The sequence below is a fragment of the Paenibacillus jilunlii genome (assembly GCF_900102965.1).
In the GTDB taxonomy this organism is placed as follows: Bacteria; Bacillota; Bacilli; order Paenibacillales; family Paenibacillaceae; genus Paenibacillus_AQ; species Paenibacillus_AQ jilunlii.
The window spans coordinates 110,225-167,895 of record NZ_FNGM01000009.1; the positions used below are offsets into that span (position 1 = coordinate 110,225).

Consider the following 57,671-nt stretch of genomic DNA (forward strand, 5'->3'; position numbering starts at 1 on the left):
GTGTTACCTCCATTTCGCAGCGCAGCTTCATTGAACTGGCTACCACCGGCATCACAACAGCCGATGCGTTTACGCCGCTGCCTGCGAACACGACAAGTGTGCTGGGCACATATTCTTATTTTATCGTAAATACCGGAGCTAACCCTGTGAATACGCAAGTCGAAATAAGCGCGGACGGAACGAATTATTTTGTCGATACAACCGGTGATAATCCGCTTCCCGCAGGCTCGGTGGATGTTATTGTTCCATCGCGGTTCCTCAAGTACACCCGGTTGGCTTATCAATCAGCGACACCAGGCGCAGCGTCTACGATTAATGTCATTTTTGATGCCCAGGGAACGTAAGCTGCTGATCTCTCATAGGATGTAGTGACAAAGAGTGCATGGATACCCATGTACTTCTTTGTTCTGTCCGGCAATACCGGACAACACTCCCGCTTGCATAACCTAAACAGGAGGAAACTGACTTTCCAAGGAGGACCATCCGTGAAAAAACCCACCCTAGGTGTACATCTCATCATCCGCAATGAAGCTGCACTTCTTCCCCAATGCTTGGACAGCCTGGCCGGTGCTGCGGATGAGATTGTGGTTGTAGATACGGGTTCTACCGACAATTCTGCAGCCATCGCTACAAGCTACGGAGCCAAGGTCTATCACATGAACTGGAATTACGATTTCTCCGCAGCGCGCAACACCGGGCTCTCCCATGCTGAAACGGATTGGATCCTGGTCCTGGATGCTGATGAAATATTGAAAACACCGGTCGGGACGATCACCGAAATGCTGCGGAACACGGACGCTATGGCCTTTACCGTAAATATAGAAAATTGGTTAGGGAGCCTGCCCGAGGACCGGTTGACGCATAACGTAATCCGTCTATTCCGCAATGGAGCTGGGTATAGCTTCCAGGGAATCATCCACGAAGGCCTGGACGCCTCCATCATCGGCAAGCATGGTGCTTCTGTCATCCGCAGCAGCGGCATCGAAATCATCCATCTGGGATACTTGCCGGGCCTCATGGCCAAAAAGGATAAAATCAGCCGCAACGAGCACTTGCTGCGCCGGGCACTGGCGAAAGATCCGGGGAATGATTTTTACAGCTATAATCTGGCGGTCACTTGCTGCCAAAATGGACAGCTGGAGGAAGCAGAAGCGCTGCTGATCCGCACAATCAACCGGGCCCCGCTTCAGGCTTCTTACCGCCCGTCCATGATCCGCGATTTAGCCAAAATCCAGCTCTCCCTAAACCACATCAAAGCAGTCAATGCCTTGCTGGCCCGGGAACTGCCGCGTTACAGCGATTACCCCGACCTGCATTTCATCCAGGGGCAATCCTGGGAGAGCCAGGGGCTGACGGAGCGCGCCTTTCAGTCCTATCAGCGGGCAGCAGCAGGTTCGGAGGAACCAGCAGCACCTGTAGAGGCTTCAAGCACTGGTGTAACTTTAGAAGCTGGTGCTGCCGTAAACGCTGGAGCAACCTTAACCGCTGGTGCAGCCTTAAGCGGAAAATATGTTTCGGAGAAAGGCATGAACAGCTTCCGTCCGCTGGCCCGCATGGGAGCGATCTCGCTGCAGCTCGGACACTTCGAGGAAGCAGCCCGGTGGTTTCACCGTGCGCTTCAGCACCACGTGTTGTATGCTCCGGCACTCCAGGGAATCGCATCCGCCTTCCAGCGTCTGGATGTGCCGGATCAGGATATCGCCACTCTGTTAACCCAGCTTGCTGGTACAGGGCAGGCTGCCGGGAGAAGTGCCGTTATTCACGCGCTGGATGCGGTCTGTGCTTATGAGGCTATTGCCGGATTGCCGCAGATTGATTTTCCACTGGAGAAGGAGACACTGCCGGCCAGAGCTTCCGCATGGATCATTACCGGACGTCTGCAGGAAGCCGGAGCGGCTCTGCGGGAGGCTCTTTCTCTGCTCAGAGACACTACGGCTATGGAGGGGGATATGGAAAACCTACACCGTCTGTGGATGATTGCAGCCATTTGCCGTTGGCAGGATAACAGGCCGCAGCCGGAGCCCTTGGAATTCGCGGATGCGCCGGAACCCTTACGGTCAGCGCTGCTGCTTGTCGATGAACAGTTGACACAGCATAATACGGCTCCGGTATTGCCGGGCGATGCCGGTAACCTGTCCCGGGTAATCGCAGAGCTGATCCGGTTGGCAGTAAAGCTGCGCTGCGGCGGGCTGGCTGGCAGGCTGGCCGGTCTTTTTCCGGAACACCGGACGGACTGGGCAGAAGCCTTATATGAATCGGGACAGTTGGAAGAAGCGGGTGAACTTTTGATTACCCTGGCTGGGGATCAGCAGGCACGGGGGAAGGTACCCTTTTATCTGGCGGAGATGCTGTTTGATAAAGGCCACTATGGAGAAGCTGCTGACTGGTTCCAGCATATGCTTGCCGGTACGCCAGGGCATGAGCCCTCCCGCATCGGGCTGTCGCTAAGCTATCTTCACCTTGCCAGGCAGGAGCTCGAAGAGGCTGCGGACAGCTTCCCTGAAATCTATGCACACGGCCCTCTGCAGGAGGACATGAAGGCGACCGAACAGGCTATTGCCGTACTTAACCGGACCGCCTGGCATACACAGTGGAACTCTCACCGATACTTCAGAAAGGAGCCACACCATGAAGCCGCGAACCCGGATTTCCCTCTGCATGATTGTTAAAAATGAGGCCGACAATCTGCCGCAATGCCTAAAAAGTGTACGCGGGGTAGCTGACGAAATCGTAGTGGTCGACACGGGTTCAACAGACTCCTCAGTGCAGATTGCCAGCAGCTATGGGGCGAGGATCGTGGACTTCCCCTGGAACGGCGATTTTGCCGCTGCCCGCAACGCTGGTCTGAAGGTGGCACGGGGACAATGGATTCTGGTGCTGGATGCGGACGAAGAGCTGGATCAAGGCAGTGCAGGCGAGCTGCTGCTGTGTGCGGAGCATATGGAGTATGAGGCGTTTTTTCTGCGGATTCATAATCACAAAGGAACGTCCCGCTCCTCTGAGACGATTACCGTAAATCCCATATTGCGGATGTTCCGCAACCGCCCGGCATACCGCTTCAGCGGGATTATCCATGAACAAATCGCCTCGGTCATCGTACGGGAATCACCGGCTGCCGCAATGCATCTCAGTACAGTGATAATCCATCATTACGGCTATGCCGACGGCGTTGTGGCTAAAAAAGATAAGATCCGCCGCAATGTCGATCTGCTGAAGGAGCAGCTGAAGCGCAGCCCCGGGGATGCTTTTCACCACTTCAATATGGCTGTGGAATACATGCGGCTCGGTGAATATGATCATGCCCTTGAACATATCCATGTTTCGCTTGATCATGTGGAGCCGGACACCAGCTATGTCCATCTGCTGCATAAGTACGAGATCCGCTGCCGTGCGGTCAATGGGGATGTGCCGGGGGCGCTTGCGGCCTGTGAGCGGGGGATTGCTCTATTCCCCGACTATCCGGACCTTCATCATATAAAAGGCGTCCTGCTGCTGCAGACCGCAGCTTGGATAGAGGCAAAGGAGGCGCTGCGCCAGGCACTGGACATCGGTGTTTCTCCCCCCGGTTACCATACGGAATCCGGCTTCGGGACGTACGCTACGCTGTCTTTGCTGGGGCAGCTGTGCCAGGAAACCGGTGAAGATTATGAAGCGGCTGCCTTCTATACAAAAGCCGCCCGGCTCCATCCGGAGCCATGGCCGCTGATTTCACGGCTGGTGCGGACGCTGAAATGTGCGGGCCGGGAAAGCGAGCTGAACGGCTGGCTGGAGCAGCATGTTTCCCTGGCAGCGGCAGAACCCCGGAAGCTGGCCGTTCTGCTGTTGAATGAAGGCTGCTACGGGGCAGCGGCGGAGCTGCTGGCAAAGAACGGCTTTAACGATGCACTTGAGCCAATGGAGCAGCGCGGGCAAAGTGCATCGGAGATGGACAGCGGCAGTGCGGGGGACAGCGACGGTGTGGCGAAGGGTGAACCGGTGAATGAGAGCGATGCTCCAGCAGCCCAAGGACCTGCTGGTTCTCCAGGAACGGCCACAGAGGATTCCGGTTCCTTCGTAATGGCGCTGCAAAAAACAGCGGCGGCTCCTGCTGCAAGCTTAAGCCGGGAGGATATTGCTGTGCTGCTGGAGCGCTCATGCAGCATTCCCGGGCAGAGTACCGGGCTCATGACTAATCCGGCTTATCAGCACAGCCGGAGCTGGATTCTGCTGGCTGACTCCGTGCTGGCTTCGCTGCCTGCTTCGGCTGCCAGCAGCCCTGCGGCCGGCAAAGTGCGGCAGCTGCTCCCGCTTCCCCGGATGGCAGACTAAAGAGGACCGGTGATCATTGATGTCTATCCCTGATCTATCACTGTGCATGATTGTCAAGAATGAAGCACAGCATCTGGAGCGCTGCCTGTCCTCGGTTGCGGGACTGGTGTCGGAGATCATTATTGCCGACACAGGATCGTCGGACAGCAGTATGGAGATTGCCCGGAGCTTTGGAGCCAGGGTGCTCGAAATTTCCTGGGAGGGGGATTTCGCCCTCGCCCGCAATCTGGCGTTGCAGCAGGCCTCCTGCCCCTGGATTCTGGTTCTTGACGCCGACGAAGCCGTGAGCGGCTGGCGGGCCGGCGTTCTGAACGAATTGCTCGGGGCAGCGCATGTGCACGGTTATTTCCTGCCTTTTATCCACTATGTAGGGGAAGCTGCCAGCGGGGAATATGTGACGGACAACGTCTGCAGGCTGTTCCGTAACGATGAACGCATCAGGTTCCGGGGAACAATTCATGAGGAAGCCGCAAGCAGCATCTGGGCCCTGGCAGGCGGAACAATCGCGTATGCAGCGCTGCCTGTCCACCATTACGGCTACCTGGAGGAGGAGCTGAGGCGCAAAGACAAAACTGCCCGCAACCTAAAATTGATTCATGAAGCTCTGCGGCATGATCCGGCGAGTATCCCCCTGCAGTATGCGCTGGGAACCGAATATTACCAGCTAGGAGAGTATGGAACTGCTGCTGATGTTCTGCTGCCGCTCCTGAAGTCTGCCCCTGCGGGCTCCGGTTATCTTGCCGATATCTTTTTGAAGACGGCCTATGCCCTGCAATCCAGCGGACGCAGAGAAGAAGCTAAGGGGGTATATAAGGAAGGCCTCCGCTTATTCCCTGATTTCACAGATCTGCTGGAAAGCTGCGCCGCTCTGCTGCTGGAAGAAGGGCAACTGCTGGAGCCTTACCATCTGCTGCAAAAAGCGCTGGAGAGCGGAGACACCTCGCAGCACTATCCTTCCTCCTCCGGCAGCGGAACCAGCCGGACCAGCCTGATGATGGGCCAGGTCTGCGAGAGGCTGCTCCGCTATGAGGAGGCGGCAGATTATTGGGAGCAGGCCATAGGCTTTGATCCCTCCTGCGCCGCTGCTTGGGCAGAGCTTGTTCCCCTCTGCCTGCTGGCTGGCGCAGAGAGCCGCCTGATCGCCTTAACCCGGCGGAACCTTCAAGCCCTGCCATCTGACTTGCTGGGCAGATGTGTGCCTGCTGCCTTGAATGCCCATGCCTGGGCATGGCTGCAGGTGTTGTCCGCTGCACCGCAGCTCCCGGCTTCGGTGCAGCCCGTGCTGCGGGTGCTGCCGGAGTTGTCCCGGCAGCACCCGCAGGCTTTGGATGCAGCAGCGGCTCTGCTGGAGCTGCTGCGTGAAGGCCCGGAGCAGCCGTCGATACACGGCTATCTCTGGGCCTGGGCCTGCCGCACCGGCGACGCCGCAGCGGCAGGGCAATGGCTTGCCAGCCTGGCTGCTTCCAGGCCAGGCTTGGCGGCGGTCCGCCACCGGATATGGGGGGAATCCGGTGGTGGACCGACGGCGCAGCCATGCCAACGCCCGGGCGATCCGGCTGCGGTGCCGCCATGCTATGCGGATCATCCGGGTCCGGCTGCGGCGCCGCAATTGGCCTTCCCGGCCCTGTCTTACGCTGCGCAGCTGTTGCTTCAGGCAGGGGCCTGGAGCAGCCTTCTGACACTCTACCGGAACACATGCCCCACTGTGTTCCAGTGGTGCCGCCTGCCTCAGCCGCTGCTGCGCGGACTGATACAGGCACCTGTTCCCTTCAGGGAACAGTGGTGCTCGATCTACAGCAGCTATGCGCAGCAGTCCGGCGGTGCAGCTGGCGGCCCGGCTGAATGGCTGCTCTATGCGGCCATTGCCGCTTCCTGCGGAAGGGTGCCGCAGCTTGCTCCGGCAGCCGAAAATGCGCTGCGCCAATCGAAAAGCGCAGCCGCAGCCGGCGGCCTCAGCTACCATAAGCTGCTGTTGGCGGCAGAGGCTTTTCCGGATTGCGGGCTACAGGGAAGGATTCCTTGGTTGCTGCTGGTAAGAACAGCGCTCCGTGACGGCTTGTAAAATGCGAGAAGTGAGTGAATGAGTGAATGAGAATGCGTATAGTCTATAAAGTGCGTAGAGTGTGAGAAGCGCTAGTGTGCAAAAAGGGCAGGAAATGCGGCAACAGCTTAAGGAGTATAAGCGATTCCCAGTTCAGACACCCTCAGATTGCAGAATGTGCAATAGACACCCATGCTGCTGTGCGACACCTTAGAGGATGCAAATATAACCGTGTAAATGAATTTGTAGGATAGAATGCCAGCAAAACAGCTTAATTAGTGCACCTTTTTCCACTTAATCTGCCAGGTTGCTTGATGCTCAAGCAAATTAGTGATACTTTCTCCACCTAACCAGTTGGAGCATTAGAGCCCAATTGTTTGGTTCGCGCTTCGGGAATAAAATATTATCTCGTCCCCTGCCACAGAAATCCAACCGCTATTCCGGTCTGCCAAGCCCCCGCCGTTCCTGCCATTCCACAAGACGGGGATTCTCATCCAAGATGGAGGCGTATTGTTCCAGGCTGCCCCATTTTCCTTCGGGGTCCAGCTCCATGTAGCGGTCATATTTCTCACGGAGGGCTTCGGGCGGCTGCGCCCAGCCGTAATGCTTCACGCGCAGCTCGGTCAGGAACCCCGGCAGAATGGCGTAGGACAGCGGCAGACGGGGAACATGATGATCCATTTGAGGTGTAAAATAATAAAACTGCGGCAGATAACGGACCAGCGTCCGGGTGTGCTTGGTATGGATGTTCCAGTGTTCGTCTTCCCGGTAATGCGTGGTGCCGCCCCAAAAGTCATACAGCCGGAAGGCCACCCAGTCGTACACATCCTGATCTATCAAGCGGCGCATTTCCCGTTTGGCCTCTTCTTCATAGAATTCGTCGGCATCTACGGACAGCAGCCAGTCCGGGGCCGTCGACACCGCCAGTTCCCACAAGGTCCGCCGCAGCCCCCACTCCCGGTTGAACCGCGACCCTTCCAGCGTCACCAGCTTTGTAACTTTGGCAAAAGATTCACACAGACGCGCCGTGCCATCCGTGCTGGCGTCATCCACGATGACGATATCATCCACAAAACCGCTCAGCTCCTCCAGCACCTGTTCCAAATAGCGTCCGCTTTCATTACGCACCTGCATCATTGCGGTCAGACGGTTCCCGGAGGTTTTGCGCAGCGGTCTCCCTTTGTTCATCATCGGTCCTCCCCCTTTAACCGGCCTACCGCTTCCTCCAGGTCAGCCATCTCTGCGAATAATGTGCGGGCTTCGCCTCCGGCTCCTGCCGCCCGCAGGAAGCTGCGGATCGCCGCATGTCTTCTGCCATGCAGCAGATGCAGCGTCCCTTCAATGACCGGCAGCTGAATCCCGCCGTATACAGGAATTTCCGTCCCGGCCAGCAGCACTGCGCTTGCGGGAGGCGTCGCGCTGATGGGCAGCACTGCGCCGTCCGGCAGCGGAATATTTCCCGCCTCGCTACCGCTGGGCCCGGATTCACGCAGGAGCTGCAGCGCTTTGTCCCACTGAAAGGAGGTGATGTAATTCTGCAGCAGCAGGGGCTGCGCTTCGGGACAGGACAAGTCCTCCAGAATCCGGACAGCCTCAGCGATGTCCTCATTCACACGGTAAATTTCTGCCTGAAGCAGTTCGAATTGACCGTTGTCCAGCCACTGCCGCATCCGCACGGCTGTCTTTCTCTCTTCCTCGGTAAACGCTGTGATCTCGTACTGGGCGACAGCAAGCTCCAGATTCCCCTTCTTGGCTTCAATTGCCGAAAAAAAACGGTAATGGGAGTGCAGGCAATCGGTATAATCATGAAGCAGCATGAGTTCAAAAGATCTTGCCAGATAACGCCCGGCGGCTTCATCCCCCAGCAAATACAAATACGTGGCAGCCAGATAATGCACCGTCGGCTGGGCAGGCAGCTTTCCGCACATGGATACGTAGAAATCCGCTCTCAAGCGGTGCTGTGTGAATAGCCATCCCCCTGCCCCGGGAGAAGCAGGCTGCCACAATTCTGTAAGCGCCCGGGTCCAGATGGCTTCATAGTCAGTCAAAAAAAACAGCCGGTCCCCCCGCCGGATCAGACCGCAGGACAACGGATGATCCCCGCCGAGATAAACCACCTTTGGTCTGTACAGATTCTGCTCCAGATATAACCGTTCCGAAGCTGTACCCACCAGATCTGCCCTGGCGGCGAGCAGGGCGCTGTATTTATCCCACATCGTGTTATCCTCGCCTTCGGGACACGGCTCCAGCAGTGCCACTATATATCCCGGCTTCAGAGCCAGCACATCCTGCAGCCAATAGGGCGAAGAGACAAGTATGGTATACCCCTTGCCATCCAGAGTTTTTAATTCCGCCAGGGACACCGGGCGGACCCCGCTGCCAGCCTGCTGATCGGAGGTCATCCCGCCGGCAAAACAGACCTCTGCCCGTTCCGGCAGAAGATCCAGCAGTCTTTTATAGGGATAATCCTCCCAAGGGACATGGCTGAGAATCAAGTAATTCATAACCGGACCTCCCCGCCAGAACGCCGGGGGAGGATGTTCGCTTCAGGCGGACCGCCTATATATCCAATCGCCAGGGAGGGCTGCGGCTCCAGTTGTAGGCCGTGACCGGATACCTTCTGTCTGGTGATACGGCCCGGGACGATTCCACTCCTGTGGGCAATCCGCTCCAGGGGCAGCTTCAGCGGGAGCAGGGGAGACAACCCCTGATGTGGTGCAGGCTCCTCCATTGCAGAAGCCGCCCGGCTGACCACGAGGTCGGCTGAACCATGCAGGACAGCTTCGGCAATCCGCTTCACATAATGACTGTCGTAATCTGCAGAAGCAGAGAGATATACTACGATCTCGCTGCCATATAAGGCGGCGACATTCTCCAGAGCATGCAGCCAGGAGTCCTCGCCTTGAACTGCAATGACCGCATCCTGCTCCCGTACCGGAAATTCCGGGAGGGCATCCCTGCGGCTGTCCCTGATCCATACCCAGCGGATGTTTCCGTAGCTCTGCTGCCCTTGCAGCCTCTTCTGGGATTCACAGGACTCTTCCGGCGTAAGCATAAGCGGCCTCTCAGAATAGACAACCGCCGTGACAAGCGGAACCGGTGCTGCTGCTGTTTTTTCCAGCGCTATCCCTGGCCTCGGCGGCAGAACTGAAACATCTGAAGGGATCGGAAGAATCCCTTCCTCCACGTTCACAGCACTGTGGTCCAGACCCCATTTGGCCAGATACGCTTGAACTCCATCCTGCATAGCGTCATGTTCAGCTTTTGCATGGGCTTCCGGAAGCGGCTGCAGGGAGTGAACGTACATAGCATCGCTCAGCACCAGACGGGCACCCCGCTGACGGGCCCGCAGGCACCAGTCGGCCACCATCAGCTGCCGCTTGACAAGCGTGGAATCGAACCCGCCGATACGCTGCAGCAGTTCCCGCGTGAAGACCAGACAGGAGCCGCACAGTACGGCGGCCTCATGCCATTCGCCCTGCCGCCGTCCCAGCGAATGGGTGACATAAGCAGACAATTCCTGTTCAGTGCCGAAATGCAGCTGCTCCCTGGCTTCACCCAGTTCAGTTGAAGAGCGGGGAGCAACCGCCTGGACGGAAGGGTCATCGACAAACGGCCACAGCAGATTGCCAACCCAGCCCGGAGTCACCATCACACTGTCCTCAATCAGCGCGACAAAAGAGGTCCCGGCATAAGCCAACGCCTCGTTCACCCCATATTTTCCGGGTTCATAAGGAATAAAGGTTGCCCCGGGAAAAGCCTCCGCCAACGGCTTCAGCGGAAAATCCGTATCCATGGCAACCCCAATCAACGAAATCGAAGCACCGGAGTGCTGCTGCAGAAGGTTCAGACATTCCCCGGCCCACGCGGCATAACGCAGCTCCACCACCACGGTTATGCCATCCTGCACCGGCAGCGGAAGCAATCCTTCCCGCTCCAGGTAGCTGTATCTGCCTGCCAGACGCTCGTTCCTGACAGAATGCTTAGAATCTGACATTAGGGCTCACTCTCCATTAGGTAAAAATAATGCTACCTAAAGTGTATGAGCGGTTTGCCGCAGGTATCCCTGCCCTGTGAGATAATCTCGGCACCACTCTTTATCAGGGGATTTCGAGTCAGGAATGGTTGCAGCAGCGCCCGCTGTTCATATCCAATAAGCGGAACGAACTTGTATAAGCTTTCACTCGCCCCCCGCTTCAGGGGAAGAGCTGCCTGTTTCCTCCTCCGTATGGCCAGTATCCGCTGCACCTGAATCCGGAGAAGGGGTAGCCTCTCCCGGAGAATTGCCAGTTTCGGCGTTGCTGCTGTCAGGCACCGTTGTCCCCGCCTTATTCTCGTCTACGGAAGGTGCAGGAATGGCAATTCCCGGCGCGCTGCTGCCGTTGTCTCCGACAGGCTGGCCCTGGTTATCATAGTAGTACATAGGAACATCACCGACCACCATCAGATAGGAAACGGGAATTTCGGTATCCACTACCTGCGGTTCCATATCGAACGGGATAATGACGGCTACCTCGGTGACAATATGAATGTATACCTCCACCAGAATCATATTAATTCCGGCATCCTTCTGCCGGGTATTCAGCTCCACCTTGACCGCACCCTGTGGTTCAATCTTAATCGGCACATCCGGACCAAAGGAAGCAATCAGCGAACTTCCCAGCGCTTGACCAAGCGGAATACGCTCCGTCTGGTTATGCAGCTCCTGCAGTGTGGACTGGATCACTTCTGCCGCCTGTGACGTAATGCGCATATGCTCCTTATAATTGAGCATGAAGCCCGATATTTTGCCTTCCTTGTCCGTTTTCCAGTCAATCAGCGCTTCAGCGTTCCCTGTATCGGCCACCTGGGTGGTGATCGCCTTGTTGATCGATTCGGTAGCAATCTGCTTGACACGGATTTGTGCCAAATGAAGAATAGGCGGCTTCAAATGCTTCTCCACATAACGAAGGCTCTGCAGCACTGCCAGAACGAGCACCAGGCTGAGAATGAGCCAGAACCTGCCCCGTCTGCGCGGCTTCTGGCTCCGTACTGAAGAACCAGCTCCAGCCTTCTCCCCTTCACCACTGCCCGGCAGGCGCAAAAATCTCCTGCCCTTCGGCTTTCCATACCGTAAGCCCTGACCGGACAAGCGGCTGCCCGCTTTGGAAGGCTTGGCCTTGAACACCGGACTGCGTCCAGCAGGTCCCAGAATTCCTTCCTTGGATGGTTTGGCCCTGAATGCCGGGCTGCGTCCAGCAAGTACAGGGATTCCTTCCTTAGATGGTTTGGCCTTGAATGCCGGGCTGCGTCCTGCTGCTCCCGGAATGCCCCCCCAACCCAGCCTGGGCAGCCGCAGCCGTCCCAGATTGGGGACCTTTGCGCTCCGGCTCCCCCATTTTTTGATTCTGCCCATGCCCTCTGTCCCTCCCGACCTTCACGGAGGTCTAGCCGCCTCCGGTTACTATAGGCTATTCGGGACACGCACAAAATAACCCCCTAAAGTGGGGACCAGACTGCAGCAAAAGCAAAAAGAACGCAACCTCCGGCGAATGGCAGGAGGCAACGTCCTTTTTGTAGATAAGGACACAACATCCGCTATTCCATCCGGCTGCGCTTATCCTCCTGCAGATGTCCCCAGTGGAGACGGATGAAGATTCCGATAAGAATTACAACAAACACTCCGTACCAGAGAAGGAAGCCGTTCCATTCCTCTCTGGAGACAATCAGTGTCGAGCCGATCGTTCCGAACAGCCAGATGTATGAAAGATTGCCAAGAACCGTCCCCCAAATAAATGCCGGGACCTTCATCGGCGAAACCGCCGACATGAAATTGATGATGTTGCTGGGCATGATCGGGACCGTGCGCAGCAGCACCAGTGTCCAGATGCCGTAGCGGTCCAGGTAACGCTGCCATTTGTCATAACGCTTCAGCTTGGAACGCCATTTCCGGTCGAACCAGTCAAAAAGAAAGCGGCGGAACAGAAAATAGCTGAGCATCGCCCCAATATTACAGGCCAGCCAGCTGACAAGCATCCCTCCAATTACATTAAATACAGATACATGCAGAACAATTAATACCGCCAAAGGGAAAAATCCGAACAGACTCTGCAGCACCGTAAGCGGGATGGTGACCAGCAGAATATACGGTCCGCTGAGTCCAAATAACTGCAGCAGCCAGTCGATCCAGGCATTGATGGTCTCTGTCATGGAGCAGCCTCCTTTCTTCTTCCGAAAACCACCGTCAATGCCTATTACATCCTTTTGCACATAAGAAGTGACAGCCCAGGCGAAAAAATTACAAATTCTTTATATTTCCAAGAAAAACACCCCTCACGGGGTGTTTATAGAATAGATCTGCTTATAAGATGTGTGTATGAAAGGAACATGATAATCAGCGTACAGGTTACAGAATTGTAGCCTTATGTTCCTTCATCATAGCACACATTTTCAGCTGCTGCAAAACTCTGCAGCTCACGCAGAGTGATTTTATTTTATTCCGGCGATCCAGGTATTTACTTGATCCTCATGCTCCGAAACCCAGGCCTTCGCTGCATCCTCAGGAGATTTGCCGCCTTGGATTTCGACCATTACCTGTGCCATATCCTCCGGTGTCCACTGGAATTGATCCAGGAAACGGTAGACATCCGGCATATCCTCCTTCAGGCCTTTGCGCACCATGGTGTGAATCTGCTCCGCCCCGCCAAAGATACCCTTGGGGTCTTCCAGGTACTTCAGGTCCATATTGGCAAACATCCAGTGCGGTGTCCACCCGGTAACAACAATCGGCTTATTGTCCGTATAAGCCTTTTGCAGCTCCTGTGCCATTGCCGCTGAAGAGCTTTCCAGCAGTGTGTAATCGCTTAGTCCATAGGCATCGATTGCTTTTTGGCTGGCAGTCATGATGCCGGCACCCGGCTCAATTCCGATAATTTGGTTGTTCAGGGACTTTGCCACACCGGCATTCTTCAGATCCTCAATGGAGCTTACATTCATATAGGCAGGAACGGCAAACCCGGTCTTGGTCCCTTCAAGGTTAGCCCCCAGGTCCTCCATATCCTGTCCGTACTTCTCCAGATAAGAAGCATGTGTGCCCGGCAGCCAGGCGGCTACCATGCCATCAGCACTGCCATCGGCAATCCCGGCCCACATCGGACCGGCATCCACCTGCAGCATTTCTACAGTAGCGCCCAGCTTCGATTCAAGCACCTCTTTGACCACATTAGTGCTGGCAATTTCCGAATCCCAGGCCACATAGGCCAGCTTCACCGTTTGGTTTGCCTTGGACGAGCTGGATGAACATCCGGCGGCGACCGCTGCGAGCAATATCAGCATTAGTATTCCCCATGATTTTTTCTTCATATCTATTACACTCCTATCCTTTTTTTGGTTTCACCAGTTTCTGAGTCAGGCGGTCAAGCAGTATCGCGATAATGACAATTGCGATCCCCGCTTCAAAGCCCGCACCGGTCTTGGCTTGCGACACTGCCCGGTATACATAGGCGCCAACGCCCTGCGCCCCGATCATCGACGAGATGACAACCATGGACAGGGAGAGCATAATCGTCTGGTTAATACCGGCCATGATCGTCGGCAGGGCAATCGGCAGCTGCAGCTTGAACAGCTTCTGGCCCGCAGTGGAGCCGAACGCATCAGCCGCTTCCACCAGCTCCGGGGATACCTGGCGGATACCCAGATTGGTCAGGCGGATGGTAGGTGGAATAGCAAAAATAATTGAAGCAATGACACCCGGAACGACCCCGAGTGAAAAGAAAGACACTGCTGGCAGCAGATAGACAAATGCCGGCATGGTCTGCATAAAGTCCAGAATCGGTGTCACTGTATTCTGGACCCCGGTGCTCTGCGCGCACAGCACGCCAAGCGGAACGCCAATCAGCACAGCCAGCACCGAGGCCGTCAATACAAGCGCCAGTGACTGCATCGATGGACCCCATAATCCCAGGTTGTCAATCAGCAGCAGCCCGGCGAGCGCGAAGAGCGCCATGCGCCACTTGCCGATCCAGTAGGCCAAAGCGGTTATAATCAGAATCAGCACAAGGGCTGGAAGAATAGTGAGCGCCATTTCGATGCCGTTCACCATTCCGCCGATAACCGCATGAATAAAGTCGAATAACGGCCCCAGGTAGGTGGTTAACCAGTTCTCCAGCCATTCGACTGCCTTGCCAAGCGGCAGCTTAGGAATGCTCATCGTATTCCATCTCCTTCCGGAACCGCATTGCCCGCCAGGGCAGACAGAACGGCCCCTTTGATAACAATGCCCTTCAGTTTGTCCGCCTCATCCACAACTGCAACAGGCAGATGTGTCCCGGACATGAGTTCAAAGAGATCATTCAGCAGTGTATCCGGAGATACACGGGGAATCTCTCTGCGCATGACCTCAAGAATCGATTGATTCCCCTTGAGCGCCTGCGCCGCATCCTCCGCCGTAACCACTCCCTGCAGCTTCATTTCTTTATCGGCCACATACAGGCTGGATACGCCGCTGTCCCGCATCAATTGCAGCGCAACGCGCGGCCCGCGTTCCGGCCGGATCATTTCCGGCTGGCGCATCACATGTGCTGCGGTCAGCACCTTGGACAGATCGACATCTTCAACAAAACGCTCCACATATTTGTTGGCAGGCTGGATCAGAATCTCTTCCGGCGTGCCGATCTGCACAATCACGCCATCCTTCATCAAGGCGATCCGGTCACCGATGCGCAGCGCCTCATCCAGATCATGGGTGATGAATACGATCGTCTTTTTCATTTTGGACTGCAGTTCCAGCAGCTCCTGCTGCATATCCTTGCGGATCAGCGGGTCGAGCGCACTGAAAGCCTCATCCATCAGCAGAATATCCGGATTATTGGCAAGCCCGCGTGCCAGGCCCACCCGCTGCTGCATCCCTCCGCTGAGCTGATCAGGACGGTGATGCTCCCAGCCTTTAAGGCCTACGAGCTCCAAAGCCTCCATGGCAAGCCGGGTTCTTTCTTTTTTCTCTACCCCCTGCACCTCAAGACCATACTCAGCATTGGCCAGCACCGTGCGGTGCGGGAACAGCGCAAACTTCTGGAACACCATTCCGATATTTTTGCGGCGGAACTGGCGGAGCTGTTCAGGATTCATTTTGACAACATCCTTGTCTCTAAAAAGCACCTGTCCCCCCGTAGGCTCTATCAAACGGTTCAATAACCGGACCAGAGTGGACTTGCCGCTTCCCGACAACCCCATAATGACAAAGATTTCTCCTTCTTCGATGCGAAAGTCCGCCCTGTTGACTCCAACCGTCAGCTTGGCTTCCCGGGCAATTTTCTCTTTAGACCATCCTTGCGCAAGTAATGGAAGAGCCCGTACCGCATCATGACCAAATACCTTGGTAAGCTGCTTCACCTCAATAATTGCCATGGTGACCTCCTTCTTCCGTATAGCAAATTTTCGTCTTGCTTCACTCGAACTAGTGTAACGGACATGTGAAATGCGACGCAAAGTTCATATACGCTTAAAAATTAGTGTACAGTTTTAACTTTACGTACTTTATGTATAGAATACTCCGTTTAACGGCAAATCCCGTTCCAGATGAATTCTTTACTTATACACAGGGATTTGATTACAATACACAATAGAGGTTTGCAGTCATTAGCCTACACCTCAGGAGGGACCTTTATGAATGATTTAGAAGGGCTTGCGCCCGAACAAGTAGAGAGAATCAGCAAAGCCCGGGAGCGCGTCATCGATTCCATCGGCAAAAATATGGATTTGTACGGAATAACACTGTCCATTGGGCATTTATACGGTTATATGTACTTCAATCAGGGACCTGTAACGCTGGACGAGCTTAGCCGGACTATGGGAATGAGCAAGACTTCCATGAGCACAGGGGTGCGCACCCTGCTGGATCTGAAGATGATTGACAAGGTATGGGGAAAAGGCACCCGGAAGGATTTGTTCGAGGTGGTTCCCGATTGGCATCAGAACTTCAGTGATTACTTCTCTATTAAATGGAGAAAAGCCGTTGAAGGAAATATGGCCGCGCTCAGCAAATCACTGAACGAAATCAAACAAATGAAAATTGAGTATGCGGATGAACCGGGAATGGAGCAGCTGCTCAGTACCGATGAAGTCAAAATTGAGGAAGCGATTAAATACTACCGCTGGCTCCTGAAGCTGATTGAAGCACTGGAAACCGGTAAAATCTTCGAACTGATTCCTAAAGAATCCTAGGGTTACTGCATCAAGGTTTCATATCCCCCGCATAAAAAACAGCCGAGATCCTGGAGTTAGGATTTCGGCTGTTTCTTTGTTGGAGTGCTGCGCTCTTACGGAGCTTCAGTCAGACTTACGTTATCGATGAAAATATGATTACCTGCCTGAATCGCGCTGTTCGTGCCTTCGCTGTTGCCCGCAATCAGACCCAGAAGGAAAACAAGATGTGCTCCCGCATCCGTGCCGCTGTCCATGGTGAAGGTATAGCTGTAAGTCTTCATGCTGCCCGTCAGCTCTACCGCTTTTGCCGGTAAATATTTGGTGTAATCCCCGCCCTTATGCTCCACAGCCACTTCAATCAAACGGTCCACATCGGAGCGGGCTGCAAAAGCCAGCGTATACGTTTTACCCTGTACAAGCTTCAGATTGGCATAATCCACCTGTGCACTGTAGCTGGCGGTTCCCGTACCTGTCAGTGCCACGGCCAGTTCTCCGTCCTGCGCGGCAGCTGAACCGGTCCCGTCAAAGTATTGCGTCCAGCCTGTTAAGCCCTTTGCCGGATCGAAGGTTCCATTATCCAGCTTGCCGCTGGCCGGTTCCCCTGGCGTACCGCCTCCGCCTTCCACCTCCGTCACCCTAATGTCGTCAAAAGAGAGCGTATGCGGCATTCCGTTCGCCGTCTTGTCAGCTCCCATCGCCGCACCGATTAGATAGTTCAGCTTCAGCGGGTTACTGTTATCCACGGTAAACTCAGCACTGTAGGTTGCCCAAGTTGCGGTAACCTCGAACTTCGCCTGCGCTGCTGCGGCCGAGGTGCCGCTGTACTCCACGATAATCTGCCTTGGAACGGTCGATTTGGCTTTGAAGCTCAGCTCATACGTCTTTCCAGCCTCCAGCGGGATGCCCTCCTGGAAAAACTGCGTATGCCAGGCGGCCGTACCGGCAACGTCAATTCTAACCTCCGCCACACCTTCATTCACGTTAAAAGAAGACACACCGCCTTCCCCGGACCACGTGGACCAGCCCGTTGTACCGCTGGCGAACGAACCGTTGACAACCAGATTGTTGTCATTCGCCAGAATGGTCTGGGTTACCGTAGCGCTGACATATCCTTCGGCTTCCACAGTAATCAGGTAGCTGCCTTCAGCAGGGAAAGCGGCTGCTTCTAGCGTGATTTGGCCCGCTTGGACGGTATATTGCCCTTTGGCAAGTGCAGTGCCGTTGACCTTCACGGCTGTGATGCTGCTGCGCCACGCTGCATTCTCGGTGAACGTCAGTTCTATCGGCTGCGATACCCGGTTGTTCGTACTGTCGGCAAGCAGCTCCTGCGGTTTGGCCGGGGCATTCTTGATTTCGAATTTCACATTGTCGATCACAAGCTCATGTGCCTGCGGAATACTCACTCCCTCAACCTTGCCCAGCAGGAACTTCAGCGACAGGGTATCACTTACACCTTGGCGGAATTCGAATCTGTAATGGGTGGTTTCCGGTGTAACCTTAATGATCTGTGCAAAAGAAGGCTGATACGAAGCATTCTCCGCATTGACGCTGATTCTGCGGGCAACACTTGCGCTCGCGTCGAATTCAATAACATAGTCCATGCCGCCGGCAACCTTCAGCCCATTCTGGAACAGCATGACCGAATAGGGCTGATTGCCGGTATTGGCAATATTGAATGTGGCTGCTCCCTCTGTAACCGCAGCGGTGGCCGCGCCGCCCTGCTCTGTCAGCAGCCGCTCCCAGCTATTGAAGCCAAAGCTGAAATCACCGTTCACCAGCGGATAATAGACCAGCGAAGGGTCATAATAGAAGCTGGTGCGCAGCAGCAGGAAGTTATCCAACTGGACAATACCCGCTTCCTTGCCGAGATGGAGCACAAATCGGCCCAGCGTGTCAGTTGCTCCGGGGAGATCGGGGAATACCGCCTCCACCTTCTGTGCTCCTGCCTTCAGGAGGACCGTTTCTGAAGCGTAGACGGTACCGTCCCTGCCCTGCAGCTCGATTACAGCCGTGCGCGGAGAAGGGACGTCAGCGTCAAAGGCAAGCTTGTAATCCTGGCCCTGGACCAGGAAGATACCCTTCTGCAACAGCATCGTATCTGCATTTCCGGTATCTATGCCGCTGATCTGAAGATTTAACTTGCCTGTATCGCCAACGCTTGGGCTGACCTCTGCACCTCCGGTGGCTTCGGCATGCCAGTAGCTGAGCCGGTCCGGCTCACCCAGATCAAAGGTGCCGTTATAGAGATGGTTGCCGCTGCCGAGCGGCGTTTTGGCGCTGTCATGGTCAAACGGAATGCTGTCGATCTCTTCGAGCCGTGCATTGCCGAGCCACACCGGCGAAGCATTCGTGCCGAGGTTGAACTCTACCCGGGCCGCAATGTCCGAGTTCTCCTTCATCTGGAACATCGTTTCGTAATGCTTCAGTGATGAGGTTAAATCCGCCTTGAGCGAAGGGGAATAGGCCTGATACCCGCGGGATTCTCCGCCCGTGAGCCGGACGCTGATATTCCGCGAGATGTCTGTCATTGCATCGAAGCTGAGCTTGTAGAACCTCCCCTTCGCCAGAGATACGATGGCCTGCGGCTGAATGGAGTACGAGTTCCCCCCAGGGCTGCTGATGTTCACCTTAAGGAAATTCTGCCCGCCAATCGGCTCCAGTGATAAAGCCGCATCTGCACCCGCTTCCTTATACAGCACCCAATGTGCAGTATTCGGGATGCCCATTCCGGCATCGCCTTCCTTCTGCTCGGTGAACCCGTTGTTGTGGATCAGGTTGCCGTCCGCAAGCGGCGGCAGTGAGCCTTCAAGGTAAGGCTCCTTCGTAAGTGTTACCGGCACCGGCTGGCGGTAAGGCCGCCCTGTCAGCTCATAGACTCTGACGTAATCGATTTCCATCGATTGCGGGAACACAGTCTCCGCCGTCGGATTGCCGTCAAAATTACCGCCGACTGCCAGATTCATCAGCAGATGGAACTCCTGGTTGAACGGTGCGGGATAAGCGTTATTCGCCGGCTGTCCATTGCTCCGGCTGTACCAGTCATTTTTAGTTGAATACAGTACACCGTCAACATACCAGCGAATTTCTCCAGGCTCCCACTCCAGAGAATAGGTGTGGAACTGTTCAATGGTGGAGTTGCCCGGCAGCACATATTCCTTGCCGGAATATACATTATCCGGCCACTGGGAACCGTAATGGAGCGTACCCGCAACAGTACCCGGACGGCTGCCCCAGCCTTCCATAATGTCAATCTCCCCGGAGGCCGCCCAAGAACCGTAGACATAATCCTCAGGCAGCATCCAGATGGCCGGCCAATAGCCTTTGCCAACAGGCGCTTTGGCCCGGATTTCGAATTTACCGTACTTCTTGCTGAACAAATCCTTGGTTTTGATCCGCGAGGAGGTGTATTCCTTGCCGCCCTGCGCCTCTTTGCGGGCGGTAATGACCAGCTTCCCGTCCGCTTCCTTCACATTCTTCTCCTCATTCGTGTACCATTCCAGCTCATTGTTGCCCCAGCCCGGATTCCCGACGGCCGTGCCATCCCCCAGGTCATACGTCCACTTCGCCGGGTCAATGGTATCGTCATTGAACTCATCGCTCCACACCAGCGTCCAAGGATCAGCCGGAGGCGTTGGCGTTGGCGTTGCCGTGGTGGTCGGCGTCGCCGTGGCTGTCGGCGTTGCCGTGGCTGTCGGCGTTGCCGTGGCCGTTGGCGTTGCCGTGGCTGTCGGCGTTGCCGTGGCCGTTGGCGTTGCCGTGGCTGTCGGCGTTGCCGTCGGGGACGTGCCGGAACCGCCGGCCGGCGCCTGGGTAGCGGCCGGCGGTACGGCAACCGGCCCGCTGCTGCCCGGCTTCAGCGGAGCGCCGCTGACGGTGACGCCTTCGGCGTTGTTCACGACCGCGCCGAAGCTGCCGCTGCCCTGAATGGCCGTGCCTTTGGCAGCCGCGGCAAGCAGCAGCTCTGCGACCTGCGCATGATCGGCAAGCACAACCTGGCTTGGACTGCCCAGGGTAAGCTTGCCGACCTTGCCGGAGAGCGTCAGCTTAACGCTGCCTGTGGCGGATGAAGACGTGGAGACGGCGGTGAAGCTTCCTTTTAACACTGCTGCTTTTACGGCGCTTGAGATTTCCACATCCGTGAAGCCCGCCCCAGTCAGCCCGTTCTCTTCCAGGGTGGCACCGGAATTCAGCAGCACCGTTCCAACCGAGGTAGTGCCGCTGGCATACATACGGAGATTTCCATCCGGCTTGGCCGCCAGGACTCTGCCAATCACACTGTTCTGGAGGCTCACACCTTGCTCTCCGCCGCCGAGAATGAACGTAGTCCCCGTAACTTTTACTCCTTCAAGTATTATTTTGCCTTCACCAATACCCTCCGAGAGATAGAGATTGCCCTCAACCACAGTATCCTTAAGTGTGATATCGGCATGGCTCAGCACCACGTTTCCTTGTACCTTTCCGAGAGTGATCTCCCCTTTCGAACGCACCAGACCCGGCACCAGCCGGTCCACCATCTGGGCGAGCTCTGCGCGGGTAATCCGCCCTTGCGGCTTGAAGGAGCCGTCAGGATAACCTTTTATATACCCTGCACCCGAAAGTGCTGCCGCTGCATCCTTAACCTCATTGTCTGCCCCGGCCAGATCGCTGTAAGCCGCTTGCCCCCCGATATCCAGCCGAAAAATCTTCTGCAGAGCCACAACCGCCTCCGCACGTGTCAACGGAGCAGACGCTTCAATGCGGCCGTCTTTGCCTGCAATTAAATAACCTGCGGCGATGCCCTTGGCAATATCACTGCTGAACCATGCGGCCGCAGACACATCGCCAGGGAGGGTAGCCGCTTCTGCGTTATAATTAAAAATACGATTAATAATCACGGCAAACTCTGCTTTCGACACCGGCGCCCCCGGCCGGAACGTGCCGTCTCCATAGCCTCCGACTATTCCATTTTCAATCCAGCGCTGCACAGGACGGGCTGCCCAGCTATCCGCCGGAACATCAGTAAACGCTTTCAATTCATTGTAAGCGGAAGTCTTCCCCCCTGCTGCCGTTATGCTGCCTGTCTGGACAGCTGAATCCGCAACTTCCACAGGCTGGCCCAAAGCAGCCTCGGCAATATGCCCGCCGCTGCCCAGCGGGGACAGCAATCCTGAGAGCAGAGTCATGGCGGTAAGCAGACCGGATACCTTTTTTTTCATTCTGTTCATTCCTCCTCGAAATCCTACGGTTCTTTTCAGTTCCAAAAACGAAATCGGTTTCGAAAATATTTGCGCCAACGCAACTTAGCCCCCGCTCAACTCAACTCGATTGCCGCAGCTATTCTGCAAAACCGTTTGACTTGCTCCGGCAAGTTGAATAGACTTAAATTCATGAATAGTGCGGTGTGGCAGTCTTTTTGGGCTATGTGCACTGATTAACGGAGGGTGGATTTCCATGCAAATGAATATTAAAAAAATCGCGGAAATGGCGGGAGTCTCCGTCTCCACAGTTTCGAAAATCATGAACAATTACAGCGATGTTTCCGAAAAAACAAAAAAACGGGTCATGGAAATTATCGAACAGACCGGATATTCCCCCTCCAACTCCGCCAAGACACTTGCTACTAAAAAGTCCAACCTGATCGGGGTGATTTTTGCCGGCGAGCTGAATGTAGAGTTTACGCATCCTTTTTTTGTTGAGGTGCTGAATTCCTTCAAGAAGCAGATGGGTGTGCTGGGCTACGACCTGATCTTCTTTTCCAACGAGAAATTCATCAGCAGCGGGGATTATTACTCGCGTTGTCTGCATTTTAACGTCGACGGCTGTGTAATTATCTCCGGGCAAAAAATGGAGCCGGCCATCCGCGACCTCGATATGAGCAGCATTCCCTGCATCGGTGTAGATCTGGAGCTGCGGGGCAAAAAGTCAGGGTATGTGATGTCGGACAATGTTCAGATCGCCTCCAAGGTGGTGGAGCATTTCTACCTGCTGGGCCACAGGGAGCTTGGTTTTATCGGCAGCACAGCCGACTCGGACATTTCCAATCAGCGGGAGGCCGGATTCGTCAAGGCAGTTGAGAGCTTTGGGCTGACACTGAACCGTAACTGGTTCGTACACGGCGATGATTTCTTCGAATCCAGCGGCTATACGGCTATGCGCCGGCTGCTAGAGAGCGGGAGTAGTATGCCAAAAGCGGTCTTCGCCGCCTCAGACCTGCTCGCCCTCGGCGCAATCCGCGCTTTGAAAGAGCAGGGCCTGCGCATCCCGGAGGATGTGGCCATCATCGGCTGTGATGACATCGAAGCCTGCAAATATACCAGCCCCACACTAACCACAATCCGCCAGAACAAAGAGCGCCTCGGCGTCCTCGCGGCACATATGCTCTACGACCTCATTAACAACCAGTCGGACGGCGGCTCTTTTGTCGTCGAACCGGCACTCATCGTCCGCGAATCCTGCGGCAGCAGGTTGAGCGGCTAACCTGGGCGCGGCTTAAGGTAAATTCATATGTGAAAATTTAATCGTGAGATTCAACCCGGCCGCTCCAGCAACCGGAACCTGACGGGCGTTGCAACCGCAGCAGCTAGGATACCAGCTGCTATGAAGCACCTTCAACATGCGCTTCATAGCAGCAGCTCCAGACGCAGCCGGCTAATTGCACTTTGTACAACAGAAACGGGCCAAAATCAGCCGAATTGCGATTCTACTGCACTTTGTGCAATTAAAAAGTGCCCATTGCCCCAAAAAGGGGGAATTCTAGAATTTCTACTGCACAAAGTGCAGTTAAAGCGAATTCTCCCCCATTTTGAGCAATTTTTATTGTACAAAGTGCAATTACACCGGAGCGAGGCGATTAGATAGTTACTTTTAAAGGATAAGTGTACTTCAGGTGCTACTTCAGGTCCTACTTCAGGCGCTTCTTCAATTGCTACTTCAGGTGCTACTTCAATTGCTACTTCAGTTTTCCTACTTCAGGTCCTACTTCAGGTCCTACTTCAGGTCCTACTTCAGGTCTTACTTCAGGTCTTACTTCAGGTCCTACTTCAGGCGCTTCTCAGGTACTCCTGGTGCTCCTGGTGCTCCTGATGCTCCATTAGTTACTTCTTCAGATACTCCTTTAAGTATCCAATCTTACTCTGAGCGTATTCCTTACTTGAATCTCAAATGTTACTCGATCAAAGCGTAGGACAATTATGCGCACGTACATCCCATCACACTTGTTTTATTTCAGCGAAATTCAGCAGCTTATAAGTAACCTTACTCACATTACTTACCTTACTTACCTTCACTTACTTGTATTTACCTTTATTCCCCTTCACTTACCTTCACTTAATCACATTCACCTTTATTTACTTTTAGTTGCCTTTATCCACGTTCATTCACCTTAGTCAGTTTCAATCACTTCAGTGACCTTCAACACTCTTTAGGCGGGCTTCAGCATCCTCCTCTCCAGCGAAACTTCACTTTCATAAGCAGCCAATGCTATTCGAAATACTTTCGATAATATAATCCCGCATTTGATGTCAGGGTTCAAGGCACTGTTTTTCTGGTTTTGGGCGTCATTTTTCGGTTATAGCGGAGTAGGCGGTGAGACCTCGGGAGCCAGCTCCAGCTTCACCAATTGACCGGCATGCGTCAGCCCGGCACCGAAGCCATACAGCAGGACCTGCTGTCCGTTCAGGACCTTGCCTTCGCGGACCCCAAGATCCAGGGCAAGCGGAATGCTGGCGGCTGAGGTGTTGCCGAAATACTCCAGGCTGTACAAAGCCTGTTCCAACGGATAGTTCAGCCGCTCACAGATCGGCTCAATCATCCGCAGATTGGCGCTGTGCGGAATGAACCAGTCCACCTGGTCCAAGCTGGTTCCAGCATTGTTCAGCACCTGCTGCACACCCTGCGGCACAGTCCGCACCGCCCAGCGGAACACTTCGCGGCCATTTTGCACCAGCTTGCCCGTATCAGATAGCTCAACCTCATTCACACTCCGCGACAGGCCTGTGCGGTATACATGATGCGCCCCGCTGCCGTCGCTGCCCAGATGGAATCCGGCAAAGCCGTCCAGTTGTTCACTACTCTCTACAAGCACAGCCCCCGCCCCGTCGCCAAAAAGAATGCAGGTGCTGCGATCGGTATAGTCCGTAATTTTGGACAAGGTATCCGCGCCTAGAACCAACACCTTGCGGTGCAGGCCGGAAGCGACATAGGCATGTGCAGTATGCAGCGCATAGACAAACCCGGCGCAGGCAGCGCTCATGTCCAAGGCTCCGGCGGTAGCGGGAATACCGAGGCGGTTCTGCAGAATGGACGCAACCGAAGGAAAGGGGAAGTCCGGTGTACTGGTGGCGACGAGAATCATATCGACATCCTGTATGCTTTTTCCATAACGCTTCATTAAATCCAGCACAGCGGCTGTACACAAATCACTGGTATATTCATCCTCGCGGCTGATTCGGCGTTCACGGATTCCGGTCCGCTGGACAATCCACTCATCATTGGTATCCACCATCTGCTCCAGATCGCTGTTCGTAAGTCTCCGGGCCGGAACATAGGACCCGATTGCGGTAATTTTGGCACCGTTCAAGAGTATCACCCCATAATTTAGTTTTTAGTATCTACTATTAGTACTTGGTACTAATTATAACTTCATATTGCCCGTTTTGCAAAATAAAATCATTTAAATAGGCGATGCACCAGCAGCCCTCTTTAACTTGATGAGGATTATTCTAAGCAAACCGTCATGACACAAAAAAAGAGCCATAGTCTCCTAAACGGACTACCGCTCCACCTGAAATACTTATTTATACTTAACTGTTCAGCGGCTCAACCGTCACCCGGGGGAATTGCACATCAATAACATATTGCAGATAAAAGCCGCGGTCCCTCACCGGCTCAAGTCCTGTCATCAAATCGGGAGCACCGGGCGCCGGGTTTTTGGCAGGTACCATACTGTCCCGCAGCACCCTATAGCCCACTATATCAAACGCCAGCCACACTCCTCCCTCCATACATTCACCTGGTTTCCGCCGGTGGTGCCCCAACAACGGCATTTCTACCGTTGTTTCGTCTACTTCCCGCGGGTGGCTGCTGAACAAGTGGAAAAAGGGAACTTATTCCTCCCCCAAATCACCAATTGTAGGATTTAAGTGGAAAAAGGGAACTTATTTAGGTAATATCACCCTATCGAGAGCGAAATAAGCTAAATTAGTGATACTTTTTCCACTTAGCCTGTGGGCTGCAGGGTACTCGAGTAAATTAGTGCGCCTTTTTCCACTTAACCATTCAACGAAGCCCGGAGAAGATACGTCTGCTTTTTGCACTAACTTCTTGACGCTACCTGAGGGCACTCCAACAATGCATTTCCGCCGTTGTTCTGCCCTAGCCGGCTCGCTGACAGTTACGCTAGGCGAACCGCTTAGCCCTTAAGGCATCCCACTCAGCCGTAACGCCTGCCTCACAACCCACAGTCCGCAGCCTCAGCCACGCCATACAAAGACTGCATCTCCACGCAGGCCATGACTAATGCGCCAACGCCGTGCAGATCATTGCTGACCTTCGGGCGGGTGACGTAGTTCTCATAGTCGCCCGCCGAAGTGCCGATGCAGATGTCCGGCAGAATCAGCCTGCCCTGTTCATCCTGCTGCAGCACCTGGATCAAGCCTTCATATCCCTTGCGGGCGGCAGCTAATGCCCCGGGTGGAGCGATGCCATGCTTCACAGCCTTGGCAATCGTATAGACGAACAGGCAGGAGCCTGAAGTCTCCAGCCAGTTATCCGGCTGGCCGCCTTTGTCGGCTACCTGGTACCACAGCCCGCTCCCGCCATCCTGATACCGGATCAGCGCTTCAACGAAGCCGCTCAGCTCGGCGGCAAGCTCTGCCCTCCCCGGGTCCCCGGCCGGGAGCAGGTCGAGAAACTGCGAGACGGCCAGCCCGTACCAGCCCAGCGACCGGCTCCAGAACTCCGGCGAGCAGCCGGTCCGGGGATTGGCCCAGGGCATCCGCTTGCTCTCATCCCAGGCATGGTACAAAAGCCCGGTAGCCTCATCCTTCATATGCCTCCGCATCAGCCGCTCCTGATGCAGCACCGTTTCACGCAGGCTGGCTTCACCGTAGGCATTGGCATATTTTAAGGAGAATACCCCGGCCATATAGAGCCCATCCAGCCACATTTGGTTCGGGTATTTATCCTTGTGCCAGTATCCGCCTTCCGAGGTCCGGTTCAGCGTCAGCAGCAGATTGCGCAGTTTATCCGCAGCAATCCGGTATTTCTGCTTGCCCGTCCGCTCATGCAGGTTGAACAGCAGCAGCCCCGCCTGAACCGCATCCAGCTCGTCGCGGGCAAAATACAGGTTGCCGTTCTCATCCACCAGATCATCGACATACTGCTGAATATACTCGATATAACGGTCCTCCCGGATGGCTTCCCAGAGCAGCTCCATGCCGCACAGAAATACACCCTGGTGATAATGCCAGCGGTGGGCTGGAGGCAGCTCTCCCGCTGTGTAAGTATCCATTAAAGAATCACAGGCCTGTTGGGCCCATTCCATAGGTGTTGACGGCAGACTGCCTATCATCTCCATACCCCTCCTGCTATATAAGTAACGTTCCTGCAGTTCCAAACTTCCCCTCCACACTTCTGCTTTTTATTCTCCCACTCCCCCTTAGCCCTTCATCGATCCCAGCATGGCCCCCTTGGCAAAATGCTTCTGCAGGAACGGATAGATCATCAGAATCGGCAGCGTCGCAACTACGATAACGGCCATCTTGATCGTCTGATCCGGCGGCGGGTTGGTCGCATCCAGGGAGGCGCTGTAATCCATGCCGCTCGCGAGCACAACAATTTGTCTCAGCAGAACTTGAATCGGCCACTTCGCACTGTCATCCAGATACAGAATCGCACTCATGTAAGTGTTCCAATACGTCACCGCATAGAACAGGGAAATGGTCGCAATCGCCGGCAAGGACAGGGGCAGCACGATACGGAATAAGATGCCGAAGTCGTTGCAGCCGTCGATTTTAGCCGATTCCTCAAGGCCTTCAGGGATATTCTGAAAAAAGTTCTTCAGGATAATCATGTTAAACGCGCTGATCGCTGACGGCAGAATGAGAGCTGCATAAGAATCGATCAGACCCAGCTCCTTCACCACCAGGAAGGTAGGAATCATCCCGCCATGGAACAGCATGGTGAATACTACGAGAAAATTGAACACATTGCGGCCGTCCAGATCCCTTCTGGACAGACCATACGCCATCAGAGCAGTAATGAACATACTGAACAGCGTGCCGACGAGCGTCACTCCAATAGAGACACCCATGGATTTGATGATCGTATTGGTCGAGAAAATAAATGTGTAGGCCTCAAAGCTCCACACCTTTGGGAACAGCACAAATTTGCTTGTCGCAAGCTCCGCGCTGGTCGTGAATGAGCCGGCTACCACATGGATAAAGGGCAGCACTGTTATGAGTGTAATGATGGCAAGCAGAGTAAAGTTTACAGCAGCAAAAAGTCTGCCGCCAATCGTGCGATCTTCTACCATTTCAATTCCTCCCGCTGGTTCTCAATAAACGCCTTCTTCGCCCATTTTCTTGGACAATTTGTTAACCGACATGACCATAATGAGCCCAATAATCGACTTGAAGAACCCAATAGCTGTACTGTAGCTGAAGTGGCCTTGTCTTAGCCCTGCCGTGTATACATACGTATCAATAATTTCCGCGACCTCCCGATTCATGGAGTTCAGCAGCAGATACACATGTTCAAATCCAAGATCGAGCACGGAACCAATTTTCAGAATAAGCAGGGTAATAATGACGCCGCGGATCGCCGGAAGGGTAATATGCCAGATTTGTCTCAGCCGTCCGGCACCGTCCATGCGTGCAGCTTCATAGAGTCCGGGGTCGATGGCCGCAATCGAAGCCAGATAGATAATCGTTCCCCAGCCCGCTTCACGCCAAATGATCTGAATAATGTACATCGGCCTGAACCAGCCGGGACTCAGCAGGAAATTAATCTTTTCAAACCCGAAATAGGACAGCAGCTCGTTGATAATCCCGCCGTCCATCGTCGTCATTACGAAAGAAATCGAAACGACGATCACCCAGGACATGAAATGGGGCAGATAGATAAGCGTCTGGAAGGTTCTTTTGAAAAAGGTGCCTCTCAGCTCATTCAGCATCAAAGCCAGAATAATCGGAATCGGAAAGTAAAATAAAATGTTCATGCCGAACAAAATCAAAGTGTTCCCCAAAATATTCAGGAAATCCGGCTCAGTGAACAGCCGCTGGAAATGCTCCATCCCCACCCATTCACTTCCTGTTATCCCCTGGTAAGGCTTGTAATCCTGAAACGAAATAATCAGTCCATACATCGGCAAATATTTAAAAATCACAAAATACAGCACACCCGGCAGCAGCATGACGTAGAGCAACTTGTTTCTCCACAGACGTTTTTTGAGCTCGCTGCTGCTCTTGTAGCTCTTGGGCTTCAGCTCGGGAACCACACCAGGCTGAGCGGAGACTTCCTGCATAATACTCTTCCTTTCTGCTTCTTAATGGATACCTGACTGCCGGCGCGCCCCCAATAGATAATTTGTAATAATCTGAAAAGGCCGCCTTAATTACGTTGTTAGCAGCCTTTTCAGCTTCATTGGTATCAGTCATTCATAAGTGTGCTGCCTATTTCTTATACACGGCGTTGTATTCTTCAATGATTTTCTCGCCGCCGCGCTCTTTCCAGGCCTGTACTTCTTTTTCGAATCCGGCCTTGTCAATTTGTCCGTAGATATATTTATAGGTGGCGTCCGAAATGATCTGCTGCAGCTCCACGCCTTTGGAAGTATAGGTGGCCGAATCCAGCGCAGCTGTAGGATATGCTACACCCACTTTGACATTCTCCAGCAGCAATTCCTCCGCATGGATTCTGCCCGGCAGCACGTTCAGGCTCTGGTACATGCCATTGGTCTCCGCTTCACCGATCACGCTGTCCTTGAAGCCTTTGACTTCGCGTTCGATGAGCTCTTTGTCATCCGCAGGCTTGGCTCTGCCGTCCACCACCGTATAGTGGGTGCCTTCAATTCCCCAGTACATCAGATTAGCCACCTCTGGAGTCATCATTTTGTCAAAAAATGCAAGGATTTTCTTCAGCCCGGCTTCGTCCTTAACCGCAGATTTCGGGAACAGCACCACATTGTTGTAGCCTGGAATCATCCATTGTGCGAACTTGCCGTCTGGTCCTGCAACCATACTGTGCGTATCGAGCACGGCATCCGGGAAGTTTTTGATCAGATCCTTGTTGAGGGTATCGATATCCTGCATGGAGCCGCCGATATACATTCCTGCTTTACCGCTGACGAACATGTTAACGGCATCCGTTTTACTGGTAGCTGCGAAGTCCTGGTTCATGTAACCGGCATCGCGGGCTTTTTTGAAGAAATCCATGGTGTCAAAATACTGCGGGAACGTGAATTCCGGCGCCAATTGGCCGTCCTTCTCCCCCCAGCTGTTCGGGGTGCCGAACCAGGAGGATACGGTTTTGAAGGCGCCATATACCAGCTCGTTGCGGTCTACAATACCTGTGGTGTCTTTTTTGCCGTTGCCATCGGGGTCTTGCTCGGTGAACGCCTTCGCCATAGCGAACAGCTCATCCACATTCGCGGGCGGCTTCAGACCCAGCTTGTCGGCCCAGTCCTTGCGGTAAATGATGCCCTGGCGCGCCAGCGGCCGTCCAATATACAACGTGTACAGCTTGCCGTCCACCTTGGTATTGTTCAGAATTTCCGGCTTCAGCTTATTGAGATTCGGGAACTCGCTTAACAGCGGCCCGATCTCCCAGAACTGCCCGTCCTTCATCGATTCCTTCATTTGAATAAAAGTCGTCTGATTCTTCAAATACGTAACCTGCGGCAGGGAGCCGGTAGCGAACGAGGAGTTCAGCTTCTCTTCATACGTATCTGCCGGGTAGAACTGATAGGTAAGCTTGGTATGGGTCAGCTTTTCCACTTCTGTTTTGATCGTATCCGGCGGAGTCTCTGTCGTGTTCAGGGGAAGCATAATCTTAATCTCTGTCGGCTTTTCCGGCTCCGGTGCCGTTGTTGCGGTGTCTGTTCCGCCGCTGGTTCCCGCATTGCTTGGGGCAGCTTCGTTATTCTTGTTGTTGTTGCCTGAACACGCTGTCAACATACTGAATGTGAGCAGCGCGGACAGGAGCAGGGTGAAGGATTTTTTGTTCATGCCGATTTGACCTCCGTTTAACTTGTAATGGGTTACAAGCCCCACATTACAGCGTCTCCACGGTTACGAATACAATCATTTACTCATAAAACGGCCTTGCGGCAGGCGTTCTGGGGAAATGATTATTGTGATAATTGGGCATTGGAGCAGAAAAACCGTCTGGGAGGTGGCTGGGCGTGACTGCGGGGAATGTTTGGACTTTCGGCCGCTGTTGTCTCCAGATGTTCTGATTATATCGCTGGCAGCGGATAACATCCGGAGACAAAGGCGGACGCATTCGCTCCTACAGTTCCAAACTTCCCCTCCGTCACTCCCACCTCCCTTGTTCAGTTCAAATGCAGGGAGGGAAGAGCAGAAAACCCCACCGCCTGGATTTGCGGTGGGGTTAGGGAACTGGGAGCAAGCTTATTCCTAGCAGATCAGAACTGTAAGACGTTTGAACCTTGAGGAAGCAAGACGTACACCAAACCCGTAATGTGAATCCGGACACAGGAGACGCTATTTTGCCAAAAAGGCAGCTTTCCTCGTACATCCGGACACAGTGGAACTAGAATCCGTTATTCGTTCTTTTTAACTGAAAGCGGTGGCCATTGGAGCAATTAGCGGAATCTCAGTCCGTTTGACTTCAAAGATTAGCTTTTTGGTTCAAATAACGCTTCTCCTGTCCGCTTACCTCGAATCAGCCATCTCCGTGTGTATATAGTGTAATAACAGGGGGATTTGGAATTCCCGGTACTAAAAGAACACTAAGAACAGAAATATGACTGCTTTTTCTTCATAGGATCTAGAAAAATATTAACCCTCACCATGATTAAATAGGGTTACCACAAAATAATCTGCTGCATTTGAAATTAAGCCAATGGGTGCTGCAAGCAAACTAATGAGGGTAAAGAGCAATAGAATCTTTTTCTTCATAAGAAGTGCCTCCCAAAAGTAATATTTGATATCGGTCTAGTATTTCCTGAGTGGCAGCCTTTCTAAATCGCTCGAACAGGGTCACACATTCCAGTGTATACTTTTCATTATTAATTTGCTTGAAATTCTTTACAGCGTCTAACAGAAATCTGAATCCATTAGAATAATCCTTTTTATACAATAAATAAAGAGCAATTTCAAACATTAGGTTTGCCTGGCGATCCAAAGCCAGCTTTCGAGAATATCTTCCCTGGATTAGCTCATTAAAATTGGTTTCTATATCCTGACTAAACCGATACAAGATGTCGTCCACATTGAATTGATATTTATTAGCGGCTTTCAATATGTATAAAAGTCCAATCGTTAGCTCACCTTTTTTCATATCGATATAGTTTGCATAAGGTTCAATTACTTTTGAATCACCGCTCAAAAGCCTTGTGATATAAACGTTGGCCTCTGACCACTCGATAAAGAGACTTTTCCAGTAATCGACCTCTTCCCCTTGCTCTTTCACCCAACCTAAATCGGCATAAGCATATTTATGAATCAGAGCCTGCTCATAATCACCCAGCTCATCACAAACATTTCCCCTTAGTAAATCACTGTAGGCGATATAGAAAAACAGGGGTCTACCGGGTGCTTTATGCGATTCTTTTGACTTTCGGTGGGGCCCATGCTGCAGATCATATTGAATTCTGGCTTTACGGCCCATTTTGACAGCCAGTTCATCGACCTTATCCCAGCGCTGCAAAGAACGGTATGTATTCGCGAGCTCTTTGAGTGCGTCCAATTGATCTACTTCATCCAGACGCTCTACAAAAGGCTCGAACCGGTCAGCGGCCCTAAGATTTTCATTCTGGTTGTCACCAAGAGCAATGGTAAACAAACGGTACTGGCAAAGTGCCAAACGTTCCGAATGCTGCGACCGTTCACTCTCCGCCACAAATTCGTATAATAGCGCCGCTGCGGCCAACCGGTCTTTAGCAAATAATTCCTCTGCCGTGTCAAAAAGCATGGGTGAATACAACAGATTGTCCATTACATGTTGAACAATTCGCTGAATACAATCCAGCTTATTTAAGTCCGCACAGCGATGCAGCAATGGTCCGATCCGCCGCCAGTCCTGGGAACTATCAATGATGTAATTATCTATGTATAAGTCGTAGAAAAAACCTTCGTCATGCCCCATCGCTTGCGTGATCCGGTCAAGCTGCTGCATCGCAATGGGACGGCGCCCGTGGAGTATATTGCTAAGGGTCCCGGAATGCATATTCGAGTCTTTAGCAAACTGTGAGATCGTTACAGATCCTCTTCTTAAGTACTCTTCCAACTCTGCTAATATCGTGGTTGTAGCTTCCAAGTCATAACCACCCTTCGTACTCAATCCATAAAATTGAATAATATTCCTTTTTTGTTAAGTGGAATATACCATTGGTTGATTACGTTCACAAGGATCATTTATGATATTTCGCTCATATATTTTACAATTTTTCTACAAACATAAAAAAATATTTCATCTGCTTGTTAATGCAGATTATCTTAAGGCCATCCTTTGCAGGATGGCCTTTTCCTTGAACTATTAGCATAACGTTATGAATCTATGTCAGTGACCTTGACCGAATATTCCCAGCCACCGGGCACGCTGGTTTAATTAGACTCTATAAGGCCAGCCGCCTTTAAATCTTCAATGTTAAGATACATCGTACCTTTATATTTCTTGACACGTATATCGCTTAACGTAAATTCGCCTGTTTTAGCTTTCTTGTATTCATCTGTCATAACAATATTGCATCTTACGATGTTCATCCCGACATATTTACCTATGCTAAGGATGTTGGAATCACTATTACCAAGATTGCTAATTTTTTCGATTTCCGAGAGCATAGCTAAGGAAATCCAACCTTCGCTCATCAGCGGCGGCAACGTTTCCTTGTTCCCAACTGCAGTTGCATAATTAGCATCAAAATAATCCGGATATCCTTTATAGCCGGGTTCCTTGGATTGTTCCTGTGTTGGAGGTACTCCGACAATACGGACTTTGGGAGCGTTAGCTGTGAACTCTTTAATAGCATCGATCTCGGCTAATTCCTTTTGCTGATTCATATCCTCCAATGCGCGGGGACCGATTAAGACAGCTCCATTGGCTTTGAATAAGATAGGGATCCCTTCAATGGTGTAAGATGCGCCTTTAAAAGACGGGCTGTTAATTTGAATCACATCTGCTGCTGCTGAATAATAAACGGCGTTCCCCGTTGCTTCACCAACGATACGAACCGGAATTAAAGTTGTACCATTCTGAGCAAACGGCGCCGCTTGCAGTGCTTTCTTGTTGCCATTCACGTATGCTGTTGTGCTTCCAAGGGTAAATGTTATCTTTAAATCGCCTTTGGTGCCGGTAACTTGTTTCAGTTTGGCATTGTAGTCAATATTCATTTTCAGCTTCTCGAACAATTCCCGAAAAGGGACGAACGAAACTCCGTTCTTGCTCACGGATCTCGAATTCAGCGGTACCCCATCCACAAAAATGTGGGACCCCTTTGAAGCTGCTGATGCAGGAGCAGGAATAAGACCTACACTAAATACCAAAACACATATCATTGCTAGAATCGACAATCTTTTCAACAAACAACGCCCCCAAAGATTCATTTTATTTCCATCACCACTCATCTTACTATTAATTGGTACGCTGTCAAGATAATAGAGTTCTAATCAAACTTGTCATTAACAACCCTATCCCTCCGCCTTCGCCCGCTCCGCCTCTACATACTCCTGAATAATCAGATTGCCGCCGCTGCTTCTCCACTTCTCCACCTCTTGGCGGAAGCCTTCGGCCGTGATATTGCCCAGAATATAATTGTAGGTCGCGTCGACGATGATGGTAGACAGCTCGGTGTTTTTTTCGTCAAAGGTGGGCGAGCTGAGGCTGACGGTCGGGTCATCGACCAGGAACTGCTCGTTGTCTTCGCTGAGCTGATCGGCGAGGGCGGAATGCTGGGAGGGGGGACAATTAATAACCCCACCGCATGAATCTACGGTGGGGTTAGGGGGAAATCCGTCTAGGAATGAATTGTCTTAACGGGAGCTTCAACTTTTTCGCTCGTACTTGCTACTTCAAAAAAAGCATCAAGTTGTTTATAGTCAGATTTAATCGTTTCAGTTGTAATGGAACTTTCACCAGCAACCCAATTTGGATTATGGCGTCTTCTCCTCTGGATTACTGCAAAAGCTTTTAGCGAATCATAATCTGAAGAAGAGGCTGATCGATGCCTAATATCAGATATTTGATCATCCAGCATACGTTTCATAATCTCCACTCCTTCATACATCAAATTTGGTTTTTCAAAATCACCTGTAAAGCAGAACTTATTGGGTAAGATAAATTTACCACGTTCAGCTTTTATATTCAATGAGATCCGGTAGTCTTCAACCAAGGATTCCTTTAAAATAAGTAATTTTTCAAATATATTCATTTCGGAGAAACCAGGTACACGTCGGTCAACTATCTCATAATACCCATACTCTAGAAACCAGGTAAGTATATCCCTTTCATTATGTATATCTAAAGTGTCCCATTCACGCCAATGTAATACATGCCCAAACTCATGCTGTAAGGTCTGTGCACATCGCTCATGTACATTTAGGCACCGGAGATTCTCAATTAATTCAGATTGATCATCAGGATCCATCTTTTGCCTTAGGACGAGATAAGCGGCTTCATTTAGATAGCTTCGGCACTCTTGTTTGAAGCGAGTTTGCGTTTTGTCAGGAAGCAAAAGAATCTTTTCCACTCCAAACCTTTCTGTTCGGTACATGATTGCGATTGCATCTCGTCTTTTAGGATCAGTAAACCTAAATAATAGGTTATACACCTCTACTTCATTGAGACGAGCTCCGCGACGTTTGGCAATTTTATAACCACCATTTATTTCATGCCGGTGACGTTTCATTCTGTCTAGCGGGTATTCAATTTGTGAAGAATCAGTTATTATGTTTGCCAATAAAGCAGCTTTATGTCGTAAATTCACGAAAGAGGATTTATCAAGTTCAAGGGGGGCATCGTCCAACACTTCAAATTTCCCCAAATCAATTTTGTTCCAGCATATTAATTCTTCGTCTTCAAGTTGATTCTCCGTTAGCAGTTCTACTAAAAGTTTGGCCAAAATCACACGTTCCTTTCTCCCCGAAACAAGATTTCATACCTTACAACCAATGGGTATTCAACATTCAGGAAGTTTCTTCCTTCTGTTACTTAAAAACGTCATCCTATCTCCTCCACCCGCGCCGCCTCCCCATACTCCTGAATAATCAGCTCGCCGCCGCTGCTTCGCCACTTCTCCACCTCTTGGCGGAAGCCTTCGGCCGTGATATTGCCCAGGATATAATTGTAGGTCGCATCGACGATGATGGTGGACAGCTCGGTGTTTTTTTCGTCAAAAGTGGGCGAGCTGAGGCTGACGGTCGGGTCATCGACCAGAAACTGCTCGTTGTCTTCACTGAGCTGGTCGGCGAGGGCGGTCAGCTGCTCTTTTTGCACAACTTCCATAATGTTCCGGTTGCCGATATCGGCGATCATCAGGGAGTAGAGCGGACTGACCTCATTTACACGCAGCTGCGAGGTTTCCTCGGGAAGAATGACTTTGCCGTCCTCCAGCTTGTAGTGCCGTCCTTCGAACCCGTATTTCATCAGGTTGGCAACATCCTTATCCATCGTCCGGTCAAAGAACCCCAGTACTTCTTTCAGCTCTGCCTCCGTGGCAATTGCTTTTTTGGAGAAAAGATACAGCCCGTTGTAGTTGGGAATGGACCACACCTTATAGCCCTCCGGCCCTTTGATCCGGTTAATCAAGGTCAGCTCGGCTGCGGGATTGATCGCCTGGGCCTCAATGGAGAGCCGCTGCACATCGGTCATGCTGCCTATGAATATCCCGGCGCCGCCCCGGATGAACTTATCCCGCTGCACTTCCTTGCTGGTCAAGGCGAAATCCTGGTTGATGATCTTTTCTTTATATAATCGCTTCATGAAGTTCATCGTATCCATATATTCAGGCGTCTCAAATTCAGGAATAAACCGGCCCTTCACCAGCTTCCAGTTATTCGGCGTGCCGAAATAGGAGCTAAGGGTCTTAAACACCCCATAGACCAGATCGTTCCGGTCAACGAGTCCAAGCGTATCTGCTTTGCCGTTGCCGTCCGGATCATTGTAGGTGAACTGCTGCATAACATGATACAGCTCCTCCAGCGTCTGCGGTTTGTTCAAATGGAGACGATCCAGCCAATCCTTGCGGATGATAATTCCTTGTCTGGAGGAGGGGCGCTCGGTGTACAGGCCGTAAAACTTTCCGTCCACGGCAGTCTGGTTCAGAATCGCAGGGTCCAGCTGCTTCAGATTCGGAAAATCCTTAAGATAGGGACCAATCTCCCAAAAAGCACCCGAGCGGATCGCATTCTTGACCAGATTATAATCCGTAACCTTAACAAAAGTAACCTTGCCCAGGGAACCGGTTGCCATTGCCGTGTTCATTTTGTCGGTATAGACCCCCTCGGGAACCCAGGTGATCTCCAGCCGGACACCGGTCAGCTTGTTGATCTCGGCAACAATATCTTTGGCAGGGGTCTGCGGAAAATGCAGCGGCGCCAGGATGGATATCGACGGAACCTCTCCACCGGGGCTGCTGCGGCCGGCATCCTCACTACTGCAAGCGCTTAACATTATAACTACAAGCAGAACAAGCACACTGCTATATCGGGCACCCCTGGGTCCCAAGCCTTGTCTGAACATCCATGTATCCCCCTGGCCTATAAATTATACATTTCGCTCCTAATAGATGTACAAATTGCAATTCATAGTGATAACTAGAGAAAATGATTATTGCGGCACCAGATGATTATTGTTATTATCCATCGTGATGCATACACTTAAGACAGGCGATTGCTTCTAACTAATGTAAAGGTGCTGAATTCATGAAACATTTAAGCTTCCTGAGCAAATTAACGATATTCGCCTTTGTCCTCAGCACATTGCCTGTGCTGTTCATTGGTTCGTTCTCTTATTTCACATCCTCCAGCGAGATTCAAAAAAATGTTAACCTTAGCAAAATGGAACTTATTTTACAAATTACCTCAAATGTAGAGCATAAGCTGGCTACTGTCAATCAAACCTTGAACCAGGTCGTGAACTCCTCCGTACTCAAAAAAGCACTGAACAATCCGCTAAATGTAACCGATTTCATTTTATATAATGACATACGTACGGAAATCCGCAATATGCAGTCTTTTGATACGAAGCTGGAGGATGTGATCCTGCTGAACCAGCGGCAGAACTGGATGATCAAAAATTCCGGGCTCTACCGCCTGAATGAATATAAAAATTACGAGCAGCTGACGAACCTGATTAATCTGCCTGACGAGAGCTCCTGGGTGCTGAACCCTTCTTCCCTGTTCTACAGCGAGGAGAGTATTAATGTTACGGGTTGTGCATACAGCATCAGCCTGATCAAAAAACTGCCGACCACCAAGCTGCAGAAATACGGGCTGGCGATGGCCAACATTCCCGCCTGCAGTCTGCAGGATTTCATCAATTCCGATGTGCAGCCGCTGGGCAGCATTATCGTCCTGGACAGCTCCGGCCGGATTTTGCTGCACCCGGACCGTACCCTGATCGGCCAGCCTGCTGCCGCCAGCGGGTTCACGGAGTTCGCGCAGCTTACCGGCGCCCTCACCCCGTCGGGGCAATTCAAGACCGAGATGGACAACAAGGACTATTCCATCACCTATATGCGCTCCCAGCAGAGCGGCTGGATCTATCTCTCAGTGACTTCGATTGCGAGCCTGACCAAGGAGTCTGACAAAATCGGAACCTATACCATCTATGTGAGCACCCTGATGCTGCTGCTGTCGGTACTGCTCGCCTGGCTTGGCTCCCGCAAAATGTACACGCCCATTGAACGGCTGCTCAACCAGATGGGCCAGCGCAGACCGGATATCCGCAAAAGGCATACCAACGAGTTCCAGATCATCGGCGAGCAGGTGCATCATCTGTTCCAGTCCAAATCCCAGCTGGAAAAAGAGGTCGCCCAGCATCTCCGGCAGGTGCGGACCTTTGGCCTGATCAAAGCCTTCCAGGGCCATATCAAGAAGCGCGAGCTGCTTGAAGAGCTGGAACAATTCGGCTACCACGCCCAGCTTGAAGAATGGCAGACCATGGCCGTAATTACGGTCAGCATCGACTTCTCCGGGGAGAACAGCTATCAGAAAAAAGACCTCAGCCTGCTGCTGTTCGCCGTGCATAACATGATAGAAGAGCTGGTTCCTTCAAGCAACCGGCTGACACCGGTCATCATGGACCATGCTGTCGTTACGCTGATTGGAAGCGCCGATGGTCATGCGGAGTCTTTTCACAAAATGCTCTATTCGCTAACCGAATCGCTGCAGCAGACCATCAACAACTATCTGAAACTGGAGGCCAGCATCGGGCTGAGCCTGCCCTTCCATGCCTTCGATAAAATGTCGATTGCTTACAGGGAAGGCCTCGAAGCCCTCAAACACCGGATAACGCTGGGCAAAGGCATTATCATCCAATACGAAAACATCAACTCCGGGAACCATTATCTCAACCTGAGCTACCCTGTCCATAAGGAAAATGATCTGATGGATGCCATTAAACTGGCGGATGCCGGGAAGGCAAAAGAGGTGCTGCATAAGGTGTTCAGCTGTATTTTTGCGCCGGGGCTGTCGCCGCAGGAATATCAGATTCCGCTGACCCGCCTGCTGAACAATCTCCTGATTATGATGCAGGAATCAGGGATCAGTCTGAACCAGATCCATCCAGGGAACGGCTCTTTATTTGAGGAGCTGACGGATATCCACATCGTGGCCGAGATTGAAGACTGGTTCTGGACGGTAGTCATCCAGCCGATGATCCGTATCTTCGGCAGCAGGCAGAATGCCCAGTACCATAACATCTCGGAGAAGCTGATCGATATCGTCCAGCATGATTACGACAAGGACCTGACGCTGGAGGAGTGCGCCTCGCGGCTGCACTATAATGCCAACTATATCAGCAGCGTGTTCCGTAAGGAGACCCAATATTACTTCAGCGAGTATCTCGCGATGTACCGGTTCAAGATGGCCAAGAAATGGCTGGAGGAAACCGACATGCCGGTCAAGGATATCGCCGCCCGTCTCCGCTACAACAATTCGCAGAATTTCATCCGCTCGTTCCGCAAGCAGGAGGGGATGACCCCCGGCCAGTACCGCGAAAATGCAGGCGCAAGGCAGCGGGCCGTGCCGGATGATTATTGATGGCTGCATGGCAGAGGCAATTTTACGCCGCCGCAGCATTTAGTGGGAATTAGTATACTTAAATCGGCGATAAACAGGGTCTGGCATTGATTAGGGCCAAATTAAGTGTACTTTTTCCCACCCGCGGTGCTAGAGGAGAGGAGTTGCTCTTTTTAAGTTTCCTTTTTCCACTTAAGCGGCGGACAAGTAGTACGCATTCGCAGACTCACAGCTATATAGATTGAACTTGTGATTTTCCATTTTGGGATTTGGACGTGACTCCGGGGAATGTTTGGACTTCCAGCCGCTGTTGTCTGCAGATTTCTTAGATTTGTACCGCTGTTCGCGGTGGAAATCCGCAGACAAAGGCGGGCGCTAACGCTCCTACAGTTCCAAACTTCCCCTCCACCACTTCATCCCTTTTTCTAATTTTCAAGTTCAATCAATATAACGAGCTTCACAATCGCCAGCGCGAGTGATCCTCGCCGCAATCACTTCCCGGAACCCTTTGGCTTGCGTGATTTTCTTTTTCTAATGAACATAGTAACCGCAAGGGCCAAGAGCAGAATAACAGCGCCGCCGGCAATGGCGATATTCCGGATATCCGGTACATATACAACAAGGCGCAGCGGTTCGGAATCAGCCATCGTGATATGCCAGGTCAGCGTATTCCCGTCCTGTTCAGCAGCATTGTTAGGCCCGTACAGATCATAGGGCAGCGTTAATTTGAAATCCAGCGCCAGATTCCGCATCAACAGCCGGACCAGCGACTTCGGTACATTCAGCGTTCCAAGACCGTCTATAATTTCATCCGAATAGGCATTCAGCTTGGGCTGAACCGCTGCGTCATACCGGGTATACAGCCACTTATCTTCTGTCGTGACTTCAGTGTCGACGAACTCCAGACTTCCTGCATTCTGCATATCCTGTATGGAATCATAGGATTTAAGGAATTGGTATTCCGTTGATTTGCCGTTTTTTGTTTTGTGCAGTTCGATCCCGGCGGCCTGCAGCCTGCTGGTGAGCAGTTCCTCTACTTTGCCGCCGACCAGCGATTCCGCGCGCGAGTCCAGCTGGAGACTGAAGGCAATATCCAGACTTCCATCCTTCTTCACCGTGACATGCGCTGTCCCATTGGCACAGCCCGTAACCAGAACAAGCATCAGAATGATAAGTCCCAGGATGCTTAATTGTCTCCACTTCAATGCCGTTCCCCCATTCTCTAGCCCAAAGCTTTTATAGTATAGCCTTCAAAGAGTGATATCCCGAGTGTACCATATGCTGCCGCTGTCCGTAATGAAGGGGATGAAATCATAATAACTTGAGGCATCATTATTTGAAGGACCTTGCTCAAAATAAAAACCTACAGATGTAATTATCTGTAGGCATCCGCCCGAGAATAAATGCAATTGACCAAGCTTATTTGTTTACCCGCCAACTGACCAGCCTGTTTACGACAATCAGTGAAATTATGCTGAAGACCAGCATGACGGCACAATCCAGCATAACCCCCATAGACCAGCCGACCGTCAGAATGGAACGCATGGCATCCGCAGCGTAGGTTGTCGGCAGCACATAAGATATCCATTGCAGCGGCACAGGAAGCTGATCGATGCTCACCATGACCGGAGACAGGAAAGAGATGATCATCATCAGGGCCTGGCAGAGCATGTTGGTGAATTGGAAGGTGGGCGACCAGAATCCAAGAAGTATTCCAATGCCTACAACACTGGTCAGGCTTAGAAGGATGACTACGGGCAGCCCCGGCGAATAATGAAGCTGAACACCGTACAGCCACTGGCCGAGCAATCCCAAAATAAGAAAAGAAGGCAGTGTGTTCATAAGCCCCCGCAGCATGTTGGCAATTACGAAGTTATTTTTGGATATGGGAAGAGACGCATAAAATGTAAAATGATCCTGATGCTTCTGCAAGGCAATTTCCTGCCCTAGTCCATTCATTCCCATCACGATAATCCCGAACACGAGATTTCCGGCAATAATCTGCACGACCATTTCATCACTCGGGTTCACCGTATAAAACCGCATGAAAAGCAGGGTCGTAAGCGGGTATAGCGTCGCCATCAGGATGACCCATGCCCAGCTGTCCCTGACAATTGCGAACTGAATCCGGAACAAAATAGAGATTTCCGTCCACCAGCGTTCCCATCGTCCCCTCTTTCTCCGTGGCTGCAGCCCGATCGGATTCATAAAGGTGCTCATGCCCCCATCACCTCTTTGGCCGCTTGATCGATATGGAAATATACATCCTCCAGACTTGGCGGCAGGACGGCATATTCCTCTATCTTCAGGTCACGTCGTGAGATAATTCTGTCCAGAACGTTGCCCGCCTGGGCTTTGTCCACCAGCAGGCAGATCCGGTTTTCACCGCTTCTCTGGAGAATTCCCCACTCAGCCAGCTCCTTTTCAACCTCTTCCCTCTGGCCGAATGCCGTCTGGATTTCAAATTTCAGCCGCTGATCCACGCGCTGCTTCAGCTTAGCCACACTATCAATCGCCAGCAGCTTTCCGTGATTGATCACTGCGACCCGGTCAACCACATGCTCTGCTTCGAGAACATTATGTGTAACCAGGATTATAGTAGCGCCATTACGGTTATGCTCCTGGATGAGATCCCACACCAATCTCCGCTTTGCCGGATCAAGCTCATTGGTGGGTTCATCCAGTATCAGCACCGGCGAGTGGCCGATCAGCGCCGTGCCGATGCCAACCATCCGCTTCTGTCCGCCGGAGAGCCGTTTTAATGATTTGTTCCCCAGTTCTGTCATTTCGAACCGCTCCAACAATTCCCGGGCTTCCCGCTCTGCCGGTTTCTTCTGCATTCCGCGAAGCTGCCCTGTAAATACAAGCGCTTCCATCGCAGTTAATGCAGATAGCGCATGTGGCTCCTGTGCGTAGTAAGACACCTCGCTTGCTACCACACGTGTTTGTTTGTACACATCAAGCCCGTTATATAATACTTGCCCTTCGGTCGGCTTCAGGTGTCCCACCAATTGTTTGATCAATGTCGATTTGCCCGCTCCGTTTGGTCCCAGCACCCCCAGGATTTCTCCCCTTTGAATGAGAAAAGAAATATCTTCGTTGGCTTTGATTTTGCCCTTTTTGTAGACCATATTGACGCACTCCACCTCGTAGATCCAGCTATCCATTTCTCCCCATCTCCTTCACTTATCGCAAAAGCAAGCTTTTGGTCTGATCCATCAACGCAGCCAGCCGCTCAGTGTCGAGCACATAGTAGATCCGGCTGTCCATTCTGGTGATTCGGATTAAATTCAGGTCAATCAGCAGGTTCGTATGGTAGTTGATCGCTGCCGGTGTCAGCATTAATAGCTGCGCCAACTCGCCCGCATACCGGTTGCTCTGTTTCAGCAGCTCGATAATTTCCAGCCTCCGTTTGTCGGAGATTACCTTCAGGAACTGTTCAATCGCTTCCTTCTCTTCACGCTGACTGGCCAAAGCATCATTTCGGTATCCGAGAACCATCCAATCCAGCCGGGACACACCCTCAAAATGCCGGAAATCCACGCGGACCTGTGAGATATAACTGATGTGAACCCGGGTGTCCTTAACGATTAGCTCTTTACCGGAATTGGCAATCTCTCCAAAAGCCTTCTCCGGATGTTCGTGAAAATAGACGCCATAACGCGCCGCCCCTTCCTCTCCAAGCTCCCTTAACCGCTTTCTCAGGACTAGAAATCCGTGACGAAAAAAAGAATCGAGCAACATCTGAGTTCGCTGCTTGAACTCCCCGGGAAACCTTGCATGGTCCATAAGTTCTGCGTGAAGCTCTCCATCCGGCAACGGAACAGCGGCAACCAGCCGGTACAGAAGAGCGGAATCCTGACAAACCTCCTCAAAAGAAAAGCCGCCTCGCCAATCCGGGCCGGAGCTTGCATACACAGCCTCAACCAGCATCGCTGCCAGTTCCCCGGGTTGACGCTTGTTATAGCATTCCATCCAGGCCTCTACGGTCTCCACTTTGTCATCGTCATAAAACACCTGGGAAAGAACGGCATCCAGACGGTCATACGTCAGGGTTTTTCCGAAAAAACGGGCCAGTTCCTCTTTGACATGCCGGGATAGCCGGCTTATGACGTCTTCCAGCATCTCTGTGAATTGAGGCTCTGGTGTAAACTTTAGCTCCTGCGCAAGCTCGTTCATGGACTCAACCTTGGCGGCCATCGTCAGTGCGGCAATGAATTCCAGCGGCTCACAATAGTCAAACTTCATCAGTTTCACAATTTTATCCGGGTTAATCATTCCTTCCTCCTTTACTTTTAAATATTAATTTAACCAATATTAATAATTGTTAAGTATTCATTGAACAAATCATAACAAGCTAATTCTTCCATGTCAATATTCCTTAAATCATATAAAAAAAGTAAACTTAACAATTTCTCACAAAGAAAAAATGGCGACCAAATTGGGCGCCATTTTAAAATGAATGTAATTTAAACCACTAGCCAAAACCCTGCCAATATTAACCTCCGTTGGCTAAATGAACGACAGCCGCCGGCCCATTTGGAGGATGTGGCTGACATCGGCCCACAGGATAAAATAATTGTAAGACGTTCCCCCAATTTGGACAGGGCGGGGGTATCTCACGATAAGGGCAGCCTGTTTATTCATCTCCGCCGGCTGGTCGGCTGACGGAATAATGAAGCACGCCTCCCGATTCTGTATCGTCATCATGACAATCCGGGGAGAAGAGCCATAAGGCAGCAATGGATGAAAAGCTTCAGAGTTGCATACATCGGCAATCCGGCCGCCCGCTGAAATCGCGGATACCTGAAAAAAACCGCCGGCCCCTTCGTACCGTTCTTCACTGACCCGGCGCCAGTAAGCAGGATACGGAAAAGATACCCGGTACACGAAGCTTGTGTAGATGTTCTCCGGAATCCTTCTGACGCGGGGTGACCACTGCAGGGCGGTAATCCGGCCGCCGCTGAGGACGTTCACCGGAACCGGCTCCCTGAGATCGGCAATCCAGAGCTGGCTTGCGCTTTCTGAACCTGTGCATCCCGATAAATACGCGATTTGGTCACCATCCGGCGACCAGCTGACAGGAGTGGCGAAACAGCTGGAAGCCGCCAATGTCCTTTGATTCTGACCGGTTCGGCTGTCGGTTTGGATGAGAGAATAATAATTCGGCTCTTTATAGGCGGTCGCGCTGTAGGCGATGCTCCGGGAGTCAGGAGACCATGCCGGAAAATAGTTTTTGGCAAGCGGTCCGCCTTCCAGTGTATAGATGGTGCCGGTAGCTAAATCCACCGTCGAAATAATGGAGATGCTTGCACCGGGGAACGTAAACAGCGCGAACGTTCCGTCCGGGGAAATCCGCACGTCATGGAGCGGTCCGTCCGTATTATGCGTGATTTGCCTCCGGTCGGTGCCATCGGCCCGGATGCGGAAGAGCTGAGTGAGGCCGGTGGAATCCGGAGCCGCGAACAGTAATTCCTTGCCCGAAGGGAACCACTGGACATCGCTGGCGCCCGGCTGCGGGATGGCATAGCTGCGATGTGAGAACGTATCATAGACGACGATTTGCCCGTTGTTGACATACACGAGAGACCGGCTGTCCGGGGACCAGTCCAGCAGTGTGTAAGGTTCGATTTGGTCGATCCTGGCTGCAGCGAGTGTGGCGGTATCCAGCAGATAGACCGCATTGCCCATGCCGATAAAGGCAATTCTCCTGCTGTCCGGCGACCAATAGGGAATAGAGAATTCCTCACCAAGCCCCTTAGTAAGTTGAAAATTAAGACCGTCCTGCGGCCGGTACAGCCAAATATCGAACGCTCCGCCGCGGTCTGACGTATAGGCAATCCACCCTTGACTGTGATCATAAGGAACAGCTTGCACGGCCAACATCCTCTCCTGAATCATCTTATACTTCAAATGTATTCAGCGGAGGGCGGTTAGGCGACAGTCCCGGTCTCCCATTATCCAAGTGTTCATGTACAAAAGAGGCTTGCGTTAATAGCATTCTTGCTCCAGCGCAGTATCGTCATTGCGAATTGTCAATTCCGAGCTCCCGGATACCGACTCCGTATATCCGCAGACAGTAACTTCCTTCGTCTCCTTCCGGGAGTCGGTATATTTCAGATAGATGGCCCCTTCGCCAACGAAGCTCAAATCGGGGGTGATTTTAACCGTCTTCCCGCTGGGGATCTCTTGGGTGAACGTATCTCTGGTGTCCCCGCTTCGAATCCCTGTTTCTACCGAAACAATATCATAGTCAGAATGATTATGTACCGTTACTGTGAAGCTGCTCATAAAATTGAACAGGTCTGGCAGTGCCTTTAGCACAGGCCAGCCCGCCCAAACACCGGTCAGCAACATACAGGCGGCTGCCAGCGGAATCACGGTCCGTTTTTTCATTATCATAACCACCTAATCTATTAGTTCTCTCAGTATTCCTTGCGGATTGTTCAAAAAAGCTTTCGTCAGCAAATAATGCTCGGTAGATTCATAAGGTGTTTGGGTCAGCCCCTCTTCACTGAGCACATAAATGTCTGCTCCCGGATAGGCAAGCAGAATCGGCGAATGGGTGGCAATAATGAACTGGGAATTTTGTTTGACCAGCTGATCCATTCTTGCAATCAGGGAAAATTGCCTGGAGGGAGACAAGGCCGCTTCGGGTTCATCCAGAATATACAGCCCATCCCCCCAAAAGCGGTGCAGCAACAGCGACATAAAGCTCTCGCCATGCGACTGCGCATGCAGCGATTTCCCCCCATAGCTCTGGGCTGCAGCCAGCTGATCCACTTCGGTAGCTACATTATAGAAGCTTTCCGCTCTGAGGAAAAATCCGTCCTTTGGACGCCTTGCTCCCTTAACCAACGTCATATATTCATAGAGTTCCGAGTGGGACGCCTGTGTAGAAAAGTTGAAATTTCTGGAACCGCCTTCCGGATTAAAGCCGAAATTTGCGGCAATTGCCTCCAGCAGGGTAGACTTGCCTGTCCCGTTTTCCCCCACGAAAAAAGTAACCTTGCCCTTAAAATCAATCTGATGAATATGGCGGATGACGGGCAGGCTGAACGGGTAACGGCGGGGTTCCGGGATACTGCTTTGATTGATTCTTGCTTGTCTTACATACAGATCGGAGATCATGTGTTCCACTCCCTTCAATCAAACATCCCCTTTATCATACCGGGTTCACCCCGTCTTATCAATTTTAGATGCAATCCGGGCGGATCTTGAAATTCGGATAAAAAAAGAGAGCATCCCAGCGGCCGTTTCATTCACGGCTTTAGGATACCCTCATTTCCCGGTTATGCGGAAGAAGCTATTTCTTCAGGTGATAAGGCACCGTAGTAATAATTACATTCCGCCGGTACAGCAGATGTGCACGGAGCAGCAGACTGGATTGGTTGTGCAGAATATTGTGCCAGCCTTTCTTCGGAATGAACTGCGGCACGACCACGGTTACCTGGTAATCGGATTCCCCCGCCTTGCGCTGGACCGTATCGATGAACTTGGTCAGCGGTTGAATGATGCTGCGGTACGGCGAATACAGCGTCACCAGCCGGATTTCAGGGTGGAAGTTTTTCCATTTTTCTTCGAATATTGCATCATCCTCCCGTTCGAACGGGACATGCACGGCAATAATCTGCTCGGCGCCGAGCGATTTGGCATAACGGAGGGAATTTTCCACCACATGGGTAATCCCTGCAACCGGCAGAATGATGATATTCCCCTCAATCGCCAGCGGCGGCTCCTCACAGGTGGAGATCCGCAGCTGATCCGCTACAGCCTCATAATGCTTATGAATCCGGTAGAACAACAAGATAATGAGCGGTAAAAAGACCAGTACCGGCCAGACCTGCGGAAATTTGGTCAAGAAGAACATGATTGTAACAATGAAGCTGATCAGCGCGCCTGCGGTGTTGATAATGAACTTAGTGACCCAGCCTTGAGGTTTCTGTCTGATCCATTTGATCATCATCCCGCTCTGGGAAAGGGTGAACGGAATGAACACGCCGACCGCATACAGCGGGATCAAGTGCTCAGTCCGGCCTTCAAAAGCAATGATCAGGAGAATCGACAGCAGCCCCAGGATAAGAATCCCATTGGAATAGCCCAGCCTGTCCCCCCGAACCGTGAACATGCGCGGAATGAACTTATCCTTTGCCAGATTAACCGCCAGCAGCGGAAATGCGGAATAGCCGGTATTGGCCGCCAGGACCAGAATCAGCGCAGTTGTTCCCTGTACAAAGTAGTACATGAAATTCCGGCCAAACACCTGCTCAGCAATAATGGAAACTACAGTTGCATCTTCCCGGGGAGTAACCCCATAGTAATACGCCATAAATACAATACCGGTGAATAACACGGCCAGCAGTGTACCCATAGCCGCCAGTGTTTTGGCCGCATTATTCGGTGCAGGCTCTTTGAAGTTGGGAATCGCATTGGATATGGCCTCGACCCCTGTCAGCGCCGAGCTGCCCGAGGAAAAGGCCTTCAGCAGCAGGAACAGGCTGATGCCCGCGACCGGCGTGCCGATCGGCGTATGCAAATCGGCAGGAACACTGCCGTTCAGGACCCGGAACACGCCCACACCAATCAGGATAAATAAAGCGAGCACAAATAAATAGACCGGATAGGCGAGGAAGGACGCCGATTCCGTTACCCCGCGCAGATTCAGGGTTGTAATAATCAGAACGAAGAGAATGGCAATAAGCACATTATACGGATGCAGGCTTGGAAAAGCCGATGTAATCGCGTCCGTCCCGGCCGAGACACTGACTGCTACCGTTAATATGTAGTCCACCAACAGTGAGCCGCCAGCCACAAGTCCCGGATATTTCCCAAGGTTTTCTTTTGATACCACATATGCTCCGCCGCCGTGGGGATAGGCAAAAATAATTTGCCGGTAGGATAAAATCAAGGCCAGCAGCAGAACCAGCACCCCGACAGCAATGGGGATGGAGTACCAGAACGCCGCAGCGCTGAGAGTAACCAGCACCAGCAGGATTTGCTCAGGACCATAAGCGACCGAGGATAAAGCATCTGAGGAAAGAATTGCCAGTGCCTTGGTTTTGTTCAGTTTCTGGTCGCCAAGCTGATCTGATTTCAGCGGCCGCCCAATTAAAAATCTTTTTACCGAAGACATCATCAGCCTCACCCGTCATTTTTTAAAGTTATATTACCCTTCGAATGAAATAATAATCTCAGTTCCTTATTATACACGTTCCAGGCAAATACGGCTGATCTTCTTAACTGTTCATATTTCTCCAAAAAACGGCGTTTGGGGCGGTTCCATCAATATTCAAGCCCGCTTTTGTCCTGGAGCTTCAAATTCCTTTTGTCGTCTCCCGGAATTACACTCCCCCGGACAAAAAATCCGGCAATGACGCCGGTCAGAGTAATAGCTGCCGCCAGAACAAATGCATTATGCACTCCGGCCGACAGACTGTTTGCTGCAAGCTCCTGAGCTGCGGTGCCGGTGTGTGTACGCAGGTACTCCTTCTGCCCAGAGGTCATCACACTTACAATCAAGGCTGTGCCAACCGCACTGGCAAGCTGCTGGAGTGTATTCATAATGGCGGTTCCATGCGGATGCAGCTCCCGGGGCAGCTGGTTCAGACCATTGGTCTGGGCTGGCATCAGGGTGAGCGCAATCCCCACGGTCATGCAGCAATGCAGCAGCACAATCCGGTAGACGGGAGTATCCATACTGATTCCTGTAAACATCCACATCGCTGCAGCCAGGATAATCACACCGGGAATGACAAGTACCCGCGGCCCTGCTTTATCAAAGCTGCGCCCGATGATGGGGGACAAGACCGCATTGATCAGCCCCGCAGGCAGCATCAGCAGACCGGCATACAGTGCAGACAATGCCAATGAGCCCTGCATAAAGATCGGCAGCAGATACGAGGTGGAGAAGATGGTAAGGAAGCCGATAACAATAAATAATGTGCCTGCCGTAAACATCGGATACTTGAAGGCACGCAAATTCATGACCGGCTGCTGCATCGTCAGCTGGCGCAAAATAAAAAATACAAGCGCAACGATCCCGGCCCCGAGCGACAGCACGACTACCGGGCTGCCCCAGCCTCCTTCACCTTCACCCACACTGCTCAGCCCGTACACGATCCCCCCAAAAGCAATCGTCGACAAAAGGAGCGACAGTATATCAATTTTGGGTTTGGTGATCTGGCCGACATTCTCGATATTGAGCAGTCCGACCATCAGGTCGATAATCAGGAACGGGATGAGTCCCCAGAACATCCATTGCCAGCTCAGCTTATCTACAATCAGTCCTGACACTGTGGGTCCAAGCGCTGGCGCGACCATCATAACAAGTCCTACCATCCCCATGGCGCTTCCTCTTTTGGCTGGAGGGATGATCGTTAACACGGTGTTGAAAATCACCGGCATCAGGATCGCGGTCCCCGCTGCCTGGACCAGACGGCCCGCCAGCAGAATTTCAAATCCGGGCGCAAAACCTGCAGCGAGTGTCCCTGCAATGAACAGCGTAATCGCTGTCGTGAACAGCTGGCGGGTCGTAAACCACTGCAGCAGCAGTGCCGAGACCGGCATAATAATACTGACCACCAGGATATAGCCTGTCGTAATCCACTGGGCAGTAGACGCTGTCAGATCCCATTTCTCCATCAGCACCGGCAGTGCCACGTTCATCATCGTCTCACTGAGCAGACCGATGAACCCTCCCAGCAGCAGGGATACGAGCAAGGGGATAATTTTGTACTTGACCTTAATTTGTGATGCTTCATTCATGAACAAACGGGCTCCTCTCAATTCCTAATCCATATCTTTTTCGCTTAATATGTTCACTTATTATATGTTCACTTAGTAAATGGAGTCAAGTCATTTCCGCTTGGCTTCTTTCACCAATCCCCCATGTATTGAGGAATCATGGCATCAGCAGCCTCAGTTGTTTGATGAACCCTTCCAGCTCCGGCCCCAGCTTCGAAAAAAACGTTTTGTCCGCCTCCAGCACGATTTGGTTAGCCCGTTCCATCACATTTGCCCCCGACTCCGTAAGCCGGATCAGCTTCGCCCGGGTATCCTGGGGATGCGGCACGCGGTTAACATACCCTTTTTTCTCCAGCGTCCGCAGCACTTCCGAGGCCATCATCGGGTCCATGAACGAATCCTGGGCAATCTGTATCTGTGTGGCTCCGGGGGAACCGCCACGTTCGTTAAGAGAATGGCAGGAGCGCAGCAAAGCAAACTGAACATGTGTCAGATCCACCTCCTGAAGCTTCAGCTTCATCAGCTTTTGCCAATTATTTGTCACTCTCCACATAATGTAGCCTAATTCCTCATTATAGATATCCATTTATAGCCCCCTTGTCCGCTCTGCTGATCTAAGCCTTAATTATAAACAGCACGTAAAGCTTCGTCAAAAATAGGGACGCCGCCCTTCACTGGATAACGTAGCTGTCTTGGATTTCAATTTAGCGTTGCCTGGAGGACCTTGCCTGACTCCGGCGGCAATTCCAGGTGGAAAAAGGATCACTAATTGGCCCCAGCACACGGATCTCCGAGCCTAAGTTGGAAAAAGGACCACTAATTCAGCTCATCTCGCCCTTGAGTGAGAAAATCACCCAATTAGATTTCCTTTTTCCACTTAAATCTCCCATTTGTTGATTTGCAGGGGAAATAAGTTCCCTTTTTCCAACTATTGATTGTGCACCTGCTTCTTCGCCAGCGCTAGCCGGAAAAGGCTATCGAATCCGGCTGCCGTTGTTTCCGGGCAACCGCTGTGCCCTAGATGAACCAACCAGACTAAAGCGCCCTTTATCTCCTTACACTTATCCACATCTGAAAAACATAATTTCCTGTACAATAAATAAGCCTCCAGAGTTATTCATAGCTCTGGAGGCTTTTCTCGGGATACCTCTTATTTTGTAAAGATAACCATTGCCGTGTACTTGGTATCCGAGGGAGCTCCGTGTACTACAGGTGTTGATACAGTAGTAGGAACAGCCTGATATTTAATATCTATAAGCTGTCCTTGCTTCATTGCCGATATGAATTCATCTATCATATCACTAAGCTCCGTGATGTCGTGAGCTTCAAATGTTTCAACCGCATAATATGCCATTTCAATCACCTCCTGAATATCAAAATTCGACGTCAGGAATTATTTTCCTCCTTTTACTTTATTATTTTTTCATTATAAGGAACACAATCCTTCATATTACATCAAATTCTATTTTGTGGGATTGGCCGTGAACTACAGGCGGGAGTATAGTGGAGGGTAACCGCTTTGGGAGAGATGCCCTAAATCCTTTACTGTTTTGATACTACTTTGCAGACGGACCTGGGATATACTAGCCACAGACCTAATAAAGGAGATTACACTTTATGAATAAATCAGCGATAAGCGCTCTTCTTGGATTAACTGTGCTCGTGGCAGGCTGCAGTACAATGAAAACCCCCAGCGATTTGCTTAAGGCACCGTCTCAGGGAAGTGCGGATGGAACGATAACAAGCATTGTTCAGCCTTACCTGCCTACAGGTGCCCACCTTACGGTGCCTGTACAATCGGAGTCCAGCAGCGCCATCCAATTGCAGGATCTTGATAAGGATGGGCAGGAGGAAATTCTGGCCTTCTACAAAACAGACAAAACCGGCTATGAAATTAACGCGCTTGTACTGTCCAAAACCGGCGGTGAATGGAAAAAGCTGATCAACATTACCGGAGTCGGCAGTGAGCTGGACTACGTAAAGTATGCTGATGTCACCGGGGATGGAGCAACAGATGTGCTGCTGGGATTCAGCGGCGGTGAAGGCCTGGGCAGGGAGCTGTCAGTATACAGCTTCAGCGGCGGCCAATTATCGGAGATTCTGAAGCAGCCTTATGATTATCTGGCGGTCGGGGATATGACGGACGAAGGAAAAACAGACATCGCTTTAATACGTTCAACAGTCGATGGGGATAACCAGCCTGAGTCCCACCTCCAGCTGCTGAGGCTTCAAGGCGGCAAGCTGCAGAGCTTATCCGACCAGAACATTAGCGGCATGGTCATCCAAGCGATGTATGCCAAGGCAGCACCCGCGAAAAGCGCACTGATTATCGACGCAGCCATTGGCGCGCATTCTTCCTATACCTCGCTGCTGACTTGGGCTAATGGTTCTTTTACTGATATACTTGCATCAGATGATTATCAGCATCCGGCGCTGGCAGACAGCAAGAATCTTGTGCTGAAGCCCCTGGCTTCTGAACCGGACGGCCCGCTGGGCGAACACAGCTTGGCCATTAAGGACTATCCGCTGTACAGCGAGGACGTGAACGGGGATGGGATCATTGAGATCGGCTTCCTTGTTCCTCCTGCCGGTGCAGAGAGCTTCGCGCCGCTGGCTACCCCTTTTATTACGAAATATTATCAATGGGACGGCCAGACAGGACTGAAGCTGGTGCAGGAGCAGTTCGACCGGTGGGGATTCAATTTCCATATCCCGGCGTCCTGGACCGGTAAATACCTGCTGGATCTGACGGGAAATGAATCCCCTGCTCCATGGGAGCATATAAGCTTTAGCTATAAGGCTGCAAATTCCGGTGAAAAGGCCCAGCTGCTTGAACTGCGCCTGCTGACGAAGAAGGATTGGCAGGCGGCTGAAGCGCAGCTGCTTGCAGCCAAGGCTTCCTACAAGCTGCTCTACGAATTGCAGAATACCAGCGATGAAACGGCGCCAACGGTGCTCGTTGCCGTGCTGCCCTCCGCAAATGCCGGCAGCAAGCTCACGGGACCCGCAGCCCAGGAGTATGAGCAGCTGAAGCTGACGCTGGAGGAAGTCCAGCAGCTGGCCGGCACACCACAGAAGCCCCGGCAATAACAAGGAGTTGGAATCATGAAGGTGCTGATACTGGAGGATGAAAAGCCCATACGGGATCTGCTGTCCATTAATCTGAAGCGTGCAGGCTTTGACGTTGTCGAAGCCGCCACGGGAGAACGCGCCCTGGTTATTGCCGGGAAGGATAGGGATTTCGATATTGCGATTATAGACCTGATGCTTCCCGGAATCAGCGGCTTCCAGGTGTGCGGTGAACTGCGCAGACAGTACCCCCGGCTTGGCATCATCATGCTGACTGCCAAAAGTCAGGAGGTCGACAAAGTCATGGGGCTGGAATCCGGAGCAGATGACTACGTCGTGAAGCCGTTCAGTCCGGTGGAACTCACAGCGAGGGTCAGAGCACTGTACCGCCGGATGTACCCGGAGGAAGCTCCCCCGCCGCAGAACAGCATCCAGTTGGCCCCGTTCACGCTCCTGCTGGATGAACGCAAGTTACTGAAGAACAACACCGATGTCCTCCTCACCCCCACGGAATACTCGATTGTGAAGCTGCTCATGGAGCAGCCGGGCAAAGCGGTTAGCCGTGATGACATACTGACCTCCGTCTGGGGTCAGTATTTTATGGGTGAGCTTAAGATTGTAGACGTCAATGTCAGCCGGATCCGGCAAAAAATCGGACAGGAATCTTCCGGACCCCAATACCTCGAAACGGTGTGGGGATTCGGCTATTTATGGAGGGTGCACTCGTGCTGAAGGGAATCAGAGCCCGGCTCATTGTCTATATTACCCTTGTTCTGCTCCTGATTGTCCTGCTGCTGGAGGGGGTATTTATTGCGGCTGTCCACTACTACTATCTGGGCAGCGCCATGGAGACGCTGACCTCGCGGGCCACGACCTCTGCTACCTTTTTCAATAAATATCTGGAGGGCTACTCCATCAATGAACGGGCCAGATATATACTGGAGAACCTTTCCCCTGACGAGAGCAGCAAGGTGGAAGTGCTGAGTCCGGAGGGAAAAGTAATTATCAACTCCTTTGGCTTCGCAAGCTCTGAGCGGATTAATACGCCCGATGTCAAGGCGGCTCTGGCCAGCGGCAAAGGGACTTACCAGAGCCTTACACCCGGTAAAGAGGAACGGATTCTGGCTGTGTCCATTGCCTTAAAAGAATCCGGGACAAGTATTGGCGTACTGCGCTATTCAGTCTCGGCCGAACCTTTATACAGCGTAATTGTAAAAATCCTCATTAACGCCGCCTGGGTGGGGCTGCTGGTCATTGCCTTCGGATTCCTGCTGAGTGTTATTATCGCCAAACGGATTGTAGAGCCGATCCAGCAGCTCACCGGTGTGGCCAAAGAAATGGCTACCGGGAATTTTGCCGTCAGAGCAAAGAAGCGGCATGACGATGAAGTCGGCACCCTGGCCGTTACGCTCAATTACATGGCAGAGGAAATGGTCAAAAGTGAAAAAATCAAATACGACTTCATCTCCTCTGTCACGCATGAGCTGCGTACCCCGCTTACCTCCATCAAAGGCTGGGGTGAAACGCTGCTTGTGGGCGATTTATCGGATACAGAAGAGACACTGATGGGGCTTGAGGTTATGACCGGCGAAACGGACCGTCTAATTGGGCTTGTGGAGGACCTGCTGGATTTCTCCAAATTTCAGGCCGGTGAGCTGAAGCTTGAACTGGAGCCTTATGATCTGCGGGGACTGCTTGAGGATTTGCTGCTGCAGTTCAGATACCGGGGGTCTACTAAACAGATCCGCCTGTATGCCGATATCCCGGATGAGCCGCTGCCTGTAGACGGGGATTTCAACCGCTTGAAGCAGGTTTTTGTCAATCTGCTGGACAATGCCTTCAAGTTCACCCCGGCCCAGGGGGAGATCAGGCTCTCGGCAGTGGCAGGCGATACCGAAATAAGCATTACCGTTGCGGATAACGGAGAAGGCATTGAAGAAAGCGATCTGGAGAAGCTGGGCACCAAATTTTTCAAAGGCAAGTCCCGCCAATCCGGCAGCGGCCTTGGCCTTGCCATCTGCAAAGAAATTATCGAGATGCATGGCGGGAGACTGCGGATCGAAAGCGAGTTCACCAAAGGCACTTCAGTCATTGTAGAGCTGCCGCGTTACCGGATACAGTAGATATCCGGTGCGCATGCAGCTCTTTTCGGCTAAACAATGCCGCAGCTAATTCAAAAAAGGCGCTACCCCTAAGTCACCTAACTAGACTTAAGGATAGCGCCTGAATTACATTTGAACACCCTGCATTTACGCCCCGCGCACAAGCGAGCGGTACATCAGAAACAGGAAATATGGCGCTCCCAGCAGCATAATGATCAAGCCTGACGGAATTTCTGTCGGCGCCATGACCGTTCTTCCGACTGTATCGGCAATGACAAGCAGCAGGCCGCCAAGCAGTCCTGACAAGATAATGGAGCGTCTTGTATGATGCCCGATCATCATCCGCACCGCATGCGGAGCCATGAGCCCGAGAAAACCAATCGTCCCCACACTTGCAACAGCTCCCGCAGCAAGCAAAACACCGATAATCATCGCCCATAACCTCGTTCCGCGGACCGGCAGGCCAAAACCTGTTGAGCTTTCGTCGCCAAATGCCAGCAAATCAAATCTTCTGCCCAAATAGTACGCCACAGGGAGAAGCACCAGCAGAAAGACAAACAGGCTGTAAAATTGCTCCCAGCTCCGCCCGTACGTCGAACCTGTCAGCCAAATAAATGCCGTGCTGTTCCAAAGGCTCGCTTTGACGATCATGGCCTGGATGCCTGCCGAGCCGATTGCCGAAACGGCAATTCCAAGCAGGATCAGCACAGACGGATTCAAGGCTCTGCGCCAGGCCAGCGTAAATACAAAGGCCGCCGCGATAACCCCACCTACTATAGCCGCAGCCGGAAGGGCAAATACCGGCAATCCCGGCCACACGACCAGCACGGCCAGTGCCCCAAACCCGGCACCTGAGGTCACGCCGATAATAGAGGCGTCCGCGAGCGGATTGCGTACGGCGCTTTGAATCAACACACCGCTGATGGCCAGCGCAATACCGCCGCAAGCTGCCACAAGCGTACGCGGAAGCCGCAAATTCAGCAGAACTGAATACGCCCCATCTCCCCCGCCGGCCAGACTTTCCAACAGATCGGATACCGGGATTCTGGTTCCCCCAAGCGACATGCTCACAAGAATGATCCCCATCAGGAGGACGGTCATGAATATCGCTGTCGGAGCAAAACGCATACGCAGCGCCGCTCCCCCAACACTCATTGAGGACTGTCCCGCGCCTGAACCGGAGATATTTTTCATCCTGGTGAGCACAAGCCAAATCAGCCAAGGCGCTCCAATTATCGCCATCACTGCCCCGACAGGCATTTCCCCCAGATTGCTCCGCACCATACGGGCAAGCGTATCTGCCAATGTAATCAGCAATGCTCCCCAAAGCGCGCTCGCGGGAATGAGCAGACGATGCTTGCGGATTCCGCTAAGCCGGACCAGATGGGGAGCGACCAGACCGACGAAGCCAATGGGTCCAACTACGCTGACCACAATCGCAGCCATAAGCACCGATATGCCAAGGCCTGCCGCCCGGGTTAAGCCCACTCGCTGTCCAAGGGAGCGGGCAGTGGACTCATCCAGCTCCAGCGCATCAAACTGCCTGCCTCCGAGCAGCGAAATTCCCAGCAGGACTATGACAAAAGGCCAGGCATACTGAACACCGCTCCAGTCCAGCTGAATCAAAGAGCCTGAGCCCCACAAAAACAAATTTTGTGTTTCGGTTTGGAAAAAAATATGCAGGGCCGAAGTAAACGCTCCAAGCACCATGGATACAATCATACCGGATAAAGCCAGGCGGACAGGCGTAGCCTTCCGTCCTCCGCCCAGGACATAGGCGGCTAGTGCCGCCAGCAATCCCCCGGCAGCTGCCAGCACCAAGGGAAA

General features: G+C 52.2%; 42 protein-coding genes (1 of these 42 cut by a window edge). 11 read left to right on the forward strand and 31 right to left on the reverse strand.

What is annotated here, in order from left to right:
• The 4 genes from BLQ82_RS16510 to BLQ82_RS16525 form a co-directional block, all read left to right on the forward strand.
• The coding region (locus BLQ82_RS16510; RefSeq protein ID WP_244280840.1) for a DUF6385 domain-containing protein at positions 1-344 on the forward strand (344 nt) is incomplete at its 5' end.
• Positions 345-485: 141 nt separating this feature from the next.
• Positions 486-2,669, forward strand: a complete 2,184-nt coding sequence (locus tag BLQ82_RS16515) for a glycosyltransferase (RefSeq protein WP_062523718.1) — start codon at positions 486-488, stop codon at positions 2,667-2,669.
• Positions 2,629-4,308, forward strand: coding sequence for a tetratricopeptide repeat-containing glycosyltransferase family 2 protein (locus BLQ82_RS16520; protein ID WP_062523717.1), 1,680 nt, complete (start codon positions 2,629-2,631; stop codon positions 4,306-4,308). Before BLQ82_RS16515 ends, BLQ82_RS16520 begins: the two co-directional genes overlap by 41 nt.
• A 19-nt stretch (positions 4,309-4,327) precedes the next feature.
• Positions 4,328-6,370, forward strand: coding sequence for a tetratricopeptide repeat-containing glycosyltransferase family 2 protein (locus tag BLQ82_RS16525; protein WP_074648309.1), 2,043 nt, complete (start codon positions 4,328-4,330; stop codon positions 6,368-6,370).
• A gap of 414 nt (positions 6,371-6,784) precedes the next feature.
• Here BLQ82_RS16525 and BLQ82_RS16530 read toward each other — a convergent pair whose 3' ends face one another.
• The 8 genes from BLQ82_RS16530 to BLQ82_RS16565 all read right to left on the reverse strand — a co-directional run bounded on the left by BLQ82_RS16530 (position 6,785) and on the right by BLQ82_RS16565 (position 15,733).
• On the reverse strand, positions 6,785-7,540 hold the full coding sequence (locus BLQ82_RS16530) for a glycosyltransferase (RefSeq protein WP_244280842.1): 756 nt from the start codon (positions 7,538-7,540) through the stop codon (positions 6,785-6,787).
• On the reverse strand, positions 7,537-8,853 hold the full coding sequence (locus tag BLQ82_RS16535) for a hypothetical protein (protein WP_062523715.1): 1,317 nt from the start codon (positions 8,851-8,853) through the stop codon (positions 7,537-7,539). Before BLQ82_RS16535 ends, BLQ82_RS16530 begins: the two co-directional genes overlap by 4 nt.
• Positions 8,850-10,346: a glycosyltransferase family protein gene (locus BLQ82_RS16540; protein WP_062523714.1), complete on the reverse strand. Its 1,497-nt coding sequence runs from the start codon at positions 10,344-10,346 to the stop codon at positions 8,850-8,852. The genes BLQ82_RS16535 and BLQ82_RS16540 overlap by 4 nt, the downstream gene beginning before the upstream one ends.
• Before the next feature lie 183 nt (positions 10,347-10,529).
• Positions 10,530-11,744 carry a sporulation protein YunB gene (gene yunB / locus BLQ82_RS32675; protein WP_082722684.1) on the reverse strand — a complete coding sequence of 405 codons (1,215 nt, stop codon included), beginning with the start codon at positions 11,742-11,744 and terminating at the stop codon, positions 10,530-10,532.
• 182 nt (positions 11,745-11,926) lie between these two features.
• Entirely contained in the window at positions 11,927-12,538 is a 612-nt protein-coding gene (locus BLQ82_RS16550) for a TVP38/TMEM64 family protein (protein ID WP_025708469.1), read from the reverse strand.
• 279 nt (positions 12,539-12,817) lie between these two features.
• Entirely contained in the window at positions 12,818-13,690 is an 873-nt protein-coding gene (locus BLQ82_RS16555; protein WP_062523713.1) for a glycine betaine ABC transporter substrate-binding protein, read from the reverse strand.
• Positions 13,691-13,703: 13 nt separating this feature from the next.
• The gene (locus tag BLQ82_RS16560; RefSeq protein WP_062523712.1) at positions 13,704-14,537 is read right to left on the reverse strand and encodes an ABC transporter permease; all 834 of its coding nucleotides are present in this window, start codon (positions 14,535-14,537) and stop codon (positions 13,704-13,706) included.
• Positions 14,534-15,733 carry a quaternary amine ABC transporter ATP-binding protein gene (locus BLQ82_RS16565; protein ID WP_062523711.1) on the reverse strand — a complete coding sequence of 400 codons (1,200 nt, stop codon included), beginning with the start codon at positions 15,731-15,733 and terminating at the stop codon, positions 14,534-14,536. The genes BLQ82_RS16560 and BLQ82_RS16565 overlap by 4 nt, the downstream gene beginning before the upstream one ends.
• 258 nt (positions 15,734-15,991) lie before the next feature.
• Between BLQ82_RS16565 and BLQ82_RS16570 the strand changes: the two genes are divergently transcribed.
• Entirely contained in the window at positions 15,992-16,549 is a 558-nt protein-coding gene (locus BLQ82_RS16570; RefSeq protein ID WP_062523710.1) for a GbsR/MarR family transcriptional regulator, read from the forward strand.
• 95 nt (positions 16,550-16,644) lie between these two features.
• On the opposite strand, the gene BLQ82_RS16575 is transcribed toward BLQ82_RS16570, so the two are convergent.
• A complete protein-coding gene (locus BLQ82_RS16575) occupies positions 16,645-21,726 on the reverse strand; it encodes a carbohydrate binding domain-containing protein (RefSeq protein ID WP_062523709.1) in 5,082 nt (1,693 codons plus the stop codon).
• A 241-nt stretch (positions 21,727-21,967) separates the two neighbouring features.
• Between BLQ82_RS16575 and BLQ82_RS16580 the strand changes: the two genes are divergently transcribed.
• Positions 21,968-22,987 carry a LacI family DNA-binding transcriptional regulator gene (locus BLQ82_RS16580; protein WP_062523805.1) on the forward strand — a complete coding sequence of 340 codons (1,020 nt, stop codon included), beginning with the start codon at positions 21,968-21,970 and terminating at the stop codon, positions 22,985-22,987.
• A gap of 1,090 nt (positions 22,988-24,077) precedes the next feature.
• Here BLQ82_RS16580 and BLQ82_RS16585 read toward each other — a convergent pair.
• The 8 genes from BLQ82_RS16585 to BLQ82_RS16620 form a co-directional block, all read right to left on the reverse strand.
• A complete protein-coding gene (locus tag BLQ82_RS16585) occupies positions 24,078-25,088 on the reverse strand; it encodes a ketoacyl-ACP synthase III (RefSeq protein ID WP_082722682.1) in 1,011 nt (336 codons plus the stop codon).
• 223 nt (positions 25,089-25,311) lie between these two features.
• Positions 25,312-25,512: a hypothetical protein gene (locus BLQ82_RS16590; RefSeq protein WP_143013467.1), complete on the reverse strand. Its 201-nt coding sequence runs from the start codon at positions 25,510-25,512 to the stop codon at positions 25,312-25,314.
• Positions 25,513-25,958: 446 nt separating this feature from the next.
• On the reverse strand, positions 25,959-27,080 hold the full coding sequence (locus tag BLQ82_RS16595; protein WP_083351110.1) for a glycoside hydrolase family 88/105 protein: 1,122 nt from the start codon (positions 27,078-27,080) through the stop codon (positions 25,959-25,961).
• A gap of 87 nt (positions 27,081-27,167) precedes the next feature.
• Complete coding sequence (locus BLQ82_RS16600; protein ID WP_062523706.1) at positions 27,168-28,043, reverse strand: carbohydrate ABC transporter permease; 876 nt, start codon at positions 28,041-28,043, stop codon at positions 27,168-27,170.
• 21 nt (positions 28,044-28,064) lie between these two features.
• Entirely contained in the window at positions 28,065-29,033 is a 969-nt protein-coding gene (locus BLQ82_RS16605; protein WP_062523705.1) for an ABC transporter permease, read from the reverse strand.
• 148 nt (positions 29,034-29,181) lie between these two features.
• Complete coding sequence (locus BLQ82_RS16610; protein ID WP_062523803.1) at positions 29,182-30,735, reverse strand: extracellular solute-binding protein; 1,554 nt, start codon at positions 30,733-30,735, stop codon at positions 29,182-29,184.
• A gap of 877 nt (positions 30,736-31,612) precedes the next feature.
• Complete coding sequence (locus tag BLQ82_RS16615; protein WP_062523704.1) at positions 31,613-33,010, reverse strand: helix-turn-helix domain-containing protein; 1,398 nt, start codon at positions 33,008-33,010, stop codon at positions 31,613-31,615.
• Between the two features lie 287 nt (positions 33,011-33,297).
• Complete coding sequence (locus tag BLQ82_RS16620; RefSeq protein ID WP_163704287.1) at positions 33,298-34,275, reverse strand: copper amine oxidase N-terminal domain-containing protein; 978 nt, start codon at positions 34,273-34,275, stop codon at positions 33,298-33,300.
• A 90-nt stretch (positions 34,276-34,365) separates the two neighbouring features.
• On the opposite strand from BLQ82_RS16620, the gene BLQ82_RS32040 reads away from it, so the two are divergent.
• Positions 34,366-34,677 carry a hypothetical protein gene (locus tag BLQ82_RS32040; RefSeq protein ID WP_062523702.1) on the forward strand — a complete coding sequence of 104 codons (312 nt, stop codon included), beginning with the start codon at positions 34,366-34,368 and terminating at the stop codon, positions 34,675-34,677.
• Between the two features lie 29 nt (positions 34,678-34,706).
• On the opposite strand, the gene BLQ82_RS16630 is transcribed toward BLQ82_RS32040, so the two are convergent.
• Both BLQ82_RS16630 and BLQ82_RS16635 read right to left on the reverse strand, forming a co-directional pair.
• Positions 34,707-35,816 (reverse strand): hypothetical protein, encoded by a 1,110-nt coding sequence (locus tag BLQ82_RS16630; RefSeq protein ID WP_062523701.1) that lies wholly within the window; start codon positions 35,814-35,816, stop codon positions 34,707-34,709.
• Positions 35,817-35,908: 92 nt separating this feature from the next.
• Positions 35,909-37,429 (reverse strand): extracellular solute-binding protein, encoded by a 1,521-nt coding sequence (locus tag BLQ82_RS16635; RefSeq protein ID WP_062523700.1) that lies wholly within the window; start codon positions 37,427-37,429, stop codon positions 35,909-35,911.
• Between the two features lie 182 nt (positions 37,430-37,611).
• On the opposite strand from BLQ82_RS16635, the gene BLQ82_RS16640 reads away from it, so the two are divergent.
• Complete coding sequence (locus BLQ82_RS16640; protein ID WP_062523699.1) at positions 37,612-39,951, forward strand: AraC family transcriptional regulator; 2,340 nt, start codon at positions 37,612-37,614, stop codon at positions 39,949-39,951.
• Positions 39,952-40,421: 470 nt separating this feature from the next.
• Here BLQ82_RS16640 and BLQ82_RS16645 read toward each other — a convergent pair whose 3' ends face one another.
• The 11 genes from BLQ82_RS16645 to BLQ82_RS16695 all read right to left on the reverse strand — a co-directional run bounded on the left by BLQ82_RS16645 (position 40,422) and on the right by BLQ82_RS16695 (position 52,027).
• Positions 40,422-41,135: a hypothetical protein gene (locus tag BLQ82_RS16645; RefSeq protein ID WP_062523698.1), complete on the reverse strand. Its 714-nt coding sequence runs from the start codon at positions 41,133-41,135 to the stop codon at positions 40,422-40,424.
• A 214-nt stretch (positions 41,136-41,349) separates the two neighbouring features.
• Positions 41,350-42,150: an ABC transporter permease gene (locus BLQ82_RS16650; protein ID WP_062523697.1), complete on the reverse strand. Its 801-nt coding sequence runs from the start codon at positions 42,148-42,150 to the stop codon at positions 41,350-41,352.
• Positions 42,147-43,097 (reverse strand): ABC transporter ATP-binding protein, encoded by a 951-nt coding sequence (locus BLQ82_RS16655; protein ID WP_062523696.1) that lies wholly within the window; start codon positions 43,095-43,097, stop codon positions 42,147-42,149. Before BLQ82_RS16655 ends, BLQ82_RS16650 begins: the two co-directional genes overlap by 4 nt.
• A gap of 19 nt (positions 43,098-43,116) precedes the next feature.
• The gene (locus BLQ82_RS16660) at positions 43,117-44,208 is read right to left on the reverse strand and encodes an ArsR/SmtB family transcription factor (RefSeq protein WP_062523695.1); all 1,092 of its coding nucleotides are present in this window, start codon (positions 44,206-44,208) and stop codon (positions 43,117-43,119) included.
• Positions 44,209-44,442: 234 nt separating this feature from the next.
• The gene (locus BLQ82_RS16665) at positions 44,443-45,816 is read right to left on the reverse strand and encodes a PD40 domain-containing protein (protein ID WP_062523694.1); all 1,374 of its coding nucleotides are present in this window, start codon (positions 45,814-45,816) and stop codon (positions 44,443-44,445) included.
• Between the two features lie 105 nt (positions 45,817-45,921).
• Positions 45,922-46,326: a hypothetical protein gene (locus BLQ82_RS16670; protein WP_062523693.1), complete on the reverse strand. Its 405-nt coding sequence runs from the start codon at positions 46,324-46,326 to the stop codon at positions 45,922-45,924.
• Between the two features lie 12 nt (positions 46,327-46,338).
• A complete protein-coding gene (locus tag BLQ82_RS16675; RefSeq protein WP_208810795.1) occupies positions 46,339-47,061 on the reverse strand; it encodes an AAA family ATPase in 723 nt (240 codons plus the stop codon).
• 175 nt (positions 47,062-47,236) lie between these two features.
• Entirely contained in the window at positions 47,237-49,066 is a 1,830-nt protein-coding gene (locus tag BLQ82_RS16680; RefSeq protein WP_062523692.1) for an APC family permease, read from the reverse strand.
• A 146-nt stretch (positions 49,067-49,212) separates the two neighbouring features.
• Positions 49,213-50,700 (reverse strand): MDR family MFS transporter, encoded by a 1,488-nt coding sequence (locus tag BLQ82_RS16685; protein ID WP_425281085.1) that lies wholly within the window; start codon positions 50,698-50,700, stop codon positions 49,213-49,215.
• 130 nt (positions 50,701-50,830) lie between these two features.
• Positions 50,831-51,259, reverse strand: coding sequence for a MarR family winged helix-turn-helix transcriptional regulator (locus BLQ82_RS16690; RefSeq protein ID WP_062523690.1), 429 nt, complete (start codon positions 51,257-51,259; stop codon positions 50,831-50,833).
• Between the two features lie 564 nt (positions 51,260-51,823).
• Positions 51,824-52,027: a sporulation protein Cse60 gene (locus tag BLQ82_RS16695; RefSeq protein WP_062523689.1), complete on the reverse strand. Its 204-nt coding sequence runs from the start codon at positions 52,025-52,027 to the stop codon at positions 51,824-51,826.
• Between the two features lie 263 nt (positions 52,028-52,290).
• On the opposite strand from BLQ82_RS16695, the gene BLQ82_RS16700 reads away from it, so the two are divergent.
• Genes BLQ82_RS16700 through BLQ82_RS16710 form a run of 3 tightly spaced genes read left to right on the forward strand, consistent with a single transcriptional unit; the run spans position 52,291 to position 55,865 of the window.
• Positions 52,291-53,763 carry a hypothetical protein gene (locus BLQ82_RS16700; RefSeq protein ID WP_062523688.1) on the forward strand — a complete coding sequence of 491 codons (1,473 nt, stop codon included), beginning with the start codon at positions 52,291-52,293 and terminating at the stop codon, positions 53,761-53,763.
• Between the two features lie 15 nt (positions 53,764-53,778).
• Positions 53,779-54,474 (forward strand): response regulator transcription factor, encoded by a 696-nt coding sequence (locus BLQ82_RS16705; RefSeq protein WP_062523687.1) that lies wholly within the window; start codon positions 53,779-53,781, stop codon positions 54,472-54,474.
• Positions 54,468-55,865, forward strand: coding sequence for a sensor histidine kinase (locus BLQ82_RS16710; RefSeq protein ID WP_341874805.1), 1,398 nt, complete (start codon positions 54,468-54,470; stop codon positions 55,863-55,865). The genes BLQ82_RS16705 and BLQ82_RS16710 overlap by 7 nt, the downstream gene beginning before the upstream one ends.
• A gap of 126 nt (positions 55,866-55,991) precedes the next feature.
• Here the strand turns inward: BLQ82_RS16710 and BLQ82_RS16715 are convergent, their stop codons facing one another.
• Positions 55,992-57,671, reverse strand: partial view of an iron ABC transporter permease gene (locus BLQ82_RS16715; protein WP_062523686.1) — the 3' portion only. It continues 378 nt past the right edge of the window; the window shows 1,680 of its 2,058 coding nt (coding positions 379-2,058); the start codon falls outside the window, past its right edge; its stop codon occupies positions 55,992-55,994.

Bases quoted from the DNA above. Each gene is read 5' to 3' on its own strand.
- BLQ82_RS16520 (WP_062523717.1), top strand. From the start codon at position 2,629: ATGAAGCCGCGAACCCGGATTTCCCTCTGCATGATTGTTAAAAATGAG.
- BLQ82_RS16525 (WP_074648309.1), top strand. From the start codon at position 4,328: ATGTCTATCCCTGATCTATCACTGTGCATGATTGTCAAGAATGAAGCA.
- BLQ82_RS16530 (WP_244280842.1), bottom strand. From the start codon at position 7,540: ATGATGAACAAAGGGAGACCGCTGCGCAAAACCTCCGGGAACCGTCTG.
- BLQ82_RS16535 (WP_062523715.1), bottom strand. From the start codon at position 8,853: ATGAATTACTTGATTCTCAGCCATGTCCCTTGGGAGGATTATCCCTAT.
- BLQ82_RS16540 (WP_062523714.1), bottom strand. From the start codon at position 10,346: ATGTCAGATTCTAAGCATTCTGTCAGGAACGAGCGTCTGGCAGGCAGA.
- yunB (WP_082722684.1), bottom strand. From the start codon at position 11,744: ATGGGCAGAATCAAAAAATGGGGGAGCCGGAGCGCAAAGGTCCCCAAT.
- BLQ82_RS16550 (WP_025708469.1), bottom strand. From the start codon at position 12,538: ATGACAGAGACCATCAATGCCTGGATCGACTGGCTGCTGCAGTTATTT.
- BLQ82_RS16555 (WP_062523713.1), bottom strand. From the start codon at position 13,690: ATGAAGAAAAAATCATGGGGAATACTAATGCTGATATTGCTCGCAGCG.
- BLQ82_RS16560 (WP_062523712.1), bottom strand. From the start codon at position 14,537: ATGAGCATTCCTAAGCTGCCGCTTGGCAAGGCAGTCGAATGGCTGGAG.
- BLQ82_RS16565 (WP_062523711.1), bottom strand. From the start codon at position 15,733: ATGGCAATTATTGAGGTGAAGCAGCTTACCAAGGTATTTGGTCATGAT.
- BLQ82_RS16570 (WP_062523710.1), top strand. From the start codon at position 15,992: ATGAATGATTTAGAAGGGCTTGCGCCCGAACAAGTAGAGAGAATCAGC.
- BLQ82_RS16575 (WP_062523709.1), bottom strand. From the start codon at position 21,726: ATGAAAAAAAAGGTATCCGGTCTGCTTACCGCCATGACTCTGCTCTCA.
- BLQ82_RS16580 (WP_062523805.1), top strand. From the start codon at position 21,968: ATGAATATTAAAAAAATCGCGGAAATGGCGGGAGTCTCCGTCTCCACA.
- BLQ82_RS16590 (WP_143013467.1), bottom strand. From the start codon at position 25,512: ATGGAGGGAGGAGTGTGGCTGGCGTTTGATATAGTGGGCTATAGGGTG.
- BLQ82_RS16595 (WP_083351110.1), bottom strand. From the start codon at position 27,080: ATGATAGGCAGTCTGCCGTCAACACCTATGGAATGGGCCCAACAGGCC.
- BLQ82_RS16600 (WP_062523706.1), bottom strand. From the start codon at position 28,043: ATGGTAGAAGATCGCACGATTGGCGGCAGACTTTTTGCTGCTGTAAAC.
- BLQ82_RS16605 (WP_062523705.1), bottom strand. From the start codon at position 29,033: ATGCAGGAAGTCTCCGCTCAGCCTGGTGTGGTTCCCGAGCTGAAGCCC.
- BLQ82_RS16610 (WP_062523803.1), bottom strand. From the start codon at position 30,735: ATGAACAAAAAATCCTTCACCCTGCTCCTGTCCGCGCTGCTCACATTC.
- BLQ82_RS16635 (WP_062523700.1), bottom strand. From the start codon at position 37,429: ATGTTCAGACAAGGCTTGGGACCCAGGGGTGCCCGATATAGCAGTGTG.
- BLQ82_RS16640 (WP_062523699.1), top strand. From the start codon at position 37,612: ATGAAACATTTAAGCTTCCTGAGCAAATTAACGATATTCGCCTTTGTC.
- BLQ82_RS16650 (WP_062523697.1), bottom strand. From the start codon at position 42,150: ATGAGCACCTTTATGAATCCGATCGGGCTGCAGCCACGGAGAAAGAGG.
- BLQ82_RS16655 (WP_062523696.1), bottom strand. From the start codon at position 43,097: ATGGATAGCTGGATCTACGAGGTGGAGTGCGTCAATATGGTCTACAAA.
- BLQ82_RS16660 (WP_062523695.1), bottom strand. From the start codon at position 44,208: ATGATTAACCCGGATAAAATTGTGAAACTGATGAAGTTTGACTATTGT.
- BLQ82_RS16665 (WP_062523694.1), bottom strand. From the start codon at position 45,816: ATGTTGGCCGTGCAAGCTGTTCCTTATGATCACAGTCAAGGGTGGATT.
- BLQ82_RS16670 (WP_062523693.1), bottom strand. From the start codon at position 46,326: ATGAAAAAACGGACCGTGATTCCGCTGGCAGCCGCCTGTATGTTGCTG.
- BLQ82_RS16675 (WP_208810795.1), bottom strand. From the start codon at position 47,061: ATGATCTCCGATCTGTATGTAAGACAAGCAAGAATCAATCAAAGCAGT.
- BLQ82_RS16680 (WP_062523692.1), bottom strand. From the start codon at position 49,066: ATGATGTCTTCGGTAAAAAGATTTTTAATTGGGCGGCCGCTGAAATCA.
- BLQ82_RS16690 (WP_062523690.1), bottom strand. From the start codon at position 51,259: ATGGATATCTATAATGAGGAATTAGGCTACATTATGTGGAGAGTGACA.
- BLQ82_RS16695 (WP_062523689.1), bottom strand. From the start codon at position 52,027: ATGGCATATTATGCGGTTGAAACATTTGAAGCTCACGACATCACGGAG.
- BLQ82_RS16700 (WP_062523688.1), top strand. From the start codon at position 52,291: ATGAATAAATCAGCGATAAGCGCTCTTCTTGGATTAACTGTGCTCGTG.
- BLQ82_RS16705 (WP_062523687.1), top strand. From the start codon at position 53,779: ATGAAGGTGCTGATACTGGAGGATGAAAAGCCCATACGGGATCTGCTG.